Here is a 57,671-nt window from a genome sequence, read left to right as displayed (position 1 = left end):
GCGCCCTTGTGCCGGCCGTCGCACCCAAGGAGGCTGTGCTGCCGACGAGTTGACGATGAAGGGGCCGGTAGCACATGCCGACGGCGATACGGGAGTGGCGAGGCTGGACGGGCGCGGCTCCGTTCTGGCTGAACTCCTTCCTGCTGCTCCTGGCCCCTTTCACCGCCGTCACGCTGTTCGGCCAGATCGGCGTGATCGCGGCTCTGGCCGCGCTGGGCGGCCTGGCCCGCCACCTGTGGTCCGGTGACTACGGGCATCCGGCCGTCCACCTCGCCGCCGTGCTGATGGGCGCCGCCACGGCGATGCTGGTCGCTGTCTGACGAAGGGCGGCGGACGGCTCCCCGGCCCGGTGGGCCGGCAGAGGGCCGCGGCCGCCTCACCCGTTCGGGCGGACACCTCCGGGTCTTGGGGTGGGGGCCGCCCGACCCGCCGGAAGCAGGCCGGACACCGGGATCCGATGCCGACATACCCGTGACGTTCCGTCAGTCTCCCGTGTTGCACGGCGCGCCGAGGGGCGGAAGGGGTGTCCACTGCTCTCATGACCCGGCCGCCCGAGCCGGACAGGAGGGATTCCCATGCCCCGCGCCAAGTGGGTCGTCGCCGCGCTGTCGGTGGTTGCGCTGTCCACCGGCATCGGAGTGCTGCAACGCACCGAGGGCGCCCGACCCGCGGTCGCGACCACCGACGACGGACTGCCGTCCCGGGCGCTGGGACTGTCCGACCACCGGCGTCTCGCCCGGCAGGGGGAGCACGCCGGTGAGCACGTCCCGGGGCGGGGCGCCCGGTCGCCGAGGACCGCCGCAGGGCCCATGCGGCCGGTGTCCGGCCCGCTCCGGGCAGCGCGGCCGCTGCGGCTGCGGATCCCGAGCCTGGGCGTGGACGTGGCGCTGACCGGCGGGGCCGGGGAAGCCTCCTGGGATCCTGCCGGGCCGGCCCCGGGGGCGTCGGGCACGGCCGTGGTCACCGGCGCCGGCCTGGACCTGGGCGGGCTCCAGCGGGGCCGCACCATCGAGATCACCCGGGCGGACCGCCGTACCGCCGTGTTCACCGTCGTCCGGATCTCCCCCGGCGAGGCGGCGGGCCGCGAGGACCGGGCGGGGCGGGCCCGGCTGCGGCTGATCGGCGGCGAGACCGCCGTGCTGGCCCGCCTGACCGGTCAGCGCCGCAGCCGCTGAGCCGCGCAGCCGCTGAGCCGCGGTAGCCGCAGCCGCCGGAGGCCCCGGCCCGCCGCCGGCGGGCGCCTTTGTCGGCCGAGGGGGGTGTCTTCGTCCTCCGGTCGGGGGCTTTGGCGCATCCGGCCGGGAGCCGCCCGGTACGGCGGGGCACACCCCTCCCATGAGCGGGAGGCAGCGCGTGCGCGCGGCACTGACCCGGGCCCTGACCGCGGCCTGCGTCGTGCTGCTGTGCGTGTTCGGGACCGGCCCGGACGCCGCGACGGCGGCGGACCCCCGGCCCTCCTCCAGCGCCCCCGCCGAACCCGCCGAGGGGCCGTCCGATCCGGCCGCCGACGCCGAGGCGCGGGCGGCCGTACGGACGGTGCCGCACGGGGAGGCCGGCGTACGGCGGACACCCCTGCCGTGGTTCCACGTGAAACATCCTGACCGGCCCGCGGGCGCTGCCGCGGCGGGACGTGCCGAACCGGCGTCCTGCCCGCGGACGGTGCGGAGTGCGGTGCTGCGCTGCTGAGAACCGGCGGCAGCCCAGTCACCCCCGCCCCTTTGAGCACCCGTGAGGTTCCGCCATGCCCATCGACCCGTACACAGCCCTGAACGCCATGATCCGCGCCGAGGCCGCCCGCTCCACTGCACCGGCCCGCCGCACCGAGCCGGCCGCGGCGCCGAAGGCACCCGCCGCGGTCACGGCCGTCACCCCGGCCGCGGCCCCGCAGCCACAGGGCGAACCGCAGCAGCGCTCCGCCGTTGCGGACCCGGCGGCCTGACCCCCGGCGGGAGAACGCAGCGGGCCCGGCCGGACGTACGGCCGGGCCCGCTCAGGCTGGTGCGCGCAGAACCCGCTCAGGGCGCGTGCGTGTAGAAGCGGTAGAACGCCGCCGCGCCGACGCCGGCGCCGCAGAAGAGGCCGATGACCGTGGACCTGAGGACACTCGCGCCGGTGAGGCTGTGCAGGTAGCCCACGGCGATACCCGCGAAGGCTCCGTACGCCGCGGCGCGGACCTCGCGCTGCAGGCGCGGGCCGGCCCGGTTGAGTCCGAACATGACGGCGGCGAAGAGCGCGCCGCACAGGATGCCGTAGAAGACGTTGCCCGTGTTCACCGGGCCCATCTGTCGCTCGATGAAGGCGGCCCAGAATCCGTAGACCAGACCCATGAGCAGGGCGCGGGTGAGCGCGTTCCTGGCGGCGTGGGCGGTGCCCCCCGACGGACCGTAGGGACGCCGCCGTGGGGCGGTGGATGCCGCATGTGCCATGACGGGCTCCTCTCTCCCATCCTCCAGGGCACACCCCGCTCACCCGCCCGGCAAGTGGATCACCGGCCGGCACCCGGGCCTGGAGCGCCGGGCCGGTGCGGGCCGCCGCGGACACCGCACCACCCGGGCGCAGCAACACCGCTCGCGCCGGGGCCCGCCGGGGCATTCCCTGGTGACGTGCGCACCATCCTGTCGGCGGTACTGATCGCGCTCGTGGCCCTCCTGGTGCCCGCGAGCGCCGTCGCATACTGGGCCGACCACGAGCTGGGCAACGCTGACCGCTACACCGCGGCCATGTCCCCGCTCGCCGAGAACCGCGCCGTCCAGGGCGTCGTCGTCACCCAGGCCGGCCGCGCCCTGGCCGGGCAGATCGACGCGGGCCCCTTCCAGGGCGGGGTGGACGCCCTGCTCGACGAGGCCCTTCGGTCCTTCGCCGGCACCCCGGCCTACCGCACCGCCTGGGACGCGGCCAACCGCGCCGCGCACGCCGCTTTCCTCGACGCCCTCGCCACGGGCGACGGCGACGCCGTCACGATCGACCTCGCGCCGGTCATCTCCCAGGTCAAGAGGGAGCTCGTCGCCGACGGGGTGCCCTTCGCCGACCGCATCCCGAAGACCCACGTTTCCGTGAAGGTCATGGAGTACGACAACCTCGGCGCGCTCCGGAAGGGTTTTCGCATGCTCCAGATCGCCGGTGTCTGGCTGCCCGTCCTGACCGTGGTCCTGGCCGGGGCTGCCGTGACGGTCGCCGTCCGGCGGCGCCGGGCCGTCGTGGCCACCGGGCTGGGCCTCGCCGTCGGGGCCGTCCTGCTGTGGACCGCGGTGAGCCTGTGCCGTCGGCTCACGCTCGACGACCTGCCCGCCGACGTCGACCGGGCGGCCGCGGCGGCGGTGTTCGACGCCCTCACCGCGTTCCTGCGGACCACCGCCTGGGTGGTGCTGGCCGTCGGGCTCGTGGCCGCACTGGCCGCATGGCTGACCGGACGACTGCGCCGCACCCCATAAGCTCGGAAGGTACCAACGTACGCAGAACGACGCAGAAGATCCCAGAAGAACCGATTCGCGAGCGGCGGCACGGAAGCGGGAATGAGCACCGAACGCACCGAACACATACCGTCCGGGCGAGACCGGCACCATCCGCTGGCCCCGCCGGCCTGGCTGCTGAGGGGGCTGCAGCCCAGCGGCGCCCCGATCCCCTGGGCCGCGGTGGCGCGCGCGGCGGTGGCGCTGTCCGTACCGCTCGCCGTCGGATTCGCCCTGGACGAGCCCGAATACGGCGCGCTCGCCTCCATGGGCGCCCTCTCCGGGGTCATCAGCGACACCGCCGACGCCTACCGGATGCGCGTGCTGAACATCGCCGTGCCGCAGCTCTTCGGCGCGGTCGGGGTGGCACTGGGCACCCTGGTCTTCGGACACGGCTGGCTGGCCGTCGGCGCCCTCACGCTCGTCGCCCTCGTCTCCGGGATGATCTCCTCCATCGGCACGGTGGCCTCCGTGTCCGGGCTGCTGCTCCTGCTCAACGCCGTGGTGGGCGCGGGACTGCCGATGCCGGAACCCTGGTGGACGGCGCCGCTGCTGCTGGCCGCGGGCGGGCTGTTCGTGCTCGCACTGACCTTGCTGGGCTGGCCGCTGCGCGGCCGGCAGCCGGAGCGCGCCGCCGTCGGTGCCTCCTACCGCGCCCTCGCCGCCGCCCTCGAGGCCGCCGGCGGACCCTCCGGCGTCTATGACGACCGCCGCCTGGAGGTCACCCTGAGCCTGAACCAGGCCTACGACCTGGTGCTGGGCCGCCGGGCCAGGGTGCACGGGCGCAGCCCCGCGCTGGTGCGGATGCTGGCCCAGCTCAACGTGCTGATCCCGCTGGTGGAGGCCGCGCCGGCCGCGCACCTGCTGGGCCGGCCGCTGGCGCCGGAGATCCCGGCGGCCGTGCGGGACCTGGCGGCGGCCGTGGAAGGGGGCCGCACCGGCGCCCCCGTACTGGAGCTGCCGGACCCGCACAGCCAGGCCGAACGGGCCATCGATTCGGCCCTGCGGCATGCGGCGACCGTCGTCCACCTGGCGGAGCCCGACCCGTACAAAGTCGACGACCGGCTGGGGCGGCCGGCCGCCCTGCGGGTACGGGCCCGGCGCGCGGTGCGGGACATGATGCTGTCCCGGGCCTCCTGGCGGTACGGGCTGCGCCTGGCGCTGTGCATCGGGCTCGCCCAGTCGCTCGTGTCGCTGATCTCGGTCGAGCGGTCCTACTGGGTGGCGCTGACGGTCACCTTCGTCCTCAAGCCGGACTTCGGCTCGGTGTTCTCCCGGGCCGTACTGCGGGCCCTGGGCACGGCGGTCGGGATCGTCGTCGCCGCCGCCGTCCTGGCCGAGGTTCCGCGCGGCTGGTGGGACGTGCCGGTGATGATGTTGCTGGCCGCGCTGATCCCCGCGTTCTCCGCCAAGGGGTACGCCTTCCAGACCGCCGCGATCACCCCGGTGATCCTGCTGCTCTCGGACCAGCTCAACCGCCAGGGCTTCGACCTGATCCGCCCCCGGCTGCTGGACAGCCTGATCGGCTGCGCCATCACCCTCGTCGCGGGCTACCTCCTGTGGCCCGAGAGCTGGCGCACGCGGATCGGGGCCCGGCTCGCCGACACGGTGGACGACGCCGCCCGGTACGTCGAGCGGGCCTTCGCCCCCGTCCCCGACGAGAGCGGGCTCGCGGCGGCGCGCACGGCCCGCCTCCAGGCCCGGCGGCGGATCTACCGGGACCTGTCGGGGGTGCGCAGCGAATTCCAGCGGGCCCTGACCGAGCCGCCCCCGACGGGGGCGCGGGCAGCCGCGTGGTGGCCCCTGGTGGTCGCCGTCGAGCGGATCGTTGACGCGACCACCGCAGCGCGGGTCCGCGTCAACCACGGCGCGCAGCAGCCTGCCGCCTCCGAGGTCGACGTGATCATCCGCGAGTTGCGCGCCCTGGCCATCGGAGTCCGCAGCAGCACGACCCCCGTCCCGGTCGAGACGGAGCCGGCGGGCGACGATTGCGGCGTGCTGGCCCCCGTGCGCCAGGAGGTGGCGGCGGCCCGCGCCATCGCCCGCCCCTGAGAGCGTCCCCGAACGGCCTCCCGTCCGGGCCCGGCGGAGCCGGGCGGGAGAGCATCGGTAGATGCGGCGCCGTGCTGGAGGTCACGCTGACCTTGCCAACGCGCCCGACGGGGGCGCGCTCATCATCCTCCCCCTGCCCGTCGGCCGCCTGACCGGGGGAAGTTGAGCGCCGTGCGGGCGGTGTTTCACGTGAAACACCGCCGCCCGCACGGCGCGCTGCCGAGGCTCAACCAGCCGGATCAGACACCGATGTTGCGGCCGTCCTTGCGCCAGACGGAGACGACCGCCGGGCGGACGATCTTGCCGGGGCCGTCGGGCCACACCGACTGCGGCTTCTCGACGGACGCGCCGTCGATCTCACCCGGATGCTGGACGGAGACCAGGACGCGCTTGTCCTGGACCAGCGGGCCGCAGGTCTCGGCGCCGCGCGGGACGGTCAGGAACTGCTTCAGCTCCCCGCGCCGGTCACCGGTGGTCGCGACGCCGAACAGGCCGTCGTGGGAGCCGAGCTGGTTGCCGTCGGTGGAGATCCACAGGTTGCCGTGCGGGTCGAAGGTCACGTTGTCGGGGCAGGAGATCGGGCTGACCTTGTCCTTCGGGAAACCCGCGAAGTAGGTGGCCGGGTCGTTCGGGTCGCCCGCGACCAGGAAGAGCCGCCAGGCGAAGCCGTCGCCGGCCGGGTCGTCGAAGTTCTCGGCGAGCTCCAGGATCTGGCCGTGCTTGTTCAGGTTGCGCGGATTGGCCTCGTCCGCGCCCGCCTTGCCGGCCTTGCCGCGGTCGGTGTTGTTGGTCAGCACCACGTAGACGCGGCCGGTGCGGGGGGAGGGCTCGATGTCCTCGGGGCGGTCCATCTTCGTGGCGCCCACCTTGTCGGCGGCCTCCCGGGTGAAGACGTACACCTCCTCGGCGGTCATGCCCTCGACGTGCGAGACGTTGCCGGTGGCGAGTTTGATCCAGACGCCGGAGCCGTCGAACCCGCCGTCCGCGGGGAGCTTGCCGGAGCCGTCGATCTCGGCGGTCGGGGAGTCGCCGGTGAGCTTGGCGACGTAGAGCGTGCCTTCGTCGAGCAGCGTGAGGTTGTGCTCCTTGGCCGCGCGCGAGTTGCCCTTCTTCATCTGCTTCGACGAGACGAACTTGTAGAAGTAGTCGAAACGCTCGTCGTCGCCCATGTAGACGACGGGGCGGCCGTCCTCGGTGAGGCGGGGCTGGGCGCCCTCGTGCTTGAACCGGCCGAGCGCGGTGCGCTTGCGCGGGACGGAGTTCGGGTCGTACGGGTCGAGCTCGACGACCCAGCCGAAGCGGTGGGGCTCGTGGGGCTCCTGGAGGGTGTCGAAGCGCTTGTCGAACCGCTCCCACTTGCGCTCGGTGGCGCCGGCGGTGACGCCGTAGCGCTTCAGGCGGGCGGCCGCGACCGGGTCCGTGACCTGGCCGGCATTGGCGAAGTACTGGTTGAAGTTCTCCTCACCGTGGAGGGTGGTGCCCCACGGGGTGGTTCCGCCGGAGCAGTTGTTGAGCGTGCCGAGCACCTTGGTGCCGGTCGGGTCGGCGGAGGTCTTCAGCAGGGCGCCGCCCGCGGCCGGGCCGGTCAGCCGGAACTCGCTGGTGGCGGTGAGGCGGCGGTTGAGCTGGTGGCGGGTGACCGCGGTCAGCCTGCCCGAGCGGTGGTCCTCCTGCACGACGACGACGCCGAGGCCGTGCGCGGCCCAGGCGATCTCGACCTGCTCGCGGGTCGGGTTCGCCGGGTCGTAGCCCTTGAACATGAGGTTCTCGTCCGTGTACTCGTGGTTGGCCACGAGGAGCTGGCGGCGCTCGTAGGCGTCGCCGAGCGGGAGGAGGCTCAGGAAGTCGTTGTTGTAGCCGAACTGGCCGGCCTGCGCGGCGGCGGTCTGCTTGTCGGCGTTGAAGGCCGGGGCCCCCTTGACGATCGGCTCGCCCCAGCGGATGACCACGTTCTGGTCATGGCCCTCGGGTACGGTGACCCGGTCGTCGGTGTTGGGGGCGACCGCCTTGAAGCGCAGGCCGCGGGCGGCCTCGCCGGAGCCGGTGCCCGTGCCGGTGCCGGTGCCGGCGGCCTCGGCGCTGGGGGTGGCGTTGGCGGGCTGGCTGCCACTGCCCAGGGTGACGGCGGTGCCGGCCGCGGTGGCGACGGTCAGGACGGCGGCGGAACGCAGCATCGAGCGGCGGGAGTAGGCGCGGGCTATGACATCACCCACGTACTCGTTGTCGCTGGTGTTCGGCACCTCGTGGAAGCAGGCGTCGCCGCAGCGGTAGCGGCAGGTGAGGGCGGAACGGCCGCCCCCATGCGGGTTGCCGATGAGCGGCAGGAGCTTGCGCACGAATGTCCTCCGAGTAGCTGCGTGGCGCCGACAACGTGTCGGAACGATCCAGCGGTGACGCTAGGCGGGGGTTGCGCCGAAGCGGCGGCGGTGGGATGAACGGTCGGTGAACCCGGCACGTCGGTGCGGAAGTTCGCGGGCAGGGTGAGGGTGTCTGGAAGCCGGACGCCACGAAGGGCGCCCCTCCCGAAGTTCCAGCCGGGCGGCCGATAACCTTACGTGTCCACTCTGGGCAGGGATCATCCGCGCAGCACGGACAAATGACGCACGCACTCATGCGAAAGGCCTGGCCCATGGGTATTCGGAGCTTGTTGCGCAAGGTGTTCGGACGGTCTGCGGAACCGGTTCCGGAATCGTCGGACGCCCACTCGGCGGCCCTCCCGAGCCAGGCGGAACGCACCCCCCTGGACGCGGCGGCCGAACTGGTGGCGGCGTCGTTCGACAACCCCACCGTTCCGCCGCAGTCCGCGCCGCGGGACCGCGAGCCCGGGACGGTCCTGACCGCTCCGGCCCCGGACCCGTCCCCGGCGGCGCCCCCGTCGCCGGACCCCACGGTCCCGGAGGCCCGTCGCCCCGTGCCCCCGGCGGCCCAGCAGGACCCCGCGGCCGAGGCCGAGGCCGAGGCCGACCTCCCGGCCCCCCGCACGAAGACCCCCACCGCCGAAACCGAGCCGCCTGCGGCGAAGCCCACCCCGGAAGCCGAGCCGCCTGCGGCGCAGCCGGTCGCGGAAGCCGAGCCGGTCACCTCCGAGGCCGCCGCGCCTGCGGCGCAGCCCGTCGCCGAGGCCGAGCCGCAGGCGCAGCCGGTCGTGGCCGAGGCCGCGGTCCCCGCGCCGGAGGCACGGCCGGGCGCGACCGACGCCGGGACACCGGCGCCGGTGCAGGACGAGACCCCCGCAGTCGGGGGCGACCCGGCCGCCGCCCAGCCCGAGCCGGAACCCGCGCCGGACGAGGAGCGGGCGCTCGCCGCCGAGGCCGCCGAGTCCGCGCCGCAGGCGCAGGATGAAACCGCCGCACCGAAGGCCGAGCCGCAGACCGCCGAGGCGCCCCAGGCGCAGCCGGTCGCGACTCCGGTCGCGGCTCCGGTCGCGGCTCCGGTCGCCGAGGCCGAGCCGGTCGCGGCCGAGGCCGCGACCCCCGCGCCGCAGGCGCAGGAGGAAGCACCCGGCCCCGTGGCGGAGCCGGTGACCCAGGCCGAGACTGAGACCGCGCCGAAGGCGCAGTCGGTCGCGACTCCGGTCGCGCAGCCCGCCCCCGAAGCCGAGCCGAAGGCGGAGCCGGTCGCGGCCGAGGCCGCGACCCCCGCGCCGCAGGCGCAGGAGGAAGCACCCGCACCTCTTGCCGAGGCCGAGCCGAAGGCGGAGCCGGTCGCGACTCCGGTCGCGCAGCCCGCCCCCGAAGCCGAGCCGAAGGCGGAGCCGGTCGCGGCCGAGGCCGCGACCCCCGCGCCGCAGGCGCAGGAAGAGGCCCCCGCACCCGTGGCGGAGCCGGTGACCCAGGCCGAGACTGAGACCGCGCCGCAGGCGCAGGCGCAGGCGCACGACGAAACCGCCGCGCCCAAGGCCGCACCGCAGGCCGTCGAGGCGCAGCCGGTCGCGGCTCCGGTCGCGCAGCCCGCCCCAGGCGTCGAGCCGCAGGCGGAGCCGGTCGCGGACGTAGCCGCGGTTCCCGCGCCGGAGGTGCAGGAGGAGGCACCCGGCTCCGTGGCCGGGGCCGGGTCGGAGACGGTGCCGGAGGCGGCCGGTGGGGGGCCTGCGCTGGGTGCCGCCGTCGTGCGGCGGCGGGCGCCCGGGGTGGCCGGGGCGTACAAGGCCGCCGGCCAGGTGCTGCGGGGCAAGGGGAAGGCCGGGGCGCGGGCGAAGGTCTACCTCGTCCTGGACCGGTCCGGATCGATGCGCGGGTTCTACAAGGACGGAAGCGTCCAGCACCTCGCCGACCACGCCCTCGCCCTCGCCGCCCACCTCGACGAGGAGGCGACCGTACACACCGTGTTCTTCTCCACGGAGGTGGACGGCACCGCCGATCTGACCCTCGACGCCCACGACGCGGCCTGGACCGGGGCCCGCCACGCCGAGTTCGGACGGATGGGCCGCACCAGCTACCACGTCGCCGTCGAGGCCGTCGTCGAGCACTACCAGAAGGACGGCGGCGAGGGCCCGGCCCTCGTCGTGTTCCAGACCGACGGCGCCCCCGACAACCGGCAGCCGGCGAAGGCGGCGCTCACCGCGGCCGCCGTCACCGCCCCCGGCATCCACTGGCAGTTCGTCGGCTTCGGCGAACACGACACCAAGGCCTTCGACTTCGTGCGCAGGCTGGACACCGGGAACGCCGGCTTCTTCCACGCCGGCCCCGCCCCCCGCGAGCTGACGTCCACCGCCCTCCTCAAGGGCATCCTGGACCGCTTCTGACCGCGACCGCCCGAGCGCGCGACACGAGCGCGCGACGACGGGCGGCGCACACACGACCGAAGGGCCCGGGATCAGCGATCCCGGGCCCTTCGTCACAGCTGTCGGTCGCGCTTACCGCGCGGCGTCCGGGTGGACGGCCTCGGTGACCGGCTTGGCGTCGGCCGCCTTCGTCTCCACCGGCTTGCGCAGCGCGATGTTCAGCTCACGCAGACGGGCCTCCTCCAGCACCGTCGGCGCGCCCATCATCAGGTCCTGCGCGTTGCCGTTCAGCGGGAAGGCGATGGTCTCGCGGATGTTCGGCTCGTCGGCCAGCAGCATCACGATGCGGTCCACACCCGGGGCGATGCCACCGTGCGGCGGGGCGCCCAGGCGGAAGGCGCGCAGCATGCCGGCGAACTCGCGCTCGACGGTCTCGGCCTCGTAACCGGCGATCTCGAAGGCCTTCAGCATGACCTCGGGCTCGTGGTTGCGGATGGCGCCGGAGGACAGCTCGATGCCGTTGCAGACGATGTCGTACTGCCACGCCAGGATGTCGAGCGGGTCCTTCTCCTCCAGGTCCTTCATGCCGCCCTGCGGCATGGAGAAGGGGTTGTGCGAGAAGTCGATCCGGCCGGTCTCCTCGTCCTTCTCGTACATCGGGAAGTCGACGATCCAGCAGAAACGGAAGACGTTCTCCTCGAACTGGCCGGCACGCTTGGCGGCCTCGACCCGGACCGGGCCCATGATCTTGGAGACCTCGTCGAAGTCGCCCGCGCCGAAGAACACGGCGTGGCCGTGGGCCAGACCCAGACGCTCGGTGAGGACCTTGACGTTCTCCTCGGTGAGGAACTTGGCGATCGGGCCGGTCAGGGCGCCGTCCTCGCCGACGCGGACCCAGGCCAGGCCCTTGGCGCCCAGCGAGATCGCGTACTCGCCGAGACCGTCGAAGAACTTGCGCGGCTGCGCGGCGGTGTCCGGGACGGCCAGCGCCCGCACGTGCTTGCCGGCGAAGGCCTTGAACTCCGAGCCCTCGAACACGTCGGTGATGTCGACGAGCTCCAGCTTGGCGCGCAGGTCGGGCTTGTCGTTGCCGTACTTCAGCATCGACTCGCGGAACGGGATCCGCGGGAAGGGCGAGGTGACCTCGCGGCCCTTGCCGAACTCCGTGAAGATCTCGGTCATCAGGCGCTCGATGGGCTGGAAGACGTCCTCCTGCTCGACGAAGGACATCTCCACGTCGAGCTGGTAGAACTCGCCCGGCGAGCGGTCGGCGCGGGCGTCCTCGTCGCGGAAGCACGGCGCGATCTGGAAGTACCGGTCGAAGCCGGAGATCATCAGCAGCTGCTTGAACTGCTGCGGGGCCTGCGGCAGGGCGTAGAACTTGCCCGGGTTCAGGCGGGACGGCACCACGAAGTCACGGGCGCCCTCGGGGGAGGTCGCGGTGAGGATCGGGGTCGCCATCTCGTTGAAGCCGAGGGCCACCATCTTGGAGCGGATGGAGGCGATGACGGCCGAGCGCAGCATGATGTTGCGGTGCATGCGCTCGCGGCGCAGGTCGAGGAAGCGGTACTCCAGGCGCCGCTCCTCGTTCACCCCGTCGTCCGTGTTGATGGTGAAGGGCAGCGGGGCGGCCGCGCCGAGCACCTCGACACCGGAGACCTCGATCTCGATCTCGCCGGTGGGCAGCTCCGGGTTGACGTTGTCCGCGCCACGGGAGACGACCTTGCCGTCGATGCGGACGACGGTCTCCTTGGTGACGCTGCTCAGCGCCTCGTTCGCGGCGGTGCCGGGACGGGCCACGAGCTGCGTGATGCCGTAGTGGTCACGCAGATCGATGAAGAGGATGCCGCCCAGGTCTCGACGGTTGTGCAGCCAGCCGCTCAGCCGGACGTCGCTGCCGACGTCAGAGGCGCGGAGCTCGCCGCAGGTGTGGGACCTGTACCGATGCATCAGTCATCCAGTTCTTCGTGATACCAGGGTGGACTCAACCCTCACAAGGTTACCGTCCGGGCGGGGGGCGGACCGGGCATGCCCGCGGGGGCCTGCGGGATGCTCCCGGCGAGCGCGCTGAACAGGCACCCGGGAGGGATGACCTGTAAAGATGACCGGGTGCGCACCGAGGACGTCCTGGCCGCCATCGCGACCGGCCTGTGGCGATGGGACAACGCCTCCGGGACGGTCACCCTCGACGGCGAGGCCGCCCGGCTCCTCGGCCTGCCCGCCGAGCCGGTGGTGCTGCCCGAGGTGGCGGTACGGTCGCGTTTCCACCCGGTGGACTGGAACGAGATCAACGGCATCGTGAACCTGGCCGTGGCCGAGGACACGCTCGCCGAGGCCCGGCTGCGGATCATGGACGAGGACGGGCGGGTCCTGCGGACCGTGCGCAGCCGCTCCAAACCGGTGGAGAACCGGACGGCCGACGGCCACGTCGACTACGAGCTGATCGGCACCATCCAGGAGATCGCCGAGCCGCAGCCAGGCACCACCGCCGTGCACACGCCCATCACCGGCGACTGGCGGCGCTCCCGCGAGGCCTTCCTGCTGGACGCCGGGCGGGCACTGGCGGAGGCCCGCTCCACGGCGGAGGTGCTGCGGGTCGCGGCCTCGCTGTCCATGCCCGGCTTCAGCCCGGACGGGCTGGCCGTCTTCGGCGTGGAGGGCGACCGGCTGTCGATCACCGGGCACCACGGTCACGGCCCCGGCGACGACGGTCCCTTCACGGAGATGCGCCTCGACACGGACTACCCGGCCGCGGAGGTCGTGCGCACCGGCCGGGCGATCTACCTGCCCAGCCCCGAGGAGTACAAGCGGCGCTTCCCGGCGACCTGGCCCCTCGCCCAGCGCTTCGGACGGGTCTCCTGGGCCTTCCTGCCGCTGATCGTGGCCGGCCGGACCATGGGCGCCTGGATGGCCGCCTTCAAGCACCCCGTGTCCTTCTCGCCCGACGAGCGGTCCGTCCTGACCACCGTGGCCCGGATGCTGGCGCAGGCGCTCCAGCGCGCCGGGGTCACCGAGTCCGAGCGGGAGCTGACCACCGGCCTCCAGCGGTCGATGATGCCGCAGCTCGGGCCGGAGATCCCCGGCATGCGGCTCGCCGCCCGGTACGTCCCGACGGGCGGCGGGCTGGAGGTGGGCGGTGACTGGTACGACATGATCCCGCTGCCCTCGGGACGGTTCGCGCTGGTCATCGGCGACGTGCAGGGCCATGACGTCCGGGCGGCCGGGCTGATGGGTCAGCTGCGGATCGCCGTACGGGCCTACGCCTCGGAGGGCCACCGCCCCGACGCGGTGCTCTCCCGCGCCTCCCGCTTCCTGGCCGGGCTCGGCTCCTCGACGCAGTCCGACGCCCGGGAGGACCAGGACTTCCACAGTCCCCGGTTCGCCACCTGCCTGTACGTGGAGTGCGACCCGCGCACCGGCGTGCTGGAGGTGGCCCGCGCCGGGCACCCCGATCCGGTCGTCCGGATGGCGGACGGGACGGTCCTGATGCGCTCCACCGCGGGCGGGCTGCCCCTCGGGATCGTCCCCGACACCGACTACCCCACGACCCGCTTCACGCTGGAGCCCGGCGAGACGATGATGCTGTGCACCGACGGCCTCATCGAGACCGGTGGGCACGACCTGGACACCGGCTGGGCACGGCTGCGGGCGATCCTGGAGTCCGCCCCGGACGAGCGGGGCCCGGAGGGCGGCCACCTCGACGGCGGGCACCTCGAAAGGCTGGCGGATCTGCTGGTCCAGGCCGTCCACGGCCCGTCCTCGCACCACACCACCGGCCCGCTGGCCGACCGCCGCGAGGACGACATAGCCGTGCTGCTGCTGTGCCGCGAAGGCGGAGAGTGCGGCTGTGGCTCGCCGGTGCGCCACCCCGGCCGGCCCGCGCGCCGCACGATGCTGACGGTCGCCCAGGCCGAGCCGCAGCGGATCGCGGACGCGCGCCGGCAGATCCGTGAGCTGCTGCACGACTGGGCCGACCCGGAGCAGGTGGACTCGGCGGTGCTCATGGTCTCCGAGATGATCACCAACGTCCTGGTGCACACCGACGGCGACGCGGTGCTGGTCGCGGAGGCGGTGGGTGAGCTCGGCGGCCGCCGGCTGCGCATCGAGGTCGCCGACGCGAGCGACGAACCCCCGCACAGGCGGAACCCGGGCGAGACGGCCTCCAGCGGCCGCGGGGTGCTGCTGATGGAGATGCTGGCCGACAGCTGGGGCGTGGACCCGCGCGGCGAGGGCAAGTCCATCTGGTTCGAGCTCCGCGAGCAGGCGAAACCGGACACCGACCCGGTGGTGTGAGGCCGGAGGGGCCGGACGGGCCGGACGGGCCGGACGTGCCGTGCGGGCCGGATGGGCCGTCCGGGCTCCGGCTCGCCCGGGCCCCTGCCCGGCGGGCCCCCGGGGCGGCCGTCGACGTGCCGTCCGGAAACGGCACGGGCCCCGCGCCGTTTCCGGACGCGGGGCCCGTGCGGGGGCTGCCGCTGCTGCTACCTCGTGCGCTCCGTGGTGGGTACGGTCCCCAGCCGGCCCGCCTGGAAGTCGTCGAAGGCCTGCTGGAGCTCGTGCTTGCTGTTCATGACGAACGGCCCGTAGTGCGCCATCGGCTCCCGGATCGGACGACCGCCGAGGATGACGACCTCCAGGTCCGGGGCGTTGGAGTCCTGGGACTCGTCGGCCCGCACCGTGAGGGAGCCGCCCTCGCCGAAGACGGCCGTCTGCCCGGTGCGGACGGGGCGGCGGTCCTCGCCGACCGAGCCGCGCCCGGCCATGACGTACGCCAGGGCGTTGAAGTCCTCGCGCCACGGCAGGGTGATCCGGGCGCCCGGCGTGATGGTCGCGTGGATCATCGTGATGGGGGTGTGGGTGATGCCCGGGCCCTCGTGCCCGTCCAGCTCGCCGGCGATCACGCGGAGCAGCGCGCCGCCGTCCGGGGTGGTCAGCAGCTGGACCTGGCCGCCGCCGATGTCCTGGTAGCGCGGGGGCATCATCTTGTCGGAGGCCGGGAGGTTGACCCACAGCTGGAGGCCGTGGAAGAGGCCGCCGCTGACGACGAGCGACTCCGGCGGGGCCTCGATGTGCAGGAGGCCCGCCCCAGCGGTCATCCACTGCGTGTCGCCGCCGTTGATGACGCCGCCGCCGCCGTTGCTGTCCTGGTGGACGAAGGTTCCGTCGATCAGGTACGTGACGGTCTCGAAGCCCCGGTGCGGGTGCCACGGCGTGCCCTTCGGCTCGCCCGGCGCGTACTCCACCTCGCCCATCTGGTCCATCATGATGAACGGGTCGAGGTACTGGTAGTTGATCCCCGCGAACGCGCGGCGCACCGGGAATCCCTCACCCTCGAACCCGGCGGGAGCGGTGGTGACGGCCAGCACCTTGCGCGGGACGACCGCCTGGGGCTGGGCCACACGCGGGAGCGTCAACGGGTTCTCAACAGTCACTGCGGGCATGGTCAGGACCTCCTTCTGCGTCGAGTTTAGTTGAATCTCGAACTTTCTGCCACACCCCGCAGAACCACGCCCCCTCCCGCTTCATTCCCGCACCGCCCCGGACGCGTACGACGGCCCGCCAGGCGCGCCACGGGGCCCGGACGCACGGAAGCGGGCCGGGGATCACCCCGGCCCGCTTCCGTCGACGCGCCGACCTTTGCCGGCCGCGCTGGGCCGACCCGTATGACCTTTTCGTTTAGCCGTACATGCGGCGCATGGCGAAGTCGACCATCTGCTCGACCGCCTTCGCGTCGAAGACCATCCGGTGGTCGCCCTCCATGTCCAGGACGAACCCGTAGCCGGTGGGCAGCAGGTCGATCACCTCGGCTCCGGTGATCACGAAGTACTTGGACTCCTTGCCGGCGTACCGGCGCAGCTCCTTGAGCGTGGTGAACATCGGGATGACGGGGTGCTGGGTGTTGTGCAGCGCGAGGAAGCCGGGGGTCTCGCCGCGCGGGCAGTAGACCTTCGACGTGGCGAAGATCTGCTGGAAGTCCTCGGCGGCGAGCTGACCGGTCGTGAAGGCCCGCACCGCGTCCGCGAGGGAGGGGGGCGACGGCTCGGGGTACAGCGGCGGCTGCTGCGCGTAGCCCTGCTGGGGCGGGGGCTGCGGCGGGGCGTACTGCTGCTGGGCGCCCGGAGTCTGGTCGTAGCCGTACATGCGGCACAGACTACCGAGCGGCCGCCGCCCTACGGTCGGGTACGGGCCACCAGCGCCCGGCGGCCCCCGGCGACGGCCTCAGCCGCGCGGCCCCCCGGCCTTCAGCGCCCGCACGAACGGGACCCATGCGCGGGCCCCGACGACGACGACGGGCCCGTCCGGCTGCTTGGAGTCCCGGACGGGCACGACCCCGACGAGGCCGTCGGCCACCTCGACGCACTCGCCGCCTGTGCCGTTGCTGAAGCTGCTCTTGCGCCAGATGGCAGCGCCGAGGAACCCTTCCGCGACCTCAACGCAGTCACCGCCGCTGCCGTTGCTGTAGCTGCTCTTGCGCCAACTGGCGGAACTCAGGTCAGTGTCGGTGCTTGGCATGTCGGGACTCCTCTGCAGCGGCTTCGATCCTCGCCAGGGACACCTCAGGTGACAGTGCGGCAGCCCTGAGCAGATCGTACGACCTGCGGTAGTCCTTCAGGAGAGCGGGAAAGTCGATGAGTTGGCCGCTGTGAAGGCCCTCCGTGTACACCACCGGCGGCGCGTCCGGGAACGTCATCACCTTGATCATTCCCATCATCATCGGGTGTGCGGCCACCGTTTCCGGGAGGATCTGCAGAACACTCTGCGAGGACCGGACCACGTGCACGATGCGGTCCAACTGATGCGTCATCTCCTCGGGCGACAGGAGCGCATTGCGGATCAGCGACTCGTGCAGGACCGCCCAGAACGCCGGCCGTTCCTCATGCTCCCAGAGTCTCGCCCGCTCCATCCGGGCGTTGACCTGCTTCTCGACTACCGCGGGCCGCAACCACGGGAGGCAAGTGCGGACGACCGCCCTGGCATAACTCTCCGTCTGTAGCAACCCGGGGATGACCACCGGCGCCCATTCCTCGATCGTCTCCGCGAACGGCTCCATCTCCGCCACGTCCGCGAAGTATTCGGCGTGCCCGGACTGCTTCGCCTTGCGCGCGTCTTCACAGCGCCGCTCGAAAAAGCCGTCCGTCCCCAGCCTCGCGTCCACGTGCCGGGCCAGGTCCAGCGGCATCCGGCGCTCGCCGCGCTCGATCTGGCTCAGGAACGGGACACCCCGGAAGCTGTCCTCCGCCAGCTGCTCCAGCGTGAGCCCGGCGGCTTCCCGCTTGAAGCGCAGCTCCGCGCCGTAGAACGACGGAACGTTCGCCGACGCATCAGGGTCCTTACGAGCAGGCACAACCCACCACCGTCATTTGCCACTTGACCAGCGCAACCTCAAACCCTTCCCACGGTACGCACCGTGACCCCACCCTGTGAGGGATTCGTCACACTCCGCACAGGAACGGACCCACCTCCATGAGCGACCACGCCGGCGACCGCGTCGCGATCGACGCACTGACCGAGCTCCGGGGCGCCCTGGCCGCGCACGGGATCACCCTCCCCTCCCTCGACCTGCACCTCCCCTCCTACGCCGCGCGGCATCCGGCCCCGCCCCTGATCACCCTCGGCAACTGCAACCCCGCCGCCGCCCGCGCGCTCGCCGAGGCACTGAACCGGGCCTCCGGCCGGTGAGGCCGTTCCGCACCGGGGTGCTCGCCGTGCCCGCGGAGCTGGCCGCGCTGCGGCGGGCCGTGCGGGCGCACCTCGACGCGCCCTGCGACGACCTCCAGCTGTGTGTGAGCGAGCTCGTCGGCAATGTGATCCTGCACGTCGGCGAGGGCACCCCCGTGACCCTGGCCATCACCCGTACGCCCGAGGGCCGCACCCGCGTGGAGGTCGGCGACCCCGATCCCCGGCTGTGGCCCGTCCTGCGCCGGGCGACGGAGGAGGACGAGGGCGGCCGGGGCCTGGCCCTGGTCGGAGCCGTCGCCACCCGCTGGGGCGTGCGGCCCGGGCCGCACAGCGGCAAGACCGTCTGGGCCGAGCTCCGCCACCCCTAGGCCGCTCCGGATCGGGCCGGGCCCGCCGCCGCGATCCCGGCTTGATGCCCGTCACAGTGGGGCGCCGGGGGTTGCGACTTATTACCCACGGGTAGCATCATGACGTTACCGATTGGTATGTACGAGGAACCTGTCTCCCCGAGCCTTAACGGAGCCGTCGCCATGGGGCACTACAAGTCGAATCTCCGCGACATCGAGTTCAACCTCTTCGAGGTGCTCGGCCGCGACAAGCTGTACGGCACCGGTCCGTTCGAGGAGATGGACACCGAGACCGCCAAGAGCGTCCTGTCCGAGATCGCCCGCCTCGCCGAGAACGAGCTGGCCGCCTCCTTCGCGGACGCCGACCGCAACCCGCCGGTCTTCGACCCGGCCACCAACACCGCGCCCGTCCCGGCGTCCTTCAAGAAGAGCTACGAAGCCTTCATGGACTCCGAGTACTGGCGCCTGGGCCTGCCCGAGGAGATCGGCGGCACCGTCTCGCCCCGCTCCCTCATCTGGGCCTACGCCGAGCTGCTGCTCGGCTCGAACCCGGCCGTGTGGATGTACTCCTCCGGCCCGGCCTTCGCCGGCGTCCTGTTCGACGAGGGCAACGAGGCGCAGAAGAAGATCGCGCAGATAGCGGTCGAGAAGCGCTGGGGCTCCACGATGGTGCTCACCGAGCCGGACGCGGGCTCGGACGTCGGCGCCGGCCGCACCAAGGCGGTCCAGCAGCCCGACGGCTCGTGGCACATCGAGGGCGTGAAGCGCTTCATCACCTCCGGTGAGCACGACATGGAGGAGAACATCCTCCACTACGTCCTCGCCCGCCCCGAGGGTCACGGCCCCGGCACCAAGGGCCTGTCGCTCTTCCTCGTCCCGAAGTTCCACTTCGACTGGGAGACCGGCGAGCTGGGCGAGCGCAACGGCGTCTACGCCACGAACGTCGAGCACAAGATGGGCCTCAAGGCCTCCAACACGTGCGAGATGACCTTCGGCGACCAGCACCCCGCCAAGGGCTGGCTGATCGGCGACAAGCACGACGGCATCCGCCAGATGTTCATGATCATCGAGTTCGCCCGGATGATGGTCGGCACGAAGGCCATCGCCACCCTCTCCACCGGCTACCTGAACGCGCTGGAGTACGCCAAGGAGCGCGTGCAGGGCCCGGACCTGGCCAACTTCATGGACAAGACCGCGCCCAAGGTCACCATCACGCACCACCCCGACGTGCGGCGCTCGCTCATGACGCAGAAGGCGTACGCCGAGGGCATGCGCGCCCTGGTGCTGTACACCGCGTCCATCCAGGACGAGATCCAGGTCAAGCAGGCCGCGGGCGAGGACGCCTCCGCGCTGGTCGGCCTGAACGACCTGCTCCTGCCGATCGTGAAGGGCTACGGCTCGGAGAAGTCGTACGAGCAGCTCGCGCAGTCCCTGCAGACCTTCGGTGGCTCCGGCTACCTGCAGGAGTACCCGATCGAGCAGTACATCCGCGACGCCAAGATCGACACCCTCTACGAGGGCACCACCGCCATCCAGGGTCAGGACTTCTTCTTCCGGAAGATCGTCCGCGACCAGGGCGCCTCCCTGAACGTCCTCTCCGAGACGATCAAGAAGTTCCTGGCCGAGGCCGCCGGCGGCGACGACCTCGCCCCGGCCCGCGACGCGCTCGCCAAGGCCGCCGTGGACCTGGAGGCCATCGTCGGCCAGATGATCGTCGACCTCACCGCCACCGGCGAGGACGTCAAGAACATCTACAAGGTCGGCCAGAACACCACCCGCCTGCTGATGGCCTCCGGCGACGTGGTCGTCGGATACCTGCTGCTCAAGGGCGCGGCGGTGGCCGCCGAGAAGCTCGCCACCGCCTCCGCCAAGGACGCCCCCTTCTACACCGGCAAGATCGCCGCAGCGAAGTTCTTCGCCGCGCAGGTCCTGCCGGGCGTCTCGGTCCAGCGCCAGCTGGCCGAGGTCGTCGACAACTCCCTCATGGAGCTCGACGAGGCCGCCTTCTAAGGCGCTCCCGCCCCCACCCGTCGCACGCGCGCAGCGGCCGGGCCCTCCGCACGGGGGCCCGGCCGCTGCCGCGTGCCGGACGTTCCGTCCGCCCCCACAGGCCCGTGTCCTGCGCCTTTACCCGTTGTCGGTCGTTCATGGGACGCTCGTAGGCATGAGTCCACAGGATCAGCACGGCAGCAGGGGGTATTCCGTCCCCACCGGGCGGCCGTACGCCCTCAAGGAGCTGCAGGCGAGCCTGGGCAGCCTCGGCGACCACCTCCGGGAGCTGTACGACGGCGCGCACCCCGCCGAGTACGACACCATCGCCGATGCCCTCTACGTGGCCTTCAAGACCGCCGCCGGGCTCGCTCCCGCCAAGAGCTACACCGGCTGCCCCGAGCACCCCAACGGCGCCCTCGACCCCGAGGCGCCCGACGGCTGGGGCCGCTGCCTCATCTGCAACGACCGGCGCCGCCTCGGACAGCGGCGGCAGGGCGGCCGCCCAGCCGCCCCCGCGCCCGCCGCCGAGCAGCGCCGCCTCGGCTACCCGGTGCCGGAGCCCCCGTACACGCTCCAGGCGCTGCGCGACTGCGTGCGCACCGTCGAGGACCAGCGCTTCCACCTGAGCCTGTCCTCCCCCGCGCAGGACTTCGTCCGCATCGCCGACGACCTCCACCGCGCCTTCATCGTCGCCCGAGAACTGTCCCGCCCGCGCAACGCCTCGGGCTGCTCCGAGCACCCCGGAGCGCCCATCGACCCCGACGCACCCCCCGGTGAGGGCTGTATCTTCTGCGCCGGACGCAAGAGGCGCGCACAGCGCTCCGCGCAGACCCCGCAGATGCTCCCGCGCATCCGCCGGGGCGAACGCCGGCAGCTGCAGCGCCGCTTCGAGCGCCCGCCGGGCTGAGCACCGACGGGACCGCGGATCCCACACCGCCCGGCCCCCGGCCCCCCTCGGCCATCCACCGCAGTCCGGCCATGGCGAACACGACCGTCGTTAAGGTGAACCACATGAGCTCTCCCGCCCGCTTCGACCGCGGCCACACCGACGATCTGATGACCTTCCTTACGGCCAGTCCGTCGCCGTACCACGCCGTGGCCAACGCGGCCGAGCGGCTGGAAAAGGCAGGCTTCAGGCAGTTGTCGGAAACGGACGCCTGGGATGCCGGCACCGGGGGCAAGTTCGTGCTCCGCGGCGGCGCGCTCATCGCCTGGTTCGTCCCCGAAGGCGCCGCCGCGCACACGCCGTTCCGGATCGTCGGCGCGCACACCGACTCCCCCAACCTGCGGGTCAAGCCGCTGCCGGACACGGGCTCGCAGGGCTGGCGCCAGATCGCCGTCGAGATCTACGGCGGCACCCTGCTCAACACCTGGCTGGACCGCGACCTGGGCCTGGCCGGCCGGCTGACCCTGCGCGACGGCACCGAGCGCCTGGTGAACGTGGACCGCGCCCTGCTGCGCGTGCCCCAACTGGCCGTGCATCTGGACCGGTCGGTAAACACCGACGGACTGAAGCTGGACAAGCAGCGCCACATGCAGCCCATCTGGGGCCTGGGCGAGGTCCAGGAGGGCGACCTGATCGCCTTCCTGGAGGAGGAAGAGGGCCTGGCGCAGGGCTCGGTGGCGGGCTGGGACCTGATGGTCCACTCGATCGAGCCGCCCGCCTACCTGGGCCGTGACCGCGAGCTGCTGGCCGGGCCCCGGATGGACAACCTGCTGTCCGTGCACGCGGGGATCGCGGCGCTGGCGGCCGCATCCGGCGCCCGGAAACTCGACCACATCCCGGTGCTGGCCGCCTTCGACCACGAGGAGAACGGGTCGCAGTCGGACACCGGCGCGGACGGACCCCTGCTGGGCAACGTGCTGGAACGTTCGGTCTTCTCGCGCGGCGGCTCCTACGAGGACCGTGCCCGGGCCTTCGCCGGGACCATCTGCCTGTCCTCCGACACGGGCCACGCCGTGCACCCCAACTACGCGGAGCGGCACGACCCCTCGCACCACCCGCGCGCCAACGGCGGCCCCATCCTCAAGGTCAACGTCAACCAGCGGTACGCGACGGACGGCAGCGGACGCGCGGTGTTCGCGGGTGCCTGCGAGCGGGCCGGCGTGCCGTGGCAGACCTTCGTCTCCAACAACTCGATGCCCTGCGGCACGACGATCGGCCCGATCACCGCCGCCCGCCACGGCATCCAGACCGTCGACATCGGCGTCGCGATCCTCTCGATGCACAGCGCCCGCGAACTGTGCGGGGCCGACGACCCGTTCCTGCTCGCCAACGCCCTAGTCGCCTTCCTGGAGGGCTGATCCCCACGCCGGACGCGCGCGGCCCCGCCCCGGACCCCCGGTCCGGAGCGGGGCCGCGCCCGCGCCCGGGCTGCCCCGGCCGGCCGCGCTACTCGGCGTCGAGGCCCGCCAGGACGAGCGGCAGACGGGAGATCCCCCGCTCGGTGACCGTCACCGGGACGCCCCAGTCCTGCTGGTGGACATGGCACGCCGGGTACTCGTTGTCCGGGTCGTCGTCGCAGGACGCCGCCATCGCGGACACGTGCAGTACGCCCTCGGTGACCTCGGGGTTCAGCGCCAGCTCCCGGAAGAGGTCCGTACCGGCGCCCTCCCCGCCCGACAGCAGCTCCGGCGGGGTCGAGGAGACCAGCAGCCGCGTGGACGGCCCGTAGCGGGTGTCCAGCTTCTGGCCGGCCGGCGCCTGGAAGACCACGTCCAGACGCAGCGTGCCGGGAGCCACCTCCGTCGCGGCCCGCTGCGTGCGGTGCGCCACGGACTCGACCCGGACCGCCTCCTCCGGGAGGCGCAGCCGGGTCAGCCGGTGCCGGGCCGACTCGACGACCACGATGTCCTCGCCGGCCAGCACGGCGTCGCTGGGCTCGCGCAGGTCGGTGGCCAGCGTCGAGACCTCGCCGGTGGCCGGGTCGAAGCGGCGCAGCGCGTGGTTGTAGGTGTCGCACACCGCGACCGACCCGTCGGGCAGTGCGGTGACCCCGAGCGGGTGCTGGAGCAGGGCCTGGCCCGCCTCGCCGTCCCGGTGCCCGAAGTCGAACAGGCCGGTCCCGACCGCGGTCCGGATGACGTAGCCCCCGCCGGGGCCCCCGCCGTGCCCCTCGCCCTGCCGCTCCTGCCCGGCGCGTTCCACGTACCGCAGGGCGCTGGTCTCGGAGTCGGCGATCCACAGCCGGTCCCCGGCGGCCGCGAGCCCGGACGGCTGCGCGAACCATGCCTCGCCGGCCGGGCCGTCCAGGAGCCCCTCGTTGGTCGTCCCGGCCGCCAGTGCGACCGTCCCAGCCTCGGGATCCCAGGTCCACAGCTGGTGGACGCCGGCCATGGCGATCCACACCCGGCCCTGCCACCAGGCCACGTCCCACGGCGAGGACAGGTCCACCTCCAGGGCGGGCCCCGAGGTGGGCGATCCCTGCCACCACTGGCGCCCGGTCCCGGCGACGGTCTCGACGGTCCCGCTCACCGGGTCGAAGCGGCGCAGGGCGTGGTTCACGGTGTCGGCGACGACGACGCTGCCGTCCGGCAGCAGCGCCAGACCCTGCGGCTCGCTGAAGGCACCGGGCCCGAAACCGCGCTCGCCGCTGCCGATGCGCCGTACGACGCTCTCCCCGTCGGCGGCCAGCTCCACGAGCTGGTGCCGGGTCGAATCCGACACCAGGAAGTTCCCGGAGGGCAGCGCCAGCGCCTTCCCGGGAAACCTCAGGTCGCCTGCGACCGGCTCGGGCGCCACGTACGGCCCGTCACCGCGCCGCAGCGTGCCCTTGGCCTCGTGCTCGGCTTCCAGCTCCTCGACGAGCCGCGCGATGGCGTGCGCGTGGCCTTCACCGGCGTGCTGCGCGACGACGTACCCCTCGGGGTCGATCACGACGAGCGTGGGCCAGGCCCGTACGGCGTACTGCTTCCAGGTGGCGAGCTCGGGGTCGTCCAGTACGGGGTGGTGCACCTCGTACCGCTCGACGGCATCGACGACGGCGGCGTGCTCGGCCTCGTGCACGAACTTCGGGGAGTGCACCCCGATGATCACGACGGTGTCGCGGTGCTTCTCCTCCAGCTCGCGCAGCTCGTCGAGGACGTGCAGGCAGTTGATGCAGCAGAAGGTCCAGAAATCTACAACAACGCACTTACCTCGCAGGTCGGCGAGGGTGAGATCCTTCCCACCGGTGTTCAGCCAGCCGCCCTTGCCGATCAGCTCGGGGGCACGGACACGGGCACGTCGGCGGGGCGCGGGGGAGGCAGAATCCATGTCCCCAAGGGTGCCATCCGGGGTCGGGCCCGACACCTGCGGGCCCTAGGCGCCGGGGGCGAAGGCGTGGAGGGAGCGGGCGAAGGCATCCACGAAGGAGTCGCGCTCCGGCTCCGGGAGCAGGTCCAGCGAGAGGTAGGGGTTCAGGTCCTCCAGCTCCACCAGCAGCAGCTCTCCGGAGGGGCTCGGCAGGCGTCCACGCGCTGGATGCCGTGGTCCAGGGTGTTCCACGCGATGAACACGCGGGCGAAGGCCAGGTCCGCGTCGGTGGCGGCGTAGGGCCGCAGCTCCCAGCGGCGGGCCGGGTCCGGGGCGTAGAGGGCGTACTGGAAGGCGTCGTCGACGAAGTAGAAGGACACCTCGTACGCGAAGTCGATGCGGGGCTGGACGAGGACCTCGCCCGCGGGGCCCTGCGGGGTGGCGGTGAAGGTGAGGCCGATGGAGTCGGCGCCCTGTTTGGGCTTGACGGCGTACTGCGCCGCCCGCGGCAGCTCCGACAGGCGCGCCGGGTCGTCGACGGTCGGGATGACCGGGTAGCCGGCGGCGGTCAGGTCGAGCAGGTACTGCTTGCCCGCCATGTCGCCGCGGCCGGTGAGGGGGTTGTAGACCGGGGTCCCGGCGGCGAGTGCGGCCGCGCGGAAGGCGTCGTACGCCTCCTGGTAGTGCAGGACCGGGCCGCTGTTGCGGACGACCACCGCGTCGAAGCCGGGCATCAGGGCCAGGGCGTCGCCGGGGTGGCACAGGGCCACCTCGAAGTGGGCGCGCAGCCGGGAGGTGAGGAATATGTCCTCGTCGCAGTAGCGGCGGCCGCGCGCCGGGTACGCCAGGTCGGTCACGTAGAGCAGGGGCATGACGGCAACCTATCGCGGGCAGCGATGACGGCATGAAATACCTGGTTCGGGACAAAGTGCTGGCCATCGGGGACGACTACCGGGTGGAGGACGAGGCGGGGCGCCACGTCTTCCTCGTCGACGGGAAGGCGCTGCGGGTACGGGACACCCTGGAGCTGAAGGATCCCGACGGGCGGACCCTGATCACCCTGCGGGAGAAGATGTTCAGCTTCCGCGACGCGATGACCCTGGAGCGGGACGGCGGCCGCCTCGCGGTGATCCGCAGGAAGCGGTTCTCGCTGCTGCGCAACCACTACCTGGTGACCCTGGTGGAGGGCACCGAGCTGGATGTCAGCGGCCGGATCCTGGACCGCGAGTTCAAGGTCGAGTACGACGGCGAACTGCTGGCGCTGGTCTCCCGGCAGTGGTACCGGATCCGCGAGACCTACGCCGTGGACGTGGTCCGGGAGGACGCGGAGGCGGCGCTGCTCCTCGCGGTGGCCGTGTGCGTGATCCGGATGGCGGAGAAGGAACGCGAGGAGCGGCGCGAGGAACAGGAGGACGCCGCGCCGGACGCCGGGGACTGACGGCGCCGGACGGCGGTCTGCGGTCGACAGTCGGTGGTCTGCGGTCGGTGGTCTGCGGGTCGATACGGCTAGCGGCCCAGGCGGCGGTCCTTGAGGGCCGGGAACTGGGCGCGGGTCTCCGGGACCTTGGCCGGGTCGAGGTCGACCGTGAGGACGGCCTCGTCCGGGCCGGCCTCTGCCAGGACCTCGCCCCACGGGTCCACCACCAGGCTGTGCCCCGCCTGTTCGACGCCCGCGTGGGTGCCGGCCAGCCCGCACGCCAGGACGTACGACTGGTCCTCCACGGCGCGCGCCCTGCTGAGCAGGGTCCAGTGCGACCGTCGCCGCGCCGGCCAGCCGGCGGCGACGACCATCGTGGTGGCGCCCGCATCGACCAGGCCGCGGAACAGCTCGGGGAAGCGCAGGTCGTAGCAGGTGGCCAGGCCCAGCGTCTGCTCGGGCAGCGCCACCGTGGTCAGGGACTCGCCGGCCGACATCAGGACCGCCTCGCCCTGGTCGAAGCCGAACCGGTGGATCTTGCGGTAGCTGGCGGCCAGCTCGCCCGCCGGGGACAGCACCAGGGCGGTGTTGTACAGCGAGCCGTCGCCCGCGCGCTCCACGACCGACCCCGCGTGCAGCCAGACCCCGGCGTCGCGGGCGGCCTTGGACATGGCCTCGTACGTCGGGCCGTCCAGCGGCTCCGCCTCGGTCTCGAACTGCTCGTAGGCGAAGGCCCCGATCGTCCACAGCTCCGGCAGGACCACGAGGTCGGAGCCGGCCTGCTCCCGTACGAGGTCGGCCGCCCGGGAGCGCCGGGCGGACACCGACTCGCCCTCATTCACAGCGATTTGGATCAACGAGGCGCGCACAGTACCACCGTCCTGGCTTTCCAGCCGTCAACTCGGGCCTACGATCGTCACACGAAAGCACTGCCGGGGTGCTCACCGGCAGCGTAGTTTTGGAAACCGAGTCCGACTTCCATAGCTTCCGAAAACGCGCCACTGAACAGCACCGCGAGGGGTCCCGTTGACCGTCCATCCCAGCCTTCAGCCCTATGCCGACGCGTGGACGCACTCCATCGAGGCGATATCCGAGCTCGTCCTGCCCCTGGCGGAGGGCGAGTGGAACAGGGCGACGCCGTGCCCGGGCTGGTCGGTCCGTGACGTCGTGTCACACATCATCGGTATCGAGTGCGAGCAGCTCGGCGACCCCAGGCCGATCCACACCGTGGCCCGGGACCTGCGGCACGTGGTGGACGAGTTCAGCCGGTACATGGAAGTGCAGGTCGACGTACGGCGCCACCACACCGCGCCGGAGATGACCTCGGAGCTGGAGTACACGATCATCCGCCGTTCCCGGCAGCTGCGGAACGAGAAGCGGGATCCGGCCGCGATGGTGCGCGGCCCGGTGGGCGACCCGGTGACGCTGGAACAGGCGTGGCGGCTGCGGGCCTTCGACGTGTGGATCCACGAGCAGGACCTGCGCCACGCGCTCGGCGCGCCCGGGAACTGGGACTCCCCGGCGGCGTTCGTGGCGCGCGACGTCCTCCTCTCCGGGCTGCCGAAGGTGGTCGCGAAACTGGCGGGCGCGCCGGCGAACTCGGCGGTCGTGCTCGACGTGCACGGCCCGGTGGAGTTCATGCGGACGGTACGGGTCGACGCGGCGGGCCGGGGGACGCTGGACAAGGCGCCGTCGCTGGGGCCGGCCGTGACCCTGACGACGGACTGGGAGACGTACGTGCGCCTGGCCGCCGGGCGGGTACGGGCGCACGCCGTCGCCGACCGGGTGAAGGTGGAGGGCGACGCGGAACTGGCGGACGCCATCCTGACCCGGTTCGCCGTGACGCCGTAGCGGGCGCCGCCCGCGCCTACACGGCGGCGCGGTCGAAGCGGCCCGGCTCCTGCCGGGCACCCTCCGCCGCCGGGACCGGGACGGGGCGTTCGCGTTCGCGGGCCAGTGCGCGGGGGCGCAGGCGCAGGATCTGGACGATGCCGGCCGCTTCCAGGACGAACACCGTCGAGAAGGCGATGCGGTAGTTGTCGCCGGTGGCGTCCAGCAGGATGCCCACGGCCAGCAGGGTGGTCATCGAGGCGATGAAGCCGCCCATGTTGGTGATGCCGGAGGCGGTGCCCTGGCGCTCGGGCGGGTTGGCGGGGCGGGCGAAGTCGAAGCCGATCATCGAGGCCGGACCGCAGGAGCCCAGCACCAGGCACAGGGTGACCAGCAGCCGCAGCGGCGCGTGCGCGCCCGGGTAGAGCAGGACCGACGCCCAGAGCAGGGCGGTCAGGCCGACGGTGCCCACAACCAGCGGGATCCGCGCGGACTGGCTGCGGCCGACGATCTGGCCGTAGGCGAGGCCGAGCGTCATGTGCGAGACGACCACCAGCGTCAGCAGGCCGCCCGCGGCGGTCCGTGACAGCCCCTGCGCCTCGACGAGGTACGGCATCCCCCACAGCAGCAGGAAGACCATCGCCGGGAACTGCGTGGTGAAGTGCACCCACAGGCCGAGCCGGGTGCCCGGTTCGCTCCACGATTCCCGGATCTGGCGCCGGACGAAGCCGCCCGCACGGGCGGCGCCGCCGTCCGCCGCGGTCGCCGCGGCGGCCGGTTCCGGGCGCGGTTCGTACCCCTCCGGGTGGTCCCGCAGGAACAGCACCAGCGGCACCAGGACGACGAGGCCCGCCACGGCGCTCCCCGCGAAGGCGGGCACCCAGCCCACCCCGTGCAGGACGGGCGCGAGGACCAGCGTCGAGACGAGGTTGCCCGCCATCCCGACCAGGCCCGCGAGCTGCGCCACCAGCGGACCGCGCCGGGCCGGGAACCACCGGGTGCCGAGCCGCAGCACCGAGATGAAGGTCATGGCGTCGCCGCAGCCCAGCAGGGCCCGGGCGGCCAGTGCCATCCCGTAGGAGGGCGAGAGCGCGAATCCGATCTGCCCCACGGTGAAGAGCACGGCGCCCAGCGTCAGCACCTTCTTGGTGCCGAGCCGGTCCACCATCAGGCCCACCGGTATCTGCATCCCCGCGTACACCAGCAGTTGGAGCAACGAGAAGGTCGCCAGCGCCGAGGCGCCGACGTGGAAGCGGTCGGCGGCGTCCAGACCGGCCACGCCCAGGCTGGTCCGGAAGATCACCGCGACGAAGTAGACGGCGACGCCGATGCCCCAGACGGCGACGGCCCTGCGCCCGCCGGGCGGGTCCTTCGGGATCGGGGGGACGCTCACCGGCCCGGCCCCCGCACCAGCGAGTCGACCCGGCCGATGTGCCCGCGCACCGCCGCGGCCGCCGCCTCCGCGTCCCCGGCCCGCAGCGCGTCCAGGATCCCGGCGTGTTCGGCCAGTGTCCGCTCCAGCCGGTCGGGGTGGGCGTGCAGCAGGGCCACGCCCATCCGCAGCTGGCGGTCGCGGAGCTGGTCGTAGAGGCGGCACAGGATCTGGTTGCCGGCGTGGCGCACGATCTCGGCGTGGAAGGCCCGGTCGGCGGCCGTCATCGCGGCGAGGTCGCCCTCGGCGGCGTGCCGGCGCTGCTCCCCGAGCAGGCCGGCCAGCCGCTCCAGCAGCCCGGGCGGGGCGGGTACGGCCCGGCGCACGGTGAACTCCTCGACCAGCAGCCGGGTTTCGAGCACGTCGGCGATCTCCTGCGCGGAGACCGGGAGCACCAGGGCGCCCTTCTTCGGGTACAGCTTCAGCAGCCCCTCGGTCTCCAGGCGCAGCAGCGCCTCGCGGACCGGCGTGCGGGAGACGCCCACGGCTCCGGCGAGTTCCCCCTCGGTGAGCAGGACGCCACCCTCGTAGCGGCGCTCCAGCACACCCTGCTTGACGTGCCGGTAGACGCGATCGGCGGCGGTCACGGCGGCGGAGGGGCCGGGAGCGGGAGCGGGGCCGGCGGAGGTGACGGATGGCATGCGCACAGCATAGATACAAGACAGGTGCAAGCCACGGCCCGTCCGGGATGTGGACGACGACGACCGGTCCCGGGCGTGGCCCACCGGTTCAGGCGGGGCCGATCACCGCCCCCTCGTGCCAGCCTCCGCCTCCCCCGGACCCGTCCGGTGAGGGGGAACCGCGCCAGTAGTGCTGGAGCAGGCGGTCGGTGCGCAGGACGACGACTTCCAGGTTGAACCCGAAGCTTCCCTGGAGCATCCCGGTGACCGCGAGGACGTCCCGTCCGAAGACGGCGCCGCGGCTCCAAGCCGAGCCGGACGAACCGCTCCGCCACCAGTGCTCGACGCGGCCGCCGGCGACGGCCACGCACAGCTCGTAGTTCCCGGCGGTGTCCTCGTCCGCGGCCCCGTACTGGCCCTCGATCAGGCAGGGCGCGCAGACTGCGCCTTCGCCGAAGACCTCCCCGGCGCGCCAGACGAAGCCGTTCGCGTCGTCCCGGGTCCACCGCTGCATCCGGCCGTCGGCGCGGGCGGCGACGAGGTCGAGACGGCGGCCGCGGGTCTGGACGAGGGCGGGCCCGTAGTGGGCGATGCCGGAGGCGAAGCGCCCGCCGTCGTTCCAGCTCCAGGGGGCGCCGTTGATCCGCCACCAGTGGTTCAGCCGCCCGTCCGCGGTCCGTACGACCACCTCGAAGTTGCCCGGCCTGCCGTAGTCGCTCTGGATGAAGGCCGGGGTCGAGCCGACGGCCGCGTCCCCGGGACCGAAGACACCGCCGTCCCGCCAGACGCCGGCGGACTGCTCGTAGTACCAGTGGCGCAGCCGGCCGCCGGTGGTCACGTGCAGGGACTCCATGTTCCGGTTGTAGGTGCTGCCGGTGAAGGCGGGTTGGCCCGACGCGTCGTGGGCGAAGGTGCCCGCGCGGGCCCACGCGAAGGGGGCCTCGCCCTCGCGCCACCAGTGCTGCAGGCGGCCCCCTCCGGCGCGCGCGAGCAGCTCGAAGTTGCGGTGGGCGCGGCCGTTGCCGCTCTCGTAGACGTTGCCCGTGTGCAGACGGCGCTTGCTCCACGGGTCGACGTCGGTGCCGTACAGGCCGTACTTCGCCCACTGGTCGATGCCGGCCTCGCCGTAGGCGATGCGTCCGTAGCCGCCGACGTGGTGGGCCGTCCCCCAGGAGTTCTTGAACAGCCAGCAGCCGGCCGCGTCGTCGTACCCGACGACCAGCACGCAGTGTCCGCCCGCGCGCCGGCCGCCCGTACGGTGGTAGACCCCGGCCCCCAGGCCGAAGAAGTCGTCGTAGACGTCGAAGCAGGCGGTCAGCGGGCCGACCGTGTCCAGCCAGACCTTCTGCTGCTCGACGTCCCCGAGCCGGACGTAGTCCGTGATCCGCACCGTCCGGCCCGACCGGTCCCAGCTGGGCGTGCGCGCGGACCGCCAGGCGTCGCGCCGGGCGGCGGGCAGACCGGCGGGCGGGACGCCGTACGGGCGGCAGTCCGGGTCGGCGAGGCCGCCGTTGGTCCTGATCCAGTCGAGCGCCGTCACGGGGTCGCCGCCCTGCCCGCAGGCGCACCGCAGACCGTCGTACACGTCCCCCTCGGAGCGCTCGGCCCAGACGTCGTGCTCGATGCGGGCCATGGACTCGACGAGACCGGCGGCGGCGAAGACCCAGCAGGAGCCGCAGGGGTTCTGGTCCTTCACCCTGGTGATCCACGGCCATCCCCAGCGGCTGCGCCAGTCGACGGCGGCGGGCCGCGCGGTGGCGGGAGCGGCGGCGCGGGCGGCGGCGGCACGGGCGGCGGCCGGCGGGGCGGACCGCGGCGCCCGCGCGGGGCCCGGCAGCAGGCCGTGCGCGGCCCGGCGCCGGTCCAGGTGCGGGTTGCCGCTGGGCCGCCCGACGAGGGCCCGCAGGTCCACGGGGCCCACCTCGTCGGCGCGCGCCAGGTGCGCCCCCGGCTCCAGACCGAGGGCGGGCCGCGGCACCGGCTCCTCGTCGGCCAGGTGTTCGAGGACCGACCACCGCGCCCCGTACTGCGCGAGACGCGCCCGCAGTTCCCCCGCCGTCTGGACGGTTCCCTCCGGCATGGCGGCCCCCCAGCTGCAACCGTTCGGATCCCGGAGCGGGCAGCCTCCCTCCCGCCCCGGGGGCGGTCAAGGGGGGCGGTACGGTCGCGCGGGGGCACGGGGGGGCTCGTCCGGGGTGCCGGCCGGGCACGGGAGCGGGGACAGCCCGGGAGCCCGGGGCGCGGACCTGCGGGAGACTCCCGGGGGCCGGGCGGGGACCGGATCGGGGACGGCCCGGCGGCCCGGGCGGGGATCGGCCCGGCGGCCCGGGCGGGGATCGGGGTGGGGGGCCGGGGCGGGGACGGCCCGGTGGCCGGGGCGGGGATCGGGGTGGGGGGCCGGGGCGGGGGTCCCGATAGGGTTTCGGCATGGGGACCTGGATCGCGCCGAGTGCCGTGGAGAGAGAGCTGTGCGAGGCGAAGGCCGCCGGCGACTGGGCCGCGTACCTCGACACCCTCGCCCGCGCCCAGATCTTCGTGGCGCAGCCCCGGGTGCAGGCCGATGCCGATCCCGACGCCCTGCGCTTCTACCCCACCCCCCAGCGCGCCCTGGTCGTGCACACCGCGGGCATGCTGCCCGCCCCCACCCCCGAGACGGTCTTCGAGTCCCAGAGCCTCGCCTGGTTCGCCAAGGTGTGGACTCCCGCCGATCCCGCCTTCCTCGCCGTGAACCCCGGGTCCCCCGCCGAGGCGTTCCTCACCACCACCCCCGCCGACCTGGCCCGCTGGCGCGCGCACGCCCGGGCCGCGCCGGGCTACGGCCTGCCCGCGGGCGCGGTCCACGCCCTGTTCACCGGTGGCCCGCTGCACGGGGACATCGCCCACGGCCTCGCGGTCGGCGCCCATCTCGCCGTGACGAACGGGGAGTTCTGGAACGCCCTGGCCTACCACGGCAGCGGCTACCACCACGAGCGCCGCCGCCTGCGCTCGTCGTGGGACATCACCGACCGGCCCGGCTGGCTCGCCACCCTGGAGGATCTGCTCGGCGCCCGGATGGTCAGCCCCGTGTGGGAGTACGCGCTGCGCGTCCGCCGCGTCCTCGCCTCCGACTTCGCCGGGCCCGTGGACACCGAGCACTGGCGGCACGCCGCGGAGGCGGGCCTGCGCCGCAACGCCGAACGCTCCGCCGAGCCGCAGCTGACCCCCGACGGGGTGACCGTCGCGCAACCGCGCCCCGCCGCCGAGGTGGAGGGCGAGATCACCGGCGTCAAACGGCTCATCGGCCGCATCGCGCGCTACGAGCAGCGCTTCCGGGCCGACGGCGTGCTCCCCGAGGACGGCTGGGTCCGCTCGGTCGAGGCCTGGGACCACGGCCGCGCCTCCCAGATGGCCCGTTGGGGCCTCGGCACCCGCTTCGGCACCCTCCACGAGGCCGAGAAGGCGGTCCTGCGCGCGGGCGAGGCCGCCCGGCAGACCTACCGCTCCTGGGCGGACTTCTCCGCCGGGTACGTCCTCGGCCGGTGCCTCCACTTCGACGAGGAGGAGTTCGGCGAGTGGTACAGGAGCGCCCTCCGCGCCCACCTGACGCTGACCACCGACCCCGCCAGTCCCTGGCTCAACATCCCCTGGAAGTGACCGGGCCCGGCCGGGCGGTGCGCACCGGGCACACCGCCTAAGGCGGGACAGCCCTTAGGGCAGCTGCGGCCGGACCGCCGACCAGGCGTCGAGCGCCTCCGCGAGGGGGTCGGCGTCCGGGAGGTGGGGGCGTACGAGGTCCAGCGGGCGGAGCAGGTTCTTGATGCGGCGCAGGTGCAGGATCCGAGGCCGCGGCAGGTCGCGCCAGGCGCGGGCCTGCGCCGCGGCCGCCTCCGGGGCCAGGTCGATGAGCGCCAGCGCCTCCCGGCACACGGCGGCCGGATCACCGCCGCGCCCGGGGCCGAACCGCTGCACCATGCAGGCGCGCAGCGCGGCCAGTTCGGCCCCGCGGGCCAGGTCGGGCATCTGCTCCGCCCGCGCGCAGCGGTACGTCGCGGCCAGCGCCACCCTTCCCCAGCGCAGCCGGACCCCCTCGGGCAGCCGGTCGTCCTGCATCCGTCCGACGGCCAGGATGCGCAGGGTCCGCGGATGCGGTTCGTCCCGCAGGGGCGGATCGCCCGCCAGCCAGTCCTCCAGCTCCTCCAGCGCGTGCCCGTCCGGCGGCACCGAGGTCAGCACCTGCCCCCGGCTGAGCAGCGCGACCACGGCGCCGGTCAGGTGGACCCGCGCCGTGTGCCCGGCGGTGAGGCAGGCGGCGGTGCGCCCGTACCGCTCGATCCGGCGCAGCCCCAGCCTCAGGCCGCCCACCGCGTAGACCTGCCCGGCGCGCGCCGTCCCGCCGACGCACCGGACCACGCACACGCCGCCCGTGACGTCGGCCTCCTCCACGCGGTACACCTGAAGTTCGGCGATGGACACCCCTGCCCCCTTCCCCGGGCGGGAGGCTACCGCGCCGCGGTGCTCACGTGCCGTCCGATTCGAGGACGAGGCGGATCTCGGTGACCTCGTAGCCGGCCCGGTCGAAGGCGGCGGCCATGGGGAGGTTGACGGTGTCCGTGGTCGCGGTGACGCGTTCGGCACCCGCGGCCGCGTGGAAACGGGTGATCTCGGCCAGCACCTCGTCGATCAGGCCCCGGCCGCGCAGTTCGGGTACGACCCCCAGGTAGCCGACGTTGCGGTGGTAGGGGGTCGCGGAGGGGATCGCCATGCCCGCCAGAGTTCCGTCGGGGAGGTGGGCCAGCCGCCACCAGGACCGCTCGCCCGGGCAGCCGAGGTAGAAGTCGAAGTCCGCGCGGGCGAGCTCCTCGGCGTCCATCAGCCGCAGTTCGTCGCGGGTCGCGACGTCGAGGCTGCCGGTGGAGAGCCGGGCGAAGACGTCGAGGAACTCCTCGTCGGTGCCTTCTCGGAAGACCAGCCGCCCGGTGGGCGGGGCCGTGCCGGCGGCCGGGGTCCACTCGTAGCGCAGGCGCTCGATCTCGCGGGTCAGGCCGGCCCGGTGCGCCGCCTCCCGCCGCCAGGCGACCCGGTCAGGGCGGGGACGGGGCCGTCGGCCGGGTAGGCGGCGGCGCGGTCCACGTCGGAGGGGGCGGCGGTGGCAGGACACAAGCGCATCCGATGATGATCACACCGGGCGGCCTGCCTGACCACCGTTTTCGGCGGTGCCCCCAGCCCGACGGCCGGCCTCCCGGGGAGAGGCCGGCCGTCGCCAGGGTGTACCGGTGGTCCGCTACGACCAGGTGATCAGGCGGCGGGGGTGTTCCAGCACCGCCGCGATGTCGGCCAGGAAGCGGGAACCGAGCTCACCGTCGATGAGGCGGTGGTCGAACGACAGCGCCAGGGTGGTGACCTGCCGGGGCTTCACCTTGCCCTTGTGGACCCAGGGCTGGAGCTTGATTGCACCGACCGCGAGGATCGCGGACTCGCCCGGGTTCAGGATGGGCGTACCGGTGTCGACGCCGAAGACGCCGACGTTGGTGATGGTGAGGGTGCCGTTCTGCATGTCCGCCGGGGAGGTCTTGCCGTCGCGGGCCGTGGCGACCAGCGAGGACAGGGCCTGCGACAGCTCGGGCAGCGTCTTGGCGTGGGCGTCCTTGATGTTCGGGACGATCAGCCCGCGCGGGGTGGCCGCCGCGATGCCCAGGTTGACGTAGTGCTTGAGCACGATCTCTTGGGCCGCCTCGTCCCAGGAGGCGTTGACCTCCGGGTTGCGGCGGACGGCGACCAGCACCGCCTTGGCGATGAGCAGCAGCGGGTTGACGCGCAGTCCCGCCAGGTCCGGGTCGGCCTTGAGCTCCTGCACCAGCTTCATCGTGCGCGTCACGTCGAAGGTGACGAACTCGGTGACGTGCGGCGCGGTGAAGGCCGAGCCGACCATGGCCTGGGCGGTGACCTTGCGGACGCCCTTGACCGGGATGCGGGTCTCGCGCGCACCCGCCTCGGCCGGAGCCTGGGCGGCAACGGGCGCCGCCACGGCCGGGGCGGGCGCCTGCGCGGCGGGCGCGGGCGCGGCCTGCGGGGCGATCGCCGCGGCGGCCGCGGCGTGCACGTCCTCCCGGGTCACGACCCCGCCCTCGCCGGTGGGGACCACCGCGGCCAGGTCGATGCCGAGGTCCTTGGCGAGCTTGCGCACCGGGGGCTTGGCCAGGGGCCGGGCGTCCGGCTCGGCCGGAGCCTGCGCCGGGACGGCGGCGGGTGTGGCCGTGCCGTTCTGCGCGGCCGGTGCCGCAGCGGCTGCCCCGGCCCGCACGGCCGGAGCCGACGTGCCGTTCTGCGCGGACGCCGGAGCGGCCTTGCGCGGCCGGCGCTTCGTGGAGGCTTCGGAGACCCCGTAGCCGACGAGCACGGGCTGGCGCGCGGCGGCCGGGGCCGAAGCGGCCGCGGCGGCCTCCTCGGCGGCCGGCACCGCCTCCTGGACCGCAGCGTCGTCGTCGGCCCCCGTCCGGACCGAAATGATCACCTGGCCGACGTCGACCGTGGTGCCCTCCTCGAACAGGAGCGCGTGCACGGTGCCGTCGAAGGGGATCGGCAGCTCCACGGCCGCCTTGGCCGTCTCGACCTCGCAGACGACCTGGCCGTCGGTGACCGTGTCACCCGGCTGGACGTACCACTTGAGGATCTCGGCCTCGGTGAGGCCCTCGCCCACATCGGGCATCTTGAATTCGCGGATCGTCACAGGGCTCTCCTCAGTACGCCAGCGAGCGGTCGACGGCGTCGAGCACCCTGTCCAGGCCCGGCAGGTACTCGTCCTCCAGGCGGGCCGGCGGGTACGGGGCGTGGAAACCGCCCACGCGCAGCACCGGCGCCTCCAGGTGGTAGAAGCACCGCTCCGTGATGCGGGCGGCGATCTCCGAGCCCACCCCCAGGAACACCGGCGCCTCGTGGACGACGACGAGCCTGCGGGTCTTCTCCACCGACGCCTGGATCGCGTCGAAGTCGACCGGGGACATCGACCGCAGGTCGACGACCTCCACCGACTTGCCCTCCTCGGCGGCCGCGGCCGCCGCCTCCAGGCAGACCTTCACCATCGGACCGTAGGCGGCCAGCGTGATGTCGGAGCCCTCGCGCGCCACCCGCGCCGAGTGCAGCGCGTGGGGGATGGCCTCGACGTCGACCTCGCCCTTGTCCCAGTAGCGGCGCTTCGGCTCGAAGAAGATCACCGGGTCGTCGCTGAGGATCGCCTGCTGGAGCATCCAGTACGCGTCGCTCGCATTCGACGGCGAGACCACCTTCAGGCCCGCCACGTGCGCGAACAGCGCCTCGGGGGACTCGCTGTGGTGCTCGACCGCCCCGATGCCGCCCGCGTAGGGGATGCGCACGACGACCGGCATCTTGATCTTGCCCAGCGACCGCGCGTGCATCTTCGCGAGCTGCGTGACGATCTGGTCGTAGGCCGGGAAGACGAACCCGTCGAACTGGATCTCCACGACCGGCCGGTAGCCGCGCAGCGCGAGCCCGATCGCCGTGCCGACGATGCCCGACTCGGCGAGCGGGGTGTCGATGACCCGCTCCTCGCCGAAGTCCTTCTGCAGGCCGTCGGTGATCCGGAAGACGCCGCCCAGCTTGCCGACGTCCTCACCCATGATCAGGACCTTGGGGTCCGTCTCCAGGGCCTTGCGCAGCGACTCGTTGAGCGCCTTCGCGATCGACATCTTCTCGACAGCCATCAGTGACCCTCCTCGGCCGGCTCGAAGGACGCGAGGTAGGCGGCGAACTGGGCGCGCTCCTCGTCGACGAGCGCGTGCCCGTCCGCGTAGACGTTCTCGAAGATCGCCATGGTGTCCGGGTCGGGCATGGCGCGCACGACCTCGCGCACCCGCTTGCCCAGCGCCTCGCTCTCCGCCTCCAGCTCCGCGAAGAAGCCCTCGTCGGCGCCGCCACTGGCCAGCAGGTGGGTCTTCAGGCGCAGGATCGGGTCCTTGGCCTCCCAGGCCGCCGTCTCCTCGTCGCGCCGGTACTTCGTCGGGTCGTCGGAGGTGGTGTGCGCGCCCATCCGGTACGTGAACGCCTCGACCAGGGTCGGGCCCTCGCCGCGGCGGGCCCGGTCCAGGGCCCAGCGGGTCACGGCCAGGCAGGCCAGCACGTCGTTGCCGTCGACGCGGACGCCCGGGAAGCCGAAGCCCTGCGCGCGCTGGTAGAGCGGCACGCGCATCTGGCGCTCGGTGGGCTCGGAGATCGCCCACTGGTTGTTCTGGCAGAAGAACACCACGGGGGAGTTGTAGACGGCCGAGAAGGTGAACGCCTCGGCGACGTCGCCCTGGCTGGACGCGCCGTCGCCGAAGTAGGCGATGACCGCGGAGTCGGCGCCGTCCTTGGCCACGCCCATCGCGTAACCGGTCGCGTGGAGCGTCTGCGAGCCGATGACGATGGTGTAGAGGTGGAAGTTGTTGATGGTGGGGTCCCAGCCACCGTGGTTCACACCGCGGAACATGCCGAGCAGGTTGGTCGGGTCGACCCCGCGGCACCAGGCCACGCCGTGCTCGCGGTAGGTCGGGAAGACGTAGTCCTCGTCGTTCAGGGCCCGGCCGGAGCCGATCTGAGCGGCCTCCTGGCCGAGGAGCGAGGCCCACAGGCCCAGCTCTCCCTGACGCTGCAGGGCGGTCGCCTCGCCGTCGAAACGGCGGGTGAGGACCATGTCGCGGTACAGCCCGCGCAGGTCCTCGGTGGTGATGTCGGCGACGAAGGGCGCGAATTGCGCAAGGTCGGCGTTGTCGTCGACCCCGACCCGTTCCCCTTCGGGCGTCAGCAGCTGTACCAGCTGGGGTTCGGCGTCCTGCGTCTGCGCGGTGGCAGCGGCGGTCTTGCGGGCGCTCGCCGCGCCTGCCGCCCGCTTGGTGCCGCTGCTGCGTCGCGGCTTGCGCGCGGCAGTGCTCTCCACGGTCACGTGTGCTCCTCCGTCGGTCCGGCACCCGGGTTCTCCGGGGTCCAGTGCGGCTCACCTGACTCCGTACCCGTGCACGGGGTGGGTGCGCGGCGCGTACGGGATCCAGGCGTGACAGGTGCCCCGGCGAGTGCCCTGCGCAATGCACGTTACCCAGTGCGCCGCATAACTGCGAAACCCCGTTTGACCTGCGATTTTGCTTGGATTTCCAAGTAAATCCGCGGAAGCGGGAACAACCACTGGTCACAGCCTTGCAGGGGGCCGGAACAACGGCACGTTATCCCGGGTAACTCCGGCAGGGAAGGGGTGAGTGTGTGAAACTGACTTCGTGCGCGAAGACGGAAAAATCAAGGTATTCCTCCTGGACGACCACGAAGTGGTACGCCGGGGCGTTCACGAGCTTTTGTCGGTCGAAGAGGACATCGAGATCGTCGGCGAAGCCGGTACCGCCGCCGACGCGCTGGTCCGCATCCCCGCCACCCGCCCCGACGTGGCGGTCCTCGACGTGCGCCTGCCGGACGGCAGCGGGGTGGAGGTGTGCCGCGAGGTGCGCTCCGGGAACGAGGACATCAAGTGCCTCATGCTGACGTCCTTCGCCGACGACGAGGCGCTGTTCGACGCGATCATGGCCGGTGCCTCGGGTTACGTCCTCAAGGCGATCCGGGGGAACGAGCTGCTCAGCGCCGTGCGTGAGGTCGCCGTCGGCAAGTCGCTGCTGGATCCCGTCGCGACCGCGCGCGTCCTGGAACGGCTGCGGGACGGCAAGAGCGGCAGGGGCGACGACCGCCTGTCCCACCTCACCGAGCAGGAGCGCAAGATCCTCGACCTGATCGGCGAGGGCCTGACCAACCGCGTCATCGGCGAGCGGCTGCACCTGGCGGAGAAGACCATCAAGAACTACGTCTCCAGCCTGCTCTCCAAACTGGGCATGGAGCGCCGCTCCCAGGCCGCCGCCTACGTGGCCCGGCTGCAGGCCGAGCGGCGCTGACCGCGGCAGGGCCCGTCCTGGCCGGCCGGGGGCCGGCTTCCGCGGTGGAATTCCGGGGCGCCGCCGCTCCGGCCGGTCCATTCACCGGAAAACCGCCCGAATGGCCGAACCGGCCACCGCCGAACCGGAGCTTTTCGGTCCCGTCCCGCATTCCGGGGATCTCCCCGCGTCACTCCTCGGACGTACCGGCGCCACCGCCGCCGCCCGTTTCGGAGCTCGGCTTGGGCGACGGAGACGCCTGGGACTTCGACGGCGAGGGCGAGGCGCTCTTCGACGGGGTGGGCGAGGAAGAGGCCGACGCCGAGGCCGAGGCGGACGCCGAAGCCGAAGCCGAAGGGCTGTAGCTCTGATTCCTGCTGCGGGTCGGCGCGGGCTGGGTGTTCTCGCTGAGCGAGGGGGTGTTCTCCGGGCTGGGCTGGGACGGGGTGTGGTCCTGGCTCGCGGGGGCGCTGGGCTGCCCGCCCGGGGAACTCTGGACGACGCCCGGCGTCTTGTCCTTGGTACCGCCGCCACCGCCCACCTGCTTGACGGCGTAGGCCACGCCGCCCGCGACCGCGATGATCGCGAGGATGGCGAACAGCCACATCTTCCACCGGCTGCGCCCGCGGTCCTCGTACCCGTCGTAGCCGCCGCCCTGACCGCCCTGGCCGCTGCCGCCGCCGCCGGGGAAGGCGGAGCCGTCGTCAGGGTTCAGCGCCGGCACCATCGGCCGCTGGAACTGCGAGGTCGTGGAGTTGGCGGGGTACGCCTGCTGGCCGCCGGTCCCGCCCAGGGGCATGGCCGTGGTGGCGGCCCCGCCCCGGCCGTGCGGCAGGGCCATGCTGACCGGGCCGGTGTTCCAGGTACCGGAGTTCGGCCCCTGGTCGTGCAGCATCTGGAGCGCGTACTGGACCAGCCCGCGCATCTCCTCGGCGCTCTGGAAGCGGTCGTCCGGGTCCTTGGCCAGCGACCGCATCACCAGGCCGTCGAGCTCCTGCGGGATGTGGTGGCCCTCCGGCAGCTGCGAGGGCGGCACGGGGGCGTCCTGGACGTGCTGGTAGACCACCGACAGCGGCGTCTCGCCGGTGAACGGGGGCCGCAGCGCGAGCAGTTCGTACAGCAGACAGCCGGTCGCGTACAGGTCGGAGCGGTGGTCCACGGCCTTGCCGAGGGCCTGCTCGGGCGACAGGTACTGCGGGGTGCCCATGACCATGCCGGTCTGGGTCATCGTCGACTGGACGCCGTGCAGGGCGCGGGCGATGCCGAAGTCCATCACCTTGACCGCGCCGGTCTCGGTGATGATGACGTTCGCCGGCTTGATGTCGCGGTGCACGATGCCGTGCTGGTGCGAGTAGGCAAGGGCTTCGAGCACGCCCGAGGTGATGATGAGCGCCTGCTCGGGGCCCGGGGCCTCGGCGCTGAGCAGCAGTTCGCGGATGGTGCGGCCCTCGACCAGCTCCATCACGATGTAGGGGACGGTGGTGGGGCCGACCCGGTCCTCGCCGGAGTCGTACACGGCGACGACGGCATGGTGGTTGAGCCCGGCCACGGACTGGGCCTCGCGCGTGAACCGCGCCTTGGAGACCGGGTCCTCGGCCAGGTCGGCGCGCAGCAGCTTCACGGCCACGGTGCGGCCCAGGCGCACGTCCTCGGCGGCGAACACCTCGGCCATGCCGCCACGGCCCAGCCGGTGGGTCAGCCGGTAACGGCCGTCTCCCACCAGGCCGCCGGCGCCCCAGTGCGAAGGGTCCTCGGCCATCCCGGCGCCGCCTGCCTCGGGTTCGGGTGCCATCAGTCCTCGCCGTCGTCTCTCTCGGCCGCCGCTCAGCGGTGTCCTCTGCTCTGGTGCTCCGGTGAACGCTACAGCCTCGCAACCGGTCACCGTTCGGACAAGGGCCCTCTGAGACCGACTGGTCACGGAACGGGCACCCGGCTTGACGTGTGCTTGCCCTCCGGCAGACTGGGCGCGACATGCGCTCAGCCAGACGCGTAGGGACACATCCCGAGGGGAAGCAACAGTCATGAGCCAGGACGGCACTCAGGGCCAGTACGCGGGCGGCTCTTTGGCCGGTGGCCGTTACCAGCTAAGGGACTTGCTCGGTGCGGGCGGCATGGCCTCCGTGTACCTGGCGTACGACTCGGCGCTCGACCGGCAGGTCGCCATCAAGACGTTGCACAGCGATCTGGGACGCGAACAGTCCTTCCGCGAGCGGTTCCGCCGCGAGGCGCAGGCTGTGGCCAAACTGTCGCACACGAACATCGTCTCGGTATTCGATACGGGCGAGGGCGAAGTCACCTTCGCCGGCTCCGCCCGGGGCGACGCGCCGGTCATGCCGTACATCGTCATGGAGTACGTGGAGGGCCAGCCGCTCGGCTCGGCGCTCGACGCGGACGTCCGGCAGTACGGGGCGATGCCTGCGGACAAGGCGCTGAAGGTGACGGCCGACGTGCTGGCCGCGCTGGAGACCAGCCATGAGATGGGGCTGGTCCACCGCGACATCAAGCCCGGCAACGTCATGATCACCAAGCGTGGCGTCGTCAAGGTGATGGACTTCGGCATCGCCCGCGCCATGCAGTCGGGGGTCACCTCGATGACGCAGACCGGCATGGTCGTCGGTACCCCGCAGTACCTGTCGCCCGAGCAGGCGCTGGGGCGCGCGGTCGACGCCCGCTCCGACCTGTACTCCGTCGGCATCATGCTCTTCCAGCTGCTGACGGGGCGGATCCCCTTCGACGCCGACTCCCCGCTGGCCATCGCCTACGCCCACGTCCAGGAGGAGCCGGTCGCCCCGTCCTCCATCAACCGGTCCGTGACCCCCGCGATGGACGCGCTGGTGGCGCGGGCCCTGAAGAAGAACCCGAACGAGCGCTTCCCCTCCGCCGCGGCGATGGGTGACGAGGTCGCGCGGGTGCTGGGCTCCGGGCACACCGGGGCGCCGGTCATCGTCCAGGGGGCCGGGCCGGGCAGCAGCGGGGCGGGGGTGGCCTCGGCCGTGTTCCCGCCGGTGGACTCCGCCTTCCAGGCGCCGCAGTCGGTGCAGCAGCCGTACCAGGCTCCGCACGCTCCCACGCCGTCCCCGTACGCGCCGGCGCCCTCCCCGCAGTCCCAGCACCAGGGGCAGCCGCAGCACCACGCGCAGGGCGGGTACGCCTACCCGCACACCCCGCCGCCGCAGCAGCAGTACGGGACCCAGACCCCGCCGCCGTACACGATCTCGGCGGCGGCCCCGCAGAGCGGGTCCGGGGGCGGCGCCTCGGGCGGCAGGAAGAACAGGCCGGTGGTCGTGGGCGCGATCGCGGTGGCGCTGCTGGCGGTCGGTGGTCTGATCGCCGCGCTCACGATGAACGACGACGACAAGGGCGGGAACACGGCGGGCCCCTCGAACCCGAGTTCCTCGGCGGGCGGCACGGCCAAGGCCGGGTACAAGGGCCCCGACACCTCGCGCACCATCGACCCGGCCAAGTGCAAGGAGCCGGTGAAGCACTTCAGCACCGCGGGCAAGTACCAGGCGCCGGACCTGCGGTACAAGAACCTGCTGTCCGTGAAGACGTGCATCCAGGCCTCCGGCGGCAAGTACAAGATCGTTGAGAAGGACGAGGCCGTGTACGGCAAGGACACCGTCCTCGAACAGATCCCGCGCCCCGACGACGCGATCGACAAGGAAGGCACGGAGTACACGCTGACCGTCTCGACGGGCAATCCGGAGTAGCGGCGTCCCGGCGGTCACGGCCGCGGCGGATCCCCGGCGGTCACGGCCGGGGTGATTTCCGACGGCCACGGCTGTGGCTGTGGACGTGGACGTCACGGTCGCCGACGGGCACAGCCATCGGCCCGGTCCCTCCCACCATGACGCACCGGCATCCCGGGCACTCCGATGGAGCGCCCGGGATGCCCATTTTGTCCCCTTGTGCAAATCTGAGCGCACATCTCTGATCCGGCAGGGGATCTGGGTCGTTCGGTACGGGAGGGGCACCCAGTGGTCCGATGCTTCCACCCGTCGCCGTGGCTGGCCCGCGCCGCACTGGCCGCCGCCGCGCTCACGGTCGCGGCCCCCGCCCCCGCTCCCGCGCACGCCGGGCCGCTCACCTTCGGCGCGTTCGCCCCACCCGCGTCGGCGGCCGCTCCGCTCGCCCCCGCCGGACCCCTCCCCGCCGGACCCCTCCCCGCCGCGCCGCGGGACGACGTACCGGAGGAGGACCAGACGCTGGCCGGCAGCGCCGCCGGGGTGGGGCGGGAGCGGCCGGGCAGGCCCGTCACCGAGCCCGCGAACCCGGAGGTGGCGGTGGCCGCCCGCCCCCTGCCCCTCCGGCCGCCCGCCGATCCGCAGGCACCGGCGCAGCCGCGGCCGCCCCTCGCGCTGCCGCCGCCGCACCAGGTCCGGCCGGCCCGGCCGACGGCCCCGAGCGCCGCCCCCGTCCCCCGCGCGCCCTCCGCTCCGAGCGCACCGAGGGCACCGACCGGGCCGACCGGGCCGACCGATCCGACTGGGCCGAGCGCACCGGGCGGGCCGACCGAGCCGATCCCGCCGGGCTCCGTCAACGCCCTCGGCACCGGACGCAACGAGCGGGCCGCCGACCTGGCCGCGCACATCCTGCCGCTGGGCACCGGATTCGCCCTGATGGGGCTGGGTCTGGGCTACCTCGGCATACGACTGCGCAAGGGTCTCTAGTCCGGTGGCCGGAGAGGTTCACCGGGTCGCGGCGCCCGACCCGGCACACCCTTCCGGCCACAGCACTGCAACCACCCGACGACCCGCCCGGCAGCCCCGTCCCCCTTCCGGCGTACGCCTGGAGAGGGTTGCCGCCTATCGACATACTCGGTATACATACTCGGTATGTCGATCCGTCACGGGCTACTCGCCCTGCTGGAACGGGGCCCTCGGTACGGCTCCCAGCTGCGCACCGAGTTCGAATCCCGCACCGGCTCCACCTGGCCGCTCAACGTCGGGCAGGTCTACACCACGCTCGCCCGCCTCGAACGCGACGGCCTGGTCGCCCCCGGCGGCGAGGACGCCGCCGGGCACACCCTCTACGCCATCACCGATGACGGACGCGCCGAACTGCACCAGTGGTACGAGCGCCCCGTCGACCGCGCCCACCCGCCCCGTGACGAGCTGTCCATCAAGCTCGCCATGGCCGTGGGCGCCCCCGGCGTGGACATCCGCGCCGTCATCCAGGCCCAACGGCACGCCACCATCAAGGCGATGCAGGACTACACCCGGCTCAAGGCCACGGCGCTCGCCGCGGTCGAGAGCGGGCAGTCCCGCGAACGCGACGACGTGGCCTGGCTGCTGGTCCTCGAACAGCTGATCTTCCAGACCGAGGCCGAGGCCCGCTGGCTCGACCACTGCGAATCCCGGCTGGTACGGCTCTCCCTGCCGGCCGACCGGAGAGCCACCGAGCCCGCAGCGCCCCAGGCCGCCGACGGCGGGGACCCGGACCATCCCGCCGTCCCCACCACCACCCCGGCTCCGGCCCCCGCTTCTGTCCCGGCCACCGCCACCGCCCGGCCCCGCACCGCCCGCATGCGGCGGAGCTGAACCACCGTCCCAGGGGGGACCCTCATGCCTGACCAGCGCCAGTCCCAGCGCCCCGTACTGCAGTTGGACCGCCTCGTGCGCACCCACGGCAGCGGCGCCACCGAGGTCCACGCCCTGCGCGGCATCGACCTCTCCGTCTTCCCCGGCGAACTCGTCGCCGTCATGGGCCCGTCCGGCTCCGGGAAATCCACCCTGCTCACCCTGGCCGGGGGCCTCGACACCCCGAGCAGCGGCCGCGTGATCGTGGAGGGCACCGACATCACCACGGCCGGCCGCAAGCAGCTGGCCGCACTGCGCCGGCGCAGCATCGGCTACGTCTTCCAGGACTACAACCTGATACCGGCCCTCACCGCCGCCGAGAACGTGGCCCTGCCCCTGGAGCTCGACGGCACCTCCGCCCGCAAGGCCCGCTCCTGCGCCCTCGGCGCGCTGGAGGAGATGGGCCTGGGCGGGCTCGCCGACCGCTTCCCAGACGAGATGTCCGGCGGCCAGCAGCAGCGGGTGGCCATCGCCCGCGCCCTCGTGGGCGACCGCCGCCTGGTCCTCGCCGACGAACCCACCGGCGCGCTCGACTCCGAGACCGGGGAGTCCGTCCTCGCCCTGCTGCGCTCCCGCTGCGACGCGGGCGCGGCCGGGATCCTCGTCACCCACGAACCCCGGTTCGCCGCCTGGGCGGACCGCGTGGTCTTCCTGCGCGACGGCAGCGTGGTCGACGAGACCCTGCGCAGCCACGCCGACTCCCTCCTCGCGGGTGGGGCGGCCAACCAGTGAGCCTCCCGTTCCAAGGCTGGTACCACTCCTGGGTCGCCGCCCTGCGGATCGCCCGCCGCGATGCATGGCGCGCCAAGGGCCGCAGCGCCCTCGTCCTCGCGATGATCGCCCTGCCGATCATCGGGGTGAGCGCCGCCGACCTGACCTTCCGCAGCGCCGAGCTCTCCACCGGGCAGCGCCTGACCCGGGAGCTGGGCAGCGCCGACGCGCTGCTGGACTCCTCGCACCTGGGCACGGCCGTCTACCAGGACCCCACGGCCGAGAACACCGTGCCCGTCGGCGGCTACGACGCCTACGACCCGTCCAAGGCGAAGGACGTGCCCCCCGACGCATTCGTGTCGGCGATCCCGCCGGGCGCGCAGTCCCTCAAGAACAGCGAGGCCCGTCTCAAGGTCCACACCGCGCACGGTCTGCTCGGCATCGGCGTCCGGGAACTGGACGCGCACAGCCCGCTGGCGACGGGCATGTTCACCCTCCTGCGCGGGCGCCTGCCCGAGGGCGCGGGCGAGGTCATGGCCACCCGTGCCTTCCTGGAGCACTCCGGCCTCTTCGTCGGCTCGTCGCTCACGCCGCGCGGCAGCGCCGTCTCCTACAGGATCGTCGGGGCGTACGAACTGCCCTCCGACCTGAAGACGGACCAGGTCGTGGCCCCGCCGGGGACGCTGTTCGGCGCACTCGACGAGGCGCTGGAGTCCGCAGGAGCGCCCGGCGTCCGGCCCCAGGACTCCTACCTGGTCAAGGTCGGCGGCGCCGGTTTCACGTGGAACATGGTCAAGGCGGCCAACACCCAGGGCGTGACCGTCATCTCCCGCGCCGTCCTGCTCGACCCGCCGGCCGACTCCGAGGTGCCGCTCTACCAGCAGGAGTCCAAGGACCGGCTCAGCCTCTCCTCCGGCACCCGGCCCATCGAGATGGTGGTCCTGGCCACCGTCGTCGGCCTCGCCATGCTGGAGATCTGCCTCCTCGCCGGACCGGCCTTCGCGGTGGGCGCCCGCCGCTCGCGCCGCCAGCTGGGCCTGGTCGGCGCCAACGGGGGCGACCGGCGCCACATCCGCTCCATCGTGCTCTCCGGGGGCCTGGTCATCGGTGCCACGGCCGCCGTCCTCGGCACCGCCGTCGGCGTGGCGCTCACCATCGGACTGCGGCCGGTACTGGAGGACTTCCTCGGCAAGCGCTTCGGTGGCTTCGAGGTGCGGCCGCTGGAACTGGCCGGCATCGCGCTGCTCGCCGTCGTGACCGGCCTGCTGGCCGCGATCGTCCCGGCGGTCACCGCCTCCCGGCAGACCGTCCTTGCCTCGCTGACCGGCCGGCGCGGGGTCCGCAGGGCCAACCGGGTGCTGCCCCTCGTCGGCCTGGCCGCCGTCGCGGGCGGCGCGGCCATCGCCCTGTACGGCACCACCTCGCGGATGGGCTCCACCGTGGTGGCGGGCGGCAGCGCCCTCGCCGAGCTCGGCATCGTCGCCCTCACCCCCGTCCTGGTCGGCCTCTTCGGCCGGCTCGGACGCCGGCTGCCGCTGTCGCCGCGGCTCGCGCTGCGCGACGCCGTGCGCAACCGCGGCCGTACGGCCCCGGCCGTCGCCGCGGTCCTGGCCGCCGTCGCCGGCACCGTCGCGGTGGCCACGTACGAACAGAGCCGGGACGTCCAGAACCGGCATGAGTACGTCGCCGAGCTCCCGCGCGGAACGGGGCTGATGCAGGCCACCGAGAACAGCGCTCACAAGGAGGTGCCCGCCCTGCGCGAGGCCCTCTCCAAGGAGATCCCGGTGGCGCAGCGGGCCGATGTGGACCGGATCGTCGTCGGCAAGCCGGGCTGCGCGTCGTACTCCACCGAACCCGGCTGCGGGCGGGCCGTGATCATCACGCCCAAAGAACAGCGGTGCCCGCTCTTCGAGGCCCCCAACGGCCCCGCCTCCTTCTCTCCCGAGCAGGCCAGGGCGCTGCGCTCCGACCCGCGCTGCAAGCTGAGCGAGCACGGGGCGCAGTACGACACGGTGGTGGCGGACGAGAAGCTCCTCGCGGTGCTGGCGGTGACGGACCCCGGCTCCGTGTCCGCCCTCAAGGACGGCCGGCCCGTCTCCTTCGACAAGCGCAACGTGAAGGACGGCAGGGTCACCCTGCGGATCGTCACGGACGCGCAGGCGGCCGACACGGCGGCCGGGAAGAGGGAGGATCCGCCGGGTCAGGACAAGGTGCTGGCCGTCCACCAGGCGCCCGACTCCGTCGAGGGCTGGGGACTCCAGCTGGTCCTGCCGCCCGCCGCGGTGAAGTCCGCCGGGCTGGCCACCGCCCCCTACGGCTCGTACTTCACCCTCGACGGGAGCGTCGGCACCGAGCAGAAGCAGCGGATGGAAGGCGCGATCGACCGGATGGGCGTGGAAGCCTCCCTGACCATCGAGGCGGGCTACCAGGGCACGGCCGACCTGTCCATGATCGTCCTGACCGTCTTCGCCGGCCTGGTCACCGTGGGCGCGGCCGGCATCGCCACCGGGCTCGCCCAGGCCGACGCCGAGGCCGACCTCAAGACGCTGGCAGCGGTCGGGGCGGCCCCGCGGGTACGGCGCACGCTGAGCGGCTTCCAGTGCGCGGTGGTCGCCATGATGGGCGTCGTACTGGGCTCGGCCGCCGGCATCCTGCCCGCGGTCGGCCTGCGCCTGGTCCAGCGCCGGGAGCTGGAGCACCTCTACGCGTCGGGCGCCGCGATGGGGTACCAGCCGGAGGGCCTCGTGCCGTACGTGCCGATCTCCGTGCCGTGGGACACCCTGGGCGCGCTGCTGATCGCCGTACCGCTGGGCGCGGGGCTGCTGGCGGCCCTGGTGACCCGCTCGGGCGGGGCGCTCGCGCGGCGGGCGGCCGGGTAGCGGGTGCGGTCCGGCGGCGGGGCAGCGGGTGCGGTCCGGCCGCCGGACCGCACCCGGCCCGCCGCGGCTCCGTCGCGACCGGCCGCCCCGGCGGCCCGGCTTGGTGCACACGGAGTAACGCGGCGCCTGCGCACAGGGTGGATCACGCCTGTACGGGGGCACACCGTGTGAGTACGAAGGTGTACGAGACAATGACGGCATGGAGATGCCGAGGAGTGAACGGTCGCAGGACAGCCCCCCGCACGTCCTGATCGTGGGACAGGACGGGACGGCCGTCGGCGGCGCCGATGACGAGTCGCGCGAGGTCCCGGTGACGGAGATGGTCGAACAGCCCGCCAAGGTCATGCGCATCGGAAGCATGATCAAGCAACTCCTGGAAGAGGTACGCGCAGCGCCTCTCGACGAGGCGAGCCGGGTCCGGCTCAAGGACATCCACGCCGCCTCCGTGAAGGAGCTGGAGGACGGCCTGGCCCCCGAGCTCGTGGAGGAACTGGAGCGCCTGTCCCTCCCGTTCACCGAGGAGGCCATCCCCTCCGAGGCCGAACTGCGTATCGCACAGGCGCAGTTGGTGGGCTGGCTCGAAGGCCTTTTCCACGGCATCCAGACGGCCCTGTTCGCGCAGCAGATGGCGGCTCGGGCGCAGCTTGAGCAGATGCGCCGCGCCCTCCCGCCCGGCTCCTCGCACGAGGACGACGAGGACGGCGGACACGGAGCGATCCGCTCCGGCCCGTACCTCTGACCACCCGCGATCCCCTGCTGGTCGGCAGGATGAAGGCGGGCCCGGTACACGCCCAGCGTGGTCCGGGCCCGCCTTCGTCATGTGACGGCGGCCGCGCCCGCGGCACGGTGGAAAGGGGACCGCGCTCTCGTGAAGACCCTCGGACACACCTTCCGGTCCCTGTCGGTGCGCAACTTCCGGCTGTTCGTCCTCGGGCAGGTCCTGTCCGTGACCTGCACCTGGATGATGGTCGTCGCCCAGGACTGGCTCGTGCTGGACCTGTCGGGTGACTCGGGCACCGCCCTGGGCGTGGTGACGGCGATGCAGTTCACCCCCGTACTGCTGCTCACGCTCTACGCCGGGCGGCTGGCCGACCGTCACGACAAGCGGCACATCCTGCTGCTCACGAATCTGGCGGCGGGGCTCCTCGCGCTGGCGCTGGGCCTGTGGGTGCTGGTGGGCGACGTGCGGCTGGGGCACATCTGGCTCTTCGCACTCGCCCTCGGCACGGTGAACTCGCTCGAGGCGCCCGCCCGGATCTCCTTCGTCGGCGAGATGGTGGGCAGTGAGCTGCTGCCGAACGCCTCCGCGATGAGCGGGGTCTACTTCAACCTCGCACGGGTGGTGGGACCGGCCGTCGCGGGCATCATGATCGCCCGATTGGGCGTGGCGGCGGTCGTCCTGGTCAACGCCGTCAGCTACGCCGCGACCGTGGTGAGCCTGGCGATGATGCGGCCGCCGGAACTGCACCGCCCGGCCTCCCGGCCGCGCCGCGCCCGCGTGGCGGACGGGCTGCGCCACATTCGCGGGCGACCCGACCTGATGCTGCCGATGGCCCTGGTGGGGGTGCTGGGGCTGGTCGGCTGGAACTTCCAGTTCACCCTCCCGCTGCTCGCCAAGACGGAGTTCCACACGGACAGCGCCGCCTTCGGACTGCTGAGCAGCGCCCTGGCAGCCGGCTCGCTGCTGGCAGCCCTCGCGACCACCGCCCGGCGCGGACGGCCGACGGCCCTGGTGGTGGCGGTCTCGGCGCTGGCCTTCGGGGCTCTGGAGGCGGTCACCGGCCTGGCGCCGGACCTGCCCACGGCCTGCCTGCTCCTCGCGCTGACCGGCTTCGCGATGATGTATTTCGCCCAGGCCGCGAACCACCGCGTCCAGCTCGGCTCTGATCCCGTCTACCGGGGCCGGGTGATGGCCCTGTACACGCTGGTCTTCCAGGGCACGACCCCGCTGGGCGCGCTCCTCGGGGGATGGCTCGCGGAGCACCGGGGCGTGCGCTGGGTGCTGTACGCGGGCGGCCTCATCTCCCTCACGGCGGCGGCCGCCGCGCTGGCCGCGGGAGCGCGCCCCACCCGCCCGTCCGCACGGACCCGCGCCCCCGCGACCGGCCCGGCCGCCCCGCGCGCCCTGGAGGGCCCGTCCCGCCCGCGCCCGCCGAACCGGGAACGCCCGCGCTGACCGGAGCGCGAGGGACGGCCGCACCCACCCCGAACCGGCCCCGCCCACCCCCAGACCAAGCGTCTCCCCGCCCGGACCGGTCGTGACCGCCGGGACCGCGGGGGCGGGCGGGCACGCCGGGGCCGCGGGGGCAGGGCGGGCATGCCGGGACGGCCGGGTGGGGCGGGGGCGCCGGGACGGCCGGGCGCAAGGGCCTGGCAGGGCCGCAGGGCCGCAGGGCAGACATCCCGAGCCGGCCCGGGTGGGGCGGGGGCGCAGGGGCTGAGCAACCACGCCGTGACGGCCGGGCCGAGCGGGCGCAGAGGCCGAGCACGCACGCCAGCCAGGCCGGGCCGCGGGGCCAGGCAGGCACGCCGCGGGCGGGGCTTGGGCGCCCGGGCCAGGCAGGCACCCCAGGCCGAGTGGTGGGGAGGCCCGGCCGGTGGATGGAGGGGGGCTGGGCCAGGGGCCCCGCCGCGGCACGGGCCCCGCATACTCGGGGGCATGAGCTACGACGCCATCGTGCTGGCCGGAGGCGCCGCGCGCCGCCTGGGCGGGGCCGACAAACCCGGACTGAGCGTCGGCGGGCGGGCCCTGCTCGACCGTGTCCTCGACGCCTGCGCCGACGCCCGTACCACCGTCGTGGTCGGCGGCCGCCGGGCCACCGCCCGCCCGGTGCGCTGGACCCGCGAGGAGCCGCCCGGCGGCGGCCCCGTGGCCGCGCTGGACGCCGGGCTGCGCCCGACCACCGCCGAGCTGGTGCTCGTCCTCTCCGCCGACCTCCCCTTCCTCGACGCCGGCACCGTGCGGGCCCTGCTGGAGGCACCCGGCGGTCACGAGGGCGCGCTGCTGCGTGATCCGGACGGCCGCGACCAGCCGCTCGTCGCCGCCTACCGCGCCGAACCGCTGCGCCGCGAACTCGCCCTCCTCGCCGCGGAGCACGGCAGCCTCACCGGGCTGCCGCTGCGCACGCTCACCGCCGAGCTGGACCTCACCCGCCTCGCGGCCGGGCCGCTCGCCTCCTTCGACTGCGACACCTGGGACGATCTGGCCGCGGCCCGCGCCCGGATCAGGGAGCATGGGACCGTGCTGGACCAATGGATCACCGCAGCCAAGAACGAGCTGGGCATCGACGTCACTGTCGACACCAAGATGCTGCTCGACCTCGCCCGTGACGCCGCCCACGGCGTCGCCCGGCCCGCCGCGCCGCTGACCACCTTCCTGGTCGGCTACGCCGCGGCCCGTGCCGAGGCGGCCGGGGCGGACCCCGCCCAGGCCGTCGCCGAAGCCTCCCGCAAAGCCGCCGACCTGGCCCTGCGCTGGGCGGCCGAGGCACAGGCCGCCGACACCACCCCCGCATCCCAAGAGAACGGCTCCGGATGACCCCCGCGAACCAAGCCGAGCAGGCGCTCGACGAGGCACTGGCCCTGGTGAGCCGCTCCCCGGAGGGCGGCGGCCACCGTGCCTGCCTCTGGACCCGGGCCCGGGAGGCATCCGTCCGCGCCGGGAGCGCGGTGCGCGCCCGCACCCATGTCGTCCCCCTCGCCCTGGCTCTCGGCGAGGTGCTGGCGGCACCCCTGGAAGCCCTCGGCGACCTGCCCTCCTTCGACACCTCCGCCATGGACGGCTGGGCCGTCGCCGGACCCGGGCCGTGGACCGTCCGCGGCGGCGGCGGGGTGCTGGCCGGCTCCGAGCCCCCCGCGCCCCTCGGCGACGGCGAGGCCGTACGGATCGCCACCGGCGCCCGGATCCCCGTCGACACCACCGCCGTCGTCCGCGACGAGCACTGCCGCGAGAACGGCACCCAGCTCTTCGCCGACCGGCCCGTCCTCACCGGCCAGGACATCCGTCCGCGCGGCCAGGAATGCCGCTCCGGCGACCTCCTGCTGCCCGCCGGCTCACTGGTCACCCCCGCCGTCCTCGGTCTCGCCGCGGCCTCCGGGTACGACGAGCTGACCACCCGGCCCCGTCCCCGCGTGGAAATCCTGGTGCTCGGCGACGAACTGCTCACCGAAGGCCGCCCGCACGACGGCCTGATCCGGGACGCCCTCGGCCCCATGCTCGGCCCGTGGCTCACCCGCCTGGGCGCCGAGGTCATCGGCACGCGACGGCTCGGCGACGACGCCGCCGGGGCCGCGGCCCTGCTGGAGGCCGTCACCACCTCCCGCGCCGATGTCGTCGTCACCACCGGCGGCACCGCCTCCGGCCCCGTCGACCACGTCCACCCCGTCCTGCAGAAGGCCGGCGCCGAGCTCCTCGTCGACGGCGTCGCGGTCCGCCCCGGCCACCCGATGCTGCTGGCCCGCCTCGGCGACGCAGCGCCCGGCCCCGGCGCAGGAATCCCCGGCCCCGGCGACGGGGCGGGCGGCCCGCACGCGCCGCGGTACCTGATCGGACTGCCCGGAAACCCCCTCGCGGCCGTCTCCGGACTGCTCACCCTCGCCGAACCGCTGCTGCGGGCCCTCGCCGGCCGCCGCCGGCGCCCCCGCTACTCGGCGACGGTCCAGAGCGACGTCCCGGGCCATCCGCACGACACCCGACTGGTCCCCGTCCTGCTGAGCGGCGAACACGCGGAGCCGCTGCGCTACCACGGTCCGGCGATGCTGCGCGGGGTGGCCGCCGCCGACGCGCTGGCCGTCGTACCGCCGCTCGGCGCCCGGTCCGGGCAGGAACTGGAGATCCTCGACCTGCCGTGGGCCTCGGGGGGATGTTTCACGTGAAACTTCACGGCCAGGACGCCATGGCGCGGGGAGCCGACGAGAAACTCGTCTCCCGGCGCATCAAACTGCCCCGGCGCATCATCGAGAAGCCGCTGCTGCAGGTCGGCAAGCGCGTACTGATGGCCCTGTTCGTGCTGTGTCTGACGGTCCTGCTCGTCTGGCTCGACCGCGACGGCTACCACGACAACGCCGACGACCAGGTCGACTTCCTCGACTGCGTCTACTACGCCACCGTGACACTGTCGACGACCGGGTACGGCGACGTGGTCCCGTACAGCGATACCGCCCGGCTGGTGAACATCCTTTTGATCACGCCGCTGCGCGTGCTGTTCCTGATCATCCTGGTCGGAACCACCCTGGAGGTCCTGACGGAACGGACCCGGGAGGAGTGGCGGCTCAAACGCTGGAGGAAGAACTTGCGTGACCACACGGTCGTCATCGGCTTCGGCACCAAGGGCCGCTCAGCCCTGCAGACGCTGCTGGCCACCGGCCTCCACAAGGAGCAGGTCGTCATCGTCGACCCCAGCTCCAAGGTCATCGACATCGCGAATTCGGAAGGCTTCACGGGCGTGGTCGGCGATGCCACCCGCTCCGACGTCCTGCTGCGTGCCGAGCTCCAGAAGGCCCGTCAGATCGTCATCGCCACCCAGCGGGACGACACGGCGGTCCTGGTCGCCCTGACGGCCCGCCAGCTCAACCGCGGCGCGAAGATCGTCGCAGCGGTCCGCGAGGAGGAGAACGCACCGCTGCTGCGGCAGTCGGGCGCCGACGCCGTCATCACGAGCGCGAGCGCGGCGGGCCGGCTGCTGGGCCTGTCCGTCCTCAGCCCGAGCGCGGGCACCGTCATGGAGGACCTGATCCAGCAGGGCAGTGGCCTCGACCTCGTCGAACGGCCCGTGAACAAGCGCGAGGTCGGCAAGGGCGTGCGGGAGACGGAGGACCTGGTCGTGAGCGTGCTGCGCGGGCACCGGCTGCTGGCGTACGACGACCCGCACGCGAGCCCCCTCCAACTGACGGACCGTCTTATCTCCATCGTCCGCGCGGTGCCGCCGACTTCACCGCCGGTGACACTGCCCTCCGCCGAGTAGGTGCTGTCCCGGCGGGGCCGGTTCGCGTAGCCTCCGGCGCATGCATGCGATCACCATCGAGCAGCCCGGCGGCCCCGAGGCCCTCGTCTGGACCGACGTACCCGACCCGGTGGCCGGCGAGGGCGAGGTCCTCGTCGAGGTCGCGGCGAGCGCCGTGAACCGGGCCGACCTCCTCCAGCGCCAGGGGTTCTACGATCCCCCGCCCGGTGCCTCCCCCTACCCGGGCCTGGAGTGTTCCGGGCGGATCTCCTCGATCGGACCGGGGGTGTCCGGCTGGTCCGTCGGGGACGAGGTGTGCGCCCTGCTGGGCGGCGGCGGGTACGCGCAGAAGGTGGCCGTCCCGGCGGGCCAGCTGCTGCCGGTCCCGGAGGGCGTCGACCCGGTGACGGCGGCGGCGCTGCCGGAGGTCGTCACGACGGTGTGGTCCAACGTGTTCATGGTCGCGGGGCTGCGCCCCGGCGAGACCCTGCTGGTGCACGGCGGGTCCAGCGGCATCGGCACGATGGCGATCCAGCTGGCGAAGGCGGTCGGCGCGAAGGTCGCTGTCACGGCCGGCGGCCCGGCCAAGCTCGCCCGCTGCGAGGAACTGGGCGCCAACATTCTGATCGACTACCGCGAGCAGGACTTCGTCACCGAGGTGCGTGCGGCGACGGGCGGGGCCGGCGCGGATGTGATCCTCGACATCATGGGCGCGAAGTACCTCTCCCGGAACGTGGACGCCCTCGCCGTGAACGGGCGCCTGGCCGTCATCGGGCTCCAGGGCGGCGTGAAGGCAGAACTGAACCTCGGCGCCCTGCTGGCCAAGCGGGCCGCGATCACCGCCACCTCGCTGCGGGCGCGTCCGCTGGAGGAGAAGGCGGCCATCGTCGCCGCGGTACGGGAGCACGTGTGGCCCCTGGTTTCGGCCGGGCGGGTACGGCCGGTGGTGCACGAGACGTTCCCGATGGCGGAGGCGGCCGAGGCGCACCGCGTGATGGAGTCGAGCAGCCACGTGGGCAAGCTGCTGCTCGTCGCGCCCGGGAACTGACCGCCACCGACGGCCCGTCCCGAACGGCCCCACGGGCGTGGGGGAGGAGCCCGCGCCGCAGCCCCCTCCCCGCCCCCGCCGGGTCACAGGCTGCGCAGCAGCACCGCCGGGGACTCCACGCAGTCCGCGACATAGCGCAGGAAGCCGCCCGCCGTGCCGCCGTCGCAGACGCGGTGGTCGAAGGTCAGCGACAGCTGCACGACCTTGCGGACGGCCAGTTCGCCGTCGTGCACCCACGGCTTCGGCACGATGCGGCCGACGCCGAGCATCGCCGCTTCGGGGTGGTTGATGATCGGCGTCGAGCCGTCCACCCCGAACACCCCGTAGTTGTTGAGCGTGAAGGTCCCGCCGGTGAGATCGGCGGGTGCCAGCTTCCCGGCCCGCGCCAGCTCGGTCAGCCGGGCGAATTCCGCCGACAGGGACTGCGCATCGCGGCCCTGGGCGTCCCGGACCACCGGGACCATCAGGCCACGCTCGGTCTGCGCCGCGAATCCCAGGTGCACGGCCGGCAGCCGGACGATCTCGCCCGCCGCCAGGTCCACCGTCGAATTGAGCTCCGGATAGCGGGCCAGGGCGGCCGTGCAGATCCGGGCCAGCAGCGCGAGCACCGAGATCTTGGGACCGTCCACGGCGTTCATCGCGGCCCGGGCGGCCATCAGCTCGGTGGCGTCCGCGTCGACCCAGCAGGTGGCGTCCGGGATCTCCCGGCGGCTGCGCGACAACTTCTCGGCGACCGCCCCGCGCACCCCCTTGAGCGCGATCCGCTCGCCCTGCGCCGCCGCGGCGGCCTTCGGGGCGGCCGGGGCACAGACGGAGGCGGCAGGGGCGCTTTCCGGCGCGCGCAGCGCCGTCTCGACGTCCGCCCGCAGGATCAGCCCCTCGGGGCCGGACCCGCGCAACGCGCGCAGGTCGACCCCGTTGTCCCTGGCCAGCTTGCGCACCAGCGGCGAGATCACCGGCACCGGCCCGGCCTGCGCGGCGGGAGGGGCGGCGACCGCGGCAGCGGCGGAACCGACCGGAGCCACCGGAGCCACCGGAGCCACCGGAGCCACCGGAGCCACCGGAGCCGAGACGTCGGCCGTGACGGGTCGCACCCGTCGCCGCCGCGCCGGGCGCGAGTGGTCCGTGCCGTAGCCGACCAGGACGTTGCCCGAGCCCGCCGACTCCGCCTCCGGCGGCTCCGCCGCCCCCGCGCCCACCGCAACGGTGATCAGCGGGGCCCCGACCGGAAGCTCCTGCCCCTCCTCACCGAAACGGGCGGTCACCACGCCCCCGTAGGGGCAGGGCACCTCCACCATCGCCTTGGCCGTCTCGACCTCGACGACCGGCTGGTCGATGGCGACGACATCGCCCACCGCCACCAGCCAGCGCACGATCTCGGCCTCGGTCAGGCCCTCACCGAGATCCGGCAGCTTGAACTCCATGACCTGCGGCATCAGTTCTCCCACTGCAGGCGCGCGACGGTGTCCAGGATCCGGTCCACTCCCGGCAGGTGGTGCTTCTCCAGCATCGGCGGCGGATACGGGATGTCGAAGCCCGTCACCCGCAGCACCGGTGCCTCCAGGTGGTGGAAGCACCGCTCCGTGACGCGGGCGGCGATCTCCGCGCCCGGCCCGCCGAAACCGCCCGCCTCGTGGACGACCACCGCGCGCCCGGTCCGGCGTACGGACTCCACGACCGTCTCCTCGTCGAACGGCACGAGCGAGCGCAGGTCCACGACCTCCAGGTCCCAGCCCTCCTCGCGCGCCGCCTCGGCCGCCTCCAGGCACACCGGCAGCGAGGGGCCGTAGGTGATCAGCGTCGCGCTCGTGCCGGCGCGCCGGACCAGCGCCCTGCCGATGCCCGGCACCGCCGCCGG

49 protein-coding genes and 1 pseudogene (2 of these 50 only partly in view) are annotated in these 57,671 nt (G+C 73.4%); 29 read left to right on the top strand and 21 right to left on the bottom strand.

What is annotated here, in order from left to right:
• The 5 genes from AMK16_RS18905 to AMK16_RS18885 form a co-directional block, all read left to right on the top strand.
• Positions 1–53, top strand: partial view of a CbtA family protein gene (locus AMK16_RS18905; RefSeq protein ID WP_242438789.1) — the final stretch only. Its footprint begins 721 nt before the window's first position; the window shows 53 of its 774 coding nt (coding positions 722–774); its start codon lies off the left edge, out of view; the stop codon is at positions 51–53.
• A 21-nt stretch (positions 54–74) separates the two neighbouring features.
• A complete protein-coding gene (locus AMK16_RS18900) occupies positions 75–320 on the top strand; it encodes a hypothetical protein (RefSeq protein WP_073917154.1) in 246 nt (81 codons plus the stop codon).
• Positions 321–575: 255 nt separating this feature from the next.
• Entirely contained in the window at positions 576–1,175 is a 600-nt protein-coding gene (locus tag AMK16_RS35125) for a class F sortase (RefSeq protein ID WP_073917152.1), read from the top strand.
• Between the two features lie 160 nt (positions 1,176–1,335).
• Positions 1,336–1,686, top strand: a complete 351-nt coding sequence (locus tag AMK16_RS18890) for a hypothetical protein (RefSeq protein WP_143196832.1) — start codon at positions 1,336–1,338, stop codon at positions 1,684–1,686.
• Positions 1,687–1,741: 55 nt separating this feature from the next.
• Complete coding sequence (locus AMK16_RS18885) at positions 1,742–1,939, top strand: hypothetical protein (protein ID WP_073917148.1); 198 nt, start codon at positions 1,742–1,744, stop codon at positions 1,937–1,939.
• 76 nt (positions 1,940–2,015) lie between these two features.
• Here AMK16_RS18885 and AMK16_RS18880 read toward each other — a convergent pair whose 3' ends face one another.
• Positions 2,016–2,426, bottom strand: coding sequence for a hypothetical protein (locus AMK16_RS18880; RefSeq protein ID WP_073917145.1), 411 nt, complete (start codon positions 2,424–2,426; stop codon positions 2,016–2,018).
• Between the two features lie 177 nt (positions 2,427–2,603).
• Between AMK16_RS18880 and AMK16_RS18875 the strand changes: the two genes are divergently transcribed.
• Together AMK16_RS18875 and AMK16_RS18870 are read left to right on the top strand one after the other, a co-directional pair.
• Positions 2,604–3,431 (top strand): hypothetical protein, encoded by an 828-nt coding sequence (locus AMK16_RS18875; protein ID WP_073917142.1) that lies wholly within the window; start codon positions 2,604–2,606, stop codon positions 3,429–3,431.
• Between the two features lie 81 nt (positions 3,432–3,512).
• Positions 3,513–5,501 (top strand): FUSC family protein, encoded by a 1,989-nt coding sequence (locus tag AMK16_RS18870; RefSeq protein WP_073917139.1) that lies wholly within the window; start codon positions 3,513–3,515, stop codon positions 5,499–5,501.
• 239 nt (positions 5,502–5,740) lie between these two features.
• On the opposite strand, the gene AMK16_RS18865 is transcribed toward AMK16_RS18870, so the two are convergent.
• A complete protein-coding gene (locus AMK16_RS18865) occupies positions 5,741–7,837 on the bottom strand; it encodes a PhoX family protein (protein ID WP_073917136.1) in 2,097 nt (698 codons plus the stop codon).
• 293 nt (positions 7,838–8,130) lie between these two features.
• On the opposite strand from AMK16_RS18865, the gene AMK16_RS38110 reads away from it, so the two are divergent.
• Entirely contained in the window at positions 8,131–10,245 is a 2,115-nt protein-coding gene (locus AMK16_RS38110; protein WP_073917132.1) for a VWA domain-containing protein, read from the top strand.
• A 111-nt stretch (positions 10,246–10,356) separates the two neighbouring features.
• Here AMK16_RS38110 and aspS read toward each other — a convergent pair whose 3' ends face one another.
• Positions 10,357–12,174, bottom strand: a complete 1,818-nt coding sequence (gene aspS, locus AMK16_RS18855; protein ID WP_073917128.1) for an aspartate--tRNA ligase — start codon at positions 12,172–12,174, stop codon at positions 10,357–10,359.
• Between the two features lie 159 nt (positions 12,175–12,333).
• Here aspS and AMK16_RS18850 point away from each other — a divergent pair, with 159 nt between their 5' ends.
• Entirely contained in the window at positions 12,334–14,517 is a 2,184-nt protein-coding gene (locus tag AMK16_RS18850) for a SpoIIE family protein phosphatase (RefSeq protein ID WP_073917124.1), read from the top strand.
• A 188-nt stretch (positions 14,518–14,705) separates the two neighbouring features.
• On the opposite strand, the gene AMK16_RS18845 is transcribed toward AMK16_RS18850, so the two are convergent.
• The 4 genes from AMK16_RS18845 to AMK16_RS18830 form a co-directional block, all read right to left on the bottom strand.
• Positions 14,706–15,665, bottom strand: a complete 960-nt coding sequence (locus AMK16_RS18845; protein ID WP_073917120.1) for a pirin family protein — start codon at positions 15,663–15,665, stop codon at positions 14,706–14,708.
• 235 nt (positions 15,666–15,900) lie between these two features.
• Positions 15,901–16,365 carry an SseB family protein gene (locus AMK16_RS18840; RefSeq protein ID WP_073917117.1) on the bottom strand — a complete coding sequence of 155 codons (465 nt, stop codon included), beginning with the start codon at positions 16,363–16,365 and terminating at the stop codon, positions 15,901–15,903.
• A 78-nt stretch (positions 16,366–16,443) separates the two neighbouring features.
• On the bottom strand, positions 16,444–16,737 hold the full coding sequence (locus AMK16_RS18835) for a DUF397 domain-containing protein (protein WP_073917114.1): 294 nt from the start codon (positions 16,735–16,737) through the stop codon (positions 16,444–16,446).
• Positions 16,718–17,569 carry a helix-turn-helix domain-containing protein gene (locus AMK16_RS18830; RefSeq protein WP_073917111.1) on the bottom strand — a complete coding sequence of 284 codons (852 nt, stop codon included), beginning with the start codon at positions 17,567–17,569 and terminating at the stop codon, positions 16,718–16,720. The genes AMK16_RS18835 and AMK16_RS18830 overlap by 20 nt, the downstream gene beginning before the upstream one ends.
• A 119-nt stretch (positions 17,570–17,688) precedes the next feature.
• Between AMK16_RS18830 and AMK16_RS18825 the strand changes: the two genes are divergently transcribed.
• From AMK16_RS18825 to AMK16_RS18805, 5 genes are all read left to right on the top strand, one after another.
• Entirely contained in the window at positions 17,689–17,904 is a 216-nt protein-coding gene (locus tag AMK16_RS18825) for a hypothetical protein (protein ID WP_073917108.1), read from the top strand.
• Positions 17,901–18,272, top strand: coding sequence for an ATP-binding protein (locus AMK16_RS18820; RefSeq protein ID WP_073917105.1), 372 nt, complete (start codon positions 17,901–17,903; stop codon positions 18,270–18,272). The genes AMK16_RS18825 and AMK16_RS18820 overlap by 4 nt, the downstream gene beginning before the upstream one ends.
• Before the next feature lie 162 nt (positions 18,273–18,434).
• Positions 18,435–20,261: an acyl-CoA dehydrogenase gene (locus AMK16_RS18815; protein WP_073917102.1), complete on the top strand. Its 1,827-nt coding sequence runs from the start codon at positions 18,435–18,437 to the stop codon at positions 20,259–20,261.
• 154 nt (positions 20,262–20,415) lie between these two features.
• Positions 20,416–21,150: a hypothetical protein gene (locus tag AMK16_RS18810; protein WP_073917099.1), complete on the top strand. Its 735-nt coding sequence runs from the start codon at positions 20,416–20,418 to the stop codon at positions 21,148–21,150.
• Between the two features lie 104 nt (positions 21,151–21,254).
• Entirely contained in the window at positions 21,255–22,547 is a 1,293-nt protein-coding gene (locus tag AMK16_RS18805; protein ID WP_073917097.1) for a M18 family aminopeptidase, read from the top strand.
• An 88-nt stretch (positions 22,548–22,635) separates the two neighbouring features.
• On the opposite strand, the gene AMK16_RS18800 is transcribed toward AMK16_RS18805, so the two are convergent.
• Positions 22,636–24,498 (bottom strand): NHL domain-containing thioredoxin family protein, encoded by a 1,863-nt coding sequence (locus AMK16_RS18800; RefSeq protein ID WP_073917094.1) that lies wholly within the window; start codon positions 24,496–24,498, stop codon positions 22,636–22,638.
• Positions 24,499–24,543: 45 nt separating this feature from the next.
• A pseudogene (locus tag AMK16_RS18795) lies at positions 24,544–25,349 on the bottom strand (hypothetical protein).
• Positions 25,350–25,381: 32 nt separating this feature from the next.
• Between AMK16_RS18795 and AMK16_RS18790 the strand changes: the two are divergent.
• A complete protein-coding gene (locus tag AMK16_RS18790) occupies positions 25,382–25,915 on the top strand; it encodes an LURP-one-related/scramblase family protein (protein WP_073917091.1) in 534 nt (177 codons plus the stop codon).
• 68 nt (positions 25,916–25,983) lie between these two features.
• On the opposite strand, the gene AMK16_RS18785 is transcribed toward AMK16_RS18790, so the two are convergent.
• Complete coding sequence (locus AMK16_RS18785) at positions 25,984–26,763, bottom strand: carbon-nitrogen family hydrolase (RefSeq protein WP_073917088.1); 780 nt, start codon at positions 26,761–26,763, stop codon at positions 25,984–25,986.
• A gap of 157 nt (positions 26,764–26,920) precedes the next feature.
• Here AMK16_RS18785 and AMK16_RS18780 point away from each other — a divergent pair, with 157 nt between their 5' ends.
• Positions 26,921–27,745 (top strand): maleylpyruvate isomerase family mycothiol-dependent enzyme, encoded by an 825-nt coding sequence (locus AMK16_RS18780; RefSeq protein WP_073917085.1) that lies wholly within the window; start codon positions 26,921–26,923, stop codon positions 27,743–27,745.
• Positions 27,746–27,761: 16 nt separating this feature from the next.
• On the opposite strand, the gene AMK16_RS18775 is transcribed toward AMK16_RS18780, so the two are convergent.
• The 3 genes from AMK16_RS18775 to AMK16_RS18765 all read right to left on the bottom strand — a co-directional run bounded on the left by AMK16_RS18775 (position 27,762) and on the right by AMK16_RS18765 (position 31,856).
• Positions 27,762–29,117 carry an MFS transporter gene (locus AMK16_RS18775; RefSeq protein WP_073917083.1) on the bottom strand — a complete coding sequence of 452 codons (1,356 nt, stop codon included), beginning with the start codon at positions 29,115–29,117 and terminating at the stop codon, positions 27,762–27,764.
• Positions 29,114–29,797 (bottom strand): GntR family transcriptional regulator, encoded by a 684-nt coding sequence (locus tag AMK16_RS18770; RefSeq protein WP_073917760.1) that lies wholly within the window; start codon positions 29,795–29,797, stop codon positions 29,114–29,116. The genes AMK16_RS18775 and AMK16_RS18770 overlap by 4 nt, the downstream gene beginning before the upstream one ends.
• A gap of 88 nt (positions 29,798–29,885) precedes the next feature.
• On the bottom strand, positions 29,886–31,856 hold the full coding sequence (locus tag AMK16_RS18765) for a C1 family peptidase (protein WP_073917080.1): 1,971 nt from the start codon (positions 31,854–31,856) through the stop codon (positions 29,886–29,888).
• 347 nt (positions 31,857–32,203) lie between these two features.
• Here AMK16_RS18765 and AMK16_RS18760 point away from each other — a divergent pair, with 347 nt between their 5' ends.
• A complete protein-coding gene (locus tag AMK16_RS18760; protein WP_073917077.1) occupies positions 32,204–33,409 on the top strand; it encodes a DUF1266 domain-containing protein in 1,206 nt (401 codons plus the stop codon).
• A 54-nt stretch (positions 33,410–33,463) separates the two neighbouring features.
• On the opposite strand, the gene AMK16_RS18755 is transcribed toward AMK16_RS18760, so the two are convergent.
• The 5 genes from AMK16_RS18755 to pdhA all read right to left on the bottom strand — a co-directional run bounded on the left by AMK16_RS18755 (position 33,464) and on the right by pdhA (position 38,690).
• On the bottom strand, positions 33,464–34,228 hold the full coding sequence (locus tag AMK16_RS18755; protein ID WP_073917074.1) for a hypothetical protein: 765 nt from the start codon (positions 34,226–34,228) through the stop codon (positions 33,464–33,466).
• Between the two features lie 43 nt (positions 34,229–34,271).
• Positions 34,272–34,913 (bottom strand): GNAT family N-acetyltransferase, encoded by a 642-nt coding sequence (locus AMK16_RS18750; protein ID WP_242438788.1) that lies wholly within the window; start codon positions 34,911–34,913, stop codon positions 34,272–34,274.
• Positions 34,914–35,036: 123 nt separating this feature from the next.
• Positions 35,037–36,461, bottom strand: coding sequence for a dihydrolipoamide acetyltransferase family protein (locus AMK16_RS18745; RefSeq protein WP_073917758.1), 1,425 nt, complete (start codon positions 36,459–36,461; stop codon positions 35,037–35,039).
• Positions 36,462–36,492: 31 nt separating this feature from the next.
• On the bottom strand, positions 36,493–37,473 hold the full coding sequence (locus AMK16_RS18740) for an alpha-ketoacid dehydrogenase subunit beta (protein ID WP_073917071.1): 981 nt from the start codon (positions 37,471–37,473) through the stop codon (positions 36,493–36,495).
• On the bottom strand, positions 37,473–38,690 hold the full coding sequence (gene pdhA / locus AMK16_RS18735) for a pyruvate dehydrogenase (acetyl-transferring) E1 component subunit alpha (protein ID WP_073917068.1): 1,218 nt from the start codon (positions 38,688–38,690) through the stop codon (positions 37,473–37,475). The genes AMK16_RS18740 and pdhA overlap by 1 nt, the downstream gene beginning before the upstream one ends.
• A 325-nt stretch (positions 38,691–39,015) precedes the next feature.
• Between pdhA and AMK16_RS18730 the strand changes: the two genes are divergently transcribed.
• On the top strand, positions 39,016–39,675 hold the full coding sequence (locus tag AMK16_RS18730) for a response regulator (RefSeq protein ID WP_073917065.1): 660 nt from the start codon (positions 39,016–39,018) through the stop codon (positions 39,673–39,675).
• A gap of 169 nt (positions 39,676–39,844) precedes the next feature.
• Here AMK16_RS18730 and AMK16_RS18725 read toward each other — a convergent pair whose 3' ends face one another.
• A complete protein-coding gene (locus tag AMK16_RS18725) occupies positions 39,845–41,446 on the bottom strand; it encodes a protein kinase domain-containing protein (RefSeq protein WP_073917062.1) in 1,602 nt (533 codons plus the stop codon).
• A 229-nt stretch (positions 41,447–41,675) separates the two neighbouring features.
• Here AMK16_RS18725 and AMK16_RS18720 point away from each other — a divergent pair, with 229 nt between their 5' ends.
• From AMK16_RS18720 to AMK16_RS18670, 11 genes are all read left to right on the top strand, one after another.
• Positions 41,676–43,364, top strand: coding sequence for a protein kinase domain-containing protein (locus tag AMK16_RS18720; protein WP_073917059.1), 1,689 nt, complete (start codon positions 41,676–41,678; stop codon positions 43,362–43,364).
• Positions 43,365–43,631: 267 nt separating this feature from the next.
• A complete protein-coding gene (locus AMK16_RS36240) occupies positions 43,632–44,324 on the top strand; it encodes a hypothetical protein (protein WP_073917056.1) in 693 nt (230 codons plus the stop codon).
• Positions 44,325–44,489: 165 nt separating this feature from the next.
• A complete protein-coding gene (locus tag AMK16_RS18710; RefSeq protein WP_073917053.1) occupies positions 44,490–45,194 on the top strand; it encodes a PadR family transcriptional regulator in 705 nt (234 codons plus the stop codon).
• Between the two features lie 24 nt (positions 45,195–45,218).
• Positions 45,219–45,965 (top strand): ABC transporter ATP-binding protein, encoded by a 747-nt coding sequence (locus AMK16_RS18705; RefSeq protein WP_073917051.1) that lies wholly within the window; start codon positions 45,219–45,221, stop codon positions 45,963–45,965.
• Between the two features lie 101 nt (positions 45,966–46,066).
• Entirely contained in the window at positions 46,067–48,823 is a 2,757-nt protein-coding gene (locus AMK16_RS18700; protein WP_079191601.1) for an ABC transporter permease, read from the top strand.
• 199 nt (positions 48,824–49,022) lie between these two features.
• The gene (locus tag AMK16_RS18695) at positions 49,023–49,562 is read left to right on the top strand and encodes a bacterial proteasome activator family protein (RefSeq protein WP_073917045.1); all 540 of its coding nucleotides are present in this window, start codon (positions 49,023–49,025) and stop codon (positions 49,560–49,562) included.
• 129 nt (positions 49,563–49,691) lie between these two features.
• On the top strand, positions 49,692–50,999 hold the full coding sequence (locus AMK16_RS18690) for an MFS transporter (protein WP_073917042.1): 1,308 nt from the start codon (positions 49,692–49,694) through the stop codon (positions 50,997–50,999).
• 483 nt (positions 51,000–51,482) lie between these two features.
• Positions 51,483–52,361: an NTP transferase domain-containing protein gene (locus tag AMK16_RS18685; protein WP_073917039.1), complete on the top strand. Its 879-nt coding sequence runs from the start codon at positions 51,483–51,485 to the stop codon at positions 52,359–52,361.
• Positions 52,358–53,698, top strand: coding sequence for a molybdopterin molybdotransferase MoeA (locus AMK16_RS18680; protein WP_073917037.1), 1,341 nt, complete (start codon positions 52,358–52,360; stop codon positions 53,696–53,698). Before AMK16_RS18685 ends, AMK16_RS18680 begins: the two co-directional genes overlap by 4 nt.
• A complete protein-coding gene (locus AMK16_RS18675) occupies positions 53,686–54,786 on the top strand; it encodes a potassium channel family protein (RefSeq protein ID WP_073917756.1) in 1,101 nt (366 codons plus the stop codon). The genes AMK16_RS18680 and AMK16_RS18675 overlap by 13 nt, the downstream gene beginning before the upstream one ends.
• Positions 54,787–54,826: 40 nt before the next feature.
• Positions 54,827–55,813: an NAD(P)H-quinone oxidoreductase gene (locus tag AMK16_RS18670; RefSeq protein WP_073917034.1), complete on the top strand. Its 987-nt coding sequence runs from the start codon at positions 54,827–54,829 to the stop codon at positions 55,811–55,813.
• Between the two features lie 83 nt (positions 55,814–55,896).
• Here AMK16_RS18670 and AMK16_RS18665 read toward each other — a convergent pair whose 3' ends face one another.
• Both AMK16_RS18665 and AMK16_RS18660 read right to left on the bottom strand, forming a co-directional pair.
• Entirely contained in the window at positions 55,897–57,249 is a 1,353-nt protein-coding gene (locus tag AMK16_RS18665; RefSeq protein ID WP_073917754.1) for a dihydrolipoamide acetyltransferase family protein, read from the bottom strand.
• Positions 57,249–57,671, bottom strand: the end of a protein-coding gene (locus tag AMK16_RS18660) for an alpha-ketoacid dehydrogenase subunit beta (RefSeq protein WP_443333586.1). It continues 546 nt past the right edge of the window; the window shows 423 of its 969 coding nt (coding positions 547–969); its start codon lies off the right edge, out of view; the stop codon is at positions 57,249–57,251. The genes AMK16_RS18665 and AMK16_RS18660 overlap by 1 nt, the downstream gene beginning before the upstream one ends.

The sequence above is a fragment of the Streptomyces sp. CB00455 genome (assembly GCF_001905445.1).
Taxonomy (GTDB): domain Bacteria; phylum Actinomycetota; class Actinomycetes; order Streptomycetales; family Streptomycetaceae; genus Streptomyces.
Note: the sequence above shows the minus strand (reverse complement) of the source record. Positions and strands in the feature narration are given on the sequence as shown.

Coding starts and splice junctions, on each gene's coding strand:
- AMK16_RS18900 (WP_073917154.1), top strand. CDS start 75: ATGCCGACGGCGATACGGGAGTGGCGAGGCTGGACGGGCGCGGCTCCG.
- AMK16_RS35125 (WP_073917152.1), top strand. CDS start 576: ATGCCCCGCGCCAAGTGGGTCGTCGCCGCGCTGTCGGTGGTTGCGCTG.
- AMK16_RS18890 (WP_143196832.1), top strand. CDS start 1,336: ATGAGCGGGAGGCAGCGCGTGCGCGCGGCACTGACCCGGGCCCTGACC.
- AMK16_RS18885 (WP_073917148.1), top strand. CDS start 1,742: ATGCCCATCGACCCGTACACAGCCCTGAACGCCATGATCCGCGCCGAG.
- AMK16_RS18880 (WP_073917145.1), bottom strand. CDS start 2,426: ATGGCACATGCGGCATCCACCGCCCCACGGCGGCGTCCCTACGGTCCG.
- AMK16_RS18870 (WP_073917139.1), top strand. CDS start 3,513: ATGAGCACCGAACGCACCGAACACATACCGTCCGGGCGAGACCGGCAC.
- AMK16_RS38110 (WP_073917132.1), top strand. CDS start 8,131: ATGGGTATTCGGAGCTTGTTGCGCAAGGTGTTCGGACGGTCTGCGGAA.
- aspS (WP_073917128.1), bottom strand. CDS start 12,174: ATGCATCGGTACAGGTCCCACACCTGCGGCGAGCTCCGCGCCTCTGAC.
- AMK16_RS18845 (WP_073917120.1), bottom strand. CDS start 15,665: ATGCCCGCAGTGACTGTTGAGAACCCGTTGACGCTCCCGCGTGTGGCC.
- AMK16_RS18840 (WP_073917117.1), bottom strand. CDS start 16,365: ATGTACGGCTACGACCAGACTCCGGGCGCCCAGCAGCAGTACGCCCCG.
- AMK16_RS18835 (WP_073917114.1), bottom strand. CDS start 16,737: ATGCCAAGCACCGACACTGACCTGAGTTCCGCCAGTTGGCGCAAGAGC.
- AMK16_RS18825 (WP_073917108.1), top strand. CDS start 17,689: ATGAGCGACCACGCCGGCGACCGCGTCGCGATCGACGCACTGACCGAG.
- AMK16_RS18815 (WP_073917102.1), top strand. CDS start 18,435: ATGGGGCACTACAAGTCGAATCTCCGCGACATCGAGTTCAACCTCTTC.
- AMK16_RS18810 (WP_073917099.1), top strand. CDS start 20,416: ATGAGTCCACAGGATCAGCACGGCAGCAGGGGGTATTCCGTCCCCACC.
- AMK16_RS18805 (WP_073917097.1), top strand. CDS start 21,255: ATGAGCTCTCCCGCCCGCTTCGACCGCGGCCACACCGACGATCTGATG.
- AMK16_RS18800 (WP_073917094.1), bottom strand. CDS start 24,498: ATGGATTCTGCCTCCCCCGCGCCCCGCCGACGTGCCCGTGTCCGTGCC.
- AMK16_RS18790 (WP_073917091.1), top strand. CDS start 25,382: ATGAAATACCTGGTTCGGGACAAAGTGCTGGCCATCGGGGACGACTAC.
- AMK16_RS18770 (WP_073917760.1), bottom strand. CDS start 29,797: ATGCCATCCGTCACCTCCGCCGGCCCCGCTCCCGCTCCCGGCCCCTCC.
- AMK16_RS18765 (WP_073917080.1), bottom strand. CDS start 31,856: ATGCCGGAGGGAACCGTCCAGACGGCGGGGGAACTGCGGGCGCGTCTC.
- AMK16_RS18760 (WP_073917077.1), top strand. CDS start 32,204: ATGGGGACCTGGATCGCGCCGAGTGCCGTGGAGAGAGAGCTGTGCGAG.
- AMK16_RS18745 (WP_073917758.1), bottom strand. CDS start 36,461: ATGCCCGATGTGGGCGAGGGCCTCACCGAGGCCGAGATCCTCAAGTGG.
- AMK16_RS18740 (WP_073917071.1), bottom strand. CDS start 37,473: ATGGCTGTCGAGAAGATGTCGATCGCGAAGGCGCTCAACGAGTCGCTG.
- AMK16_RS18725 (WP_073917062.1), bottom strand. CDS start 41,446: ATGGCACCCGAACCCGAGGCAGGCGGCGCCGGGATGGCCGAGGACCCT.
- AMK16_RS18720 (WP_073917059.1), top strand. CDS start 41,676: ATGAGCCAGGACGGCACTCAGGGCCAGTACGCGGGCGGCTCTTTGGCC.
- AMK16_RS18710 (WP_073917053.1), top strand. CDS start 44,490: ATGTCGATCCGTCACGGGCTACTCGCCCTGCTGGAACGGGGCCCTCGG.
- AMK16_RS18705 (WP_073917051.1), top strand. CDS start 45,219: ATGCCTGACCAGCGCCAGTCCCAGCGCCCCGTACTGCAGTTGGACCGC.
- AMK16_RS18700 (WP_079191601.1), top strand. CDS start 46,067: ATGATCGCCCTGCCGATCATCGGGGTGAGCGCCGCCGACCTGACCTTC.
- AMK16_RS18695 (WP_073917045.1), top strand. CDS start 49,023: ATGGAGATGCCGAGGAGTGAACGGTCGCAGGACAGCCCCCCGCACGTC.
- AMK16_RS18685 (WP_073917039.1), top strand. CDS start 51,483: ATGAGCTACGACGCCATCGTGCTGGCCGGAGGCGCCGCGCGCCGCCTG.
- AMK16_RS18680 (WP_073917037.1), top strand. CDS start 52,358: ATGACCCCCGCGAACCAAGCCGAGCAGGCGCTCGACGAGGCACTGGCC.
- AMK16_RS18675 (WP_073917756.1), top strand. CDS start 53,686: ATGTTTCACGTGAAACTTCACGGCCAGGACGCCATGGCGCGGGGAGCC.
- AMK16_RS18670 (WP_073917034.1), top strand. CDS start 54,827: ATGCATGCGATCACCATCGAGCAGCCCGGCGGCCCCGAGGCCCTCGTC.
- AMK16_RS18665 (WP_073917754.1), bottom strand. CDS start 57,249: ATGCCGCAGGTCATGGAGTTCAAGCTGCCGGATCTCGGTGAGGGCCTG.